Source organism: Streptomyces sp. SudanB5_2050 (assembly GCF_964272335.1).
Taxonomy (GTDB): domain Bacteria; phylum Actinomycetota; class Actinomycetes; order Streptomycetales; family Streptomycetaceae; genus Streptomyces; species Streptomyces rochei.
The window spans coordinates 682,609-737,690 of sequence record NZ_OZ186760.1 but is presented as its reverse complement, the minus strand read 5'-3'; the positions used below and the strand labels follow the sequence as shown (position 1 = coordinate 737,690).

Genomic DNA, 55,082 nt, shown 5'->3' with positions numbered 1-55,082 from the left:
GGCCCGCCTCGGCGCCGTCCCGCATCGCGACGGCCACCGCGCGGTTCAGCGCCACGACCGGGGAGGGCGCGAGCGCGGACAGCACGTCGTACAGCGCCACGATCTGCGGCCAGTCGGTGGTCTCCAGGTCCGGTGCCTCGTCGTGCAGGGCGGCGATCGCGGCCTGCACGGCGTAAGGGCCGGGCGGGCCGCCGGTCAGGGCCGCCGTCACCAGTGCCGTGCCCTCCTCGATCAGCGCGCGGTCCCAGCGGGAGCGGTCCTGGTCGGCGAGCAGCACCAGTTCGCCGTCGGCGCCGGTGCGGGCGTCCTGTCGCGCCCGCACCAGGAGCATCAGCGCCAGCAGGCCCGCCACCTCACGCTCGGTGGGCAGCAGCCGGTACAGGATCCGCACCAGTCGCACGGCCTCCGCGGTGAGGTCGGGACGTTGCAGCTCGGGCCCCGAACTGGCCGCGTACCCCTCGGTGAACACCGAGTACAGCACCTGGAGCACGCCCGGCAGCCGTTCGGGCAGCTCGTCCGCGCCGGGGACGCGGAACGGGATGCGGGCCTGGCGGATCTTCTGCTTGGCCCGCACGATGCGCTGGGCCATCGTCGCCTGCGGCACCAGGTAGGCGCGCGCCACCTCGGGGGTGGTCAGCCCGGCCAGGCAGCGCAGCATCAGCGCCCCGCGCGCCGGTGCGGGCAGGGCGGGGTGGGCGCAGGTGAAGAACAACTGGAGCCGCTCGTCGGGCAGCTCCGCACCCGGGTCCGCGCCGGGCGCCGGCGCGGACCGGTCCGTCTCCACCTGGAGGGCGGCGAGCCGGGCGGCGTACACCTGGTCCCGGCGCAGCCGGTCGACGGCCTTGCGCCGGGCCGTGGTGAGCAGCCAGGCCCCGGGCCTGGCCGGGACCCCCTGCACAGGCCAGTGCACCAGCGCCGCCTCGACCGCCTCCGAGGCGACCTCCTCGGCCAGGTCCAGGTCCCCGAAGCGCCGCACGAGGGAGGCCAGCAACAGCCCGTGTTCCTCGCGGAAGACCGCCTCGACCGCGCGTTCCGCGCCGCCCGCCCGCGCGCCCACCGCCGTCAGGCCCCGAAGTCGGCGACCGGCCGCACGACGACCGAGCCGCTGCCGCGCGCCCCGGGACAGCGGGCCGCCCAGTCCAGCGCCGCGTCCAGGTCCGGGACGTCGATGACGTAGAAGCCGCCGAGGACCTCCCGGCTCTCCGCGAAGGGCCCGTCGACCACGGTCCGCTCGCCCTCGGGGCCGACCTTGACGACGGTCGCGGTGACCAGGTCGGCCAGCGATTCGCCGCTGACCAGGATCCCGGCCTCCCGCACCTCCTTGTCGTAGGCCATCCAGTCCTGCTCGTCGCACTCGGCGGCGCCGCCCTCGGCGTCGACCGTCCCGGCGTTGATCAGCAGCATGTACTTCATGGTCCGTACTCCCGTCAGGTCCTGCCGCACGGGGCGGCGGGTGTCGTCCATCATCATGTGCGGCGGGTGCCGCACACCATGACGACGAACGGGGTGCCGCCGGATCGACATCCGCCCCGGATTTTTTTTCGGCAAGCCGAGCGACCGGTCCGGGCGGGCGCCCGGCGGCTAGCCGGAGAGCACCATGGCGACCGCCACCGCACCGAGCAGCGCGACGTACGTCCAGGCGTGGACCCGGTCGGGGACGCGGGGCGGGCGGCGCCGCAGCACCGCGATCACGGGCAGGGCGCCGAGGAGCAGCGCGGCGGCGGCGCGCGGGTCGACGAGACCCACCAGGTCGCCGTGCGCGGCGTCGGCGGCGACGGTGCTCCCGGCGCCGGCCAGGAAGACCGCGGTCGCCGGGAGGGCGATGGCCAGGGTCAGCGGGTTGGCGAGCGACGTGGCCACCCGCATGGTGTGCCCGGCCCGGCGCATCGCCGGAACGGTCAGGACGCTGCCGCCCACACCGAGGAAGGCGGCCACCGCGCCGACGGGGACGCCGACGGCGGCCGGCAGCGGACGCGGTGCCGCGCGGGTCGTCCCGGCCGGGGCGTGGGGGCGCAGGAAGCCGGGCCGCAGCAGCAGGTCGACGACGGTGAGGACGACGTACAGGACGAACGCCCAACGGACCAGGCCCGGCGGGGCGTGGCGGGTCAGGAGCGCGCCGGCCGACGCGCCGGCCGCGAGCAGCAGGAGCAGGGGACCGCTGCCGCGCAGGGCGGCGAGGACCGGCCGGGGCGTGACGGCCGTCGCGAAGGCCGCGTTCACCACCATGACCAGCGCCGAGGTCGCCGTCGCCACTCGCACCGCGTCCGGGCCGAGCGAGGCGTCGGCCCACACCACGACCGGGACGGCGACGAATCCGCCGCCGAACCCGAACAGCACGGTGGTCAGGCCGGTGAGAAGTCCGATCGCGAGCAGGCTCAGGAAGGTCACATGGACCACTCCACCAGCGCCCGGAAGGTGCCCGCATGCGATGCCCGGCACGATTCCATCGCGTCCCGGCCGGCCGCGGCCCGTAGGGTGACCGGGTGAAGAACGTCCCCCTGGACTCCGTCGACCACGTGGACCGGGCCGTGCTGCCGATCGGCACCGACTATCCGCCCGGCCACCTCCTGGACTGGCACGAGCACCGGCGCGCACAGTTCCTCTACGGCGCGACCGGCGTGATGGTGGTCGACACCGCCGACGGCACCTGGACCGTGCCGCCCGAGCGTGCCGTGCTGATCCCGGCCGCGACCCGGCACCGGGTGCGCATGCTCGGCGTGAGCACCCGCAGCCTGTACGTCGAACCGGCCGCCGTGCCCTGGTGGCCCGGCACCTGCGTGGTCGTGGACGTCCCGCCCCTGCTGCGTGAACTGCTCCTCGCTGCGGTCGACTTCGAGGCCGAGTACAGCCTCTCCGGGCGGGAGGGGAGCATCGCCGACCTCCTGCTGCACGAGATCGCGGCCCGTGCCCCGCTGCCGTTCCACGTCGGCATCCCGGTCTCCGCCGACCTGGCGGCGCTCTGCCGCTCCTACCTGGCCGACCCGGACGCGGGCGTGACCAACGCCGAGTGGGCCGCGCGGACCGCGTCCAGCGAACGGGCCTTCACCCGGCGCTTCCGAGCGGAGACGGGGGACAGTCCCGCCGTCTGGCGGGCCCGCGCGCGGCTGCTCGCCGCGGTGCCGATGCTGCGTACGGCTTCGGTGACCGCGGTCTCGGGCCGCCTCGGCTACGCCTCACCCGCCGCGTTCACCGCCGCCTTCACCCGGGCCTTCGGCACCCCGCCCTCGCGCTTCACGGCGAGCGGTCGCGGGCCGCGCTAGGACGCGTCCTGTTCCCGGCTCGCGGCCCGCTCCTGCGCGTGGTGGCCCAGGGCCGCGCTGCGGCTGGTGGCCAGGTGGTGCAGGACGAGTTCCTGCACCCGTTCGACGTCCCGCTCCGCGATGGCCTGGTACAGGGCTTCGTGCTCCAGCGCCACGGCGAGCAGATCGTCGTGCTGGCCCAGCAGCCAGCGCAGCCGGCTGCGGAGCACGCGTTCGAGTTCGTTGAGCAGTTCGTTGGCGGCGAGCGAGACGACCGTCTCGTGGAAGTCGGCCGCCGCGCGCCGCGCCCGTACCGCGTCACCCGCGCGGGCCGCGTCCAGTTCGGCGTCCACCGTCGCGCGCAGCCGCTCCAGGCCCTCGCGTGTGTGCCGTTGCGCGGCGAGCCGGAAACCCAGGGTCTCCAGGCCCGAGCGCACCTCGTCCAGGTCCGCGATGTCGCTGGTGGTGAACTCCCGCACCACCGCCCAGCTCCGCGGCCTCGGCGTCACCAGCCCCTCGGACACCAGGGTCTTGAGGGCTTCCCGCACCGGCAGCCGGCTCACCCCGAGCGCCTCGGCCAGCTCGCGCTCGACCAGGCGGCTGCCCGGCCGCCGGGTACCGTCGACGATCTCGTCGCGCAACTGCCGTGTGACCCGCTCGGACTCGGGCGTGAAGCCCCCTGACGCAGTCATCGCCGTCCTTCGTCCGTCTTCCCGTTCCGAGCCACGCCGACCGTGCGGTGCGGTGCGTCGGTCGGGCGGCCCGTCAGAATACCCCGGGGCCGGCCGCGGCCCGTCGGGCGGGCGACGGGGCCGACGGGGTCACCCGGCCTTCGGGGGCCAGTTGACGATCCGCTTGGGGCGCGGGCGGGCGTAGGTGCGCACCTTGGAGGTGGACAGGCCGAGCCGGACCAGTGACTCGGCGATCGTCACGGCGGCGGCGACCCCGTCCACCACGGGCACACCGGTCCGCTCCACCACGCGTTCGGCGAGGCCGGCCATGCCGCCGCAGCCCAGGCAGATCACCTCGGCCCGGTCGTCCTCGACCGCGCGGGCGGCCTGCTCGGTGATGGCGTCCACGGCCGCCTGCTCGTCCCGCTCCAGTTCGAGCACGGCGAGCCCGCTGGCCCGCACCGAGGCGCACCTGGCGCTCAGGCCCGCCACCTCCAGCCGCTCCTCGATCAGCGGGACCGTCCGGTCCAGGGTGGTGACGACGGAGTACCGACGGCCCAGGAACTGCGCCGTGCTCGCCGCGGCCTCGGTGATGTCGACGACGGGGACGTCGAGCAGTTCCTGCAGCCCCTCCCGGCCGTGTTCGCCGTACCCGGCCTGGATCACCGCGTCGAAGGGCTCCGGGTGGGCCCGGACGGTCTCCATGACGGCGACCGCGGCGAGGTAGCTCTCGTAGTTGCCCTCGACGGACTCCGCGCCGAAGGAAGGGGTCAACGGGACGATCTCGGTGCCCGGCGAGGCGGCGCCGGCCGCCTGCTTGCCGATCGCGTCGGTGATGGACTGCGTGGTGTTGACGTTGACCACGAGGATGCGCATGGAAGGGGGCCTTCTGCTCGAGTGGGTACGGTGCGGGGGCGCCGCGGCTATTCGGCGGCGACGGCGATGGCCTCGCCGTCCACGTCGCGGACCGGCGCCGCACGGTCGGCGATCACCGCGTACAGCGCGGCGCCGAGGATCGCCCCGATGAACCAGGAGAAGCCGGCCGCCGCGTGGAAGAAGGGCACCAGGGCGACGACGACGGCGATCGCGGCGCTGGGCACGAAGGCGGCGACCGCCCGCGGGTTGTAGCCGCGGCGGTAGTGGTACTCGGCGCCCGCGTCCTCGGTGTAGAGGGCCGGCACGTTCACCCGCGACTTCCGCAGCAGCCAGTAGTCGGCCATGATCACGCCGAACAGGGGGCCGAGCAGGGCGCCGAGTCCGCCGAGGAAGTAGTTGACGACGACCGGGCTGTTGTAGAGGTTCCACGGTGTGATGACCAGGCCCAGGACCGCGCTGACCAGGCCGGCGCTGCGGAAGTCGAGCCGGCGGGGGAAGAGGTCGACCAGGGCGTAGATCGGGGCGACGAAGTTCGCCAGCAGGTTCACGGCCACGGTCAGCGCGATCAGGGCCAGCGAGGCGACGGCGAGCAGGAACATGTTGGGCACCGAGCGCACGATGTCCGTCGGGCTGGTGATGACGCGTCCGTCGAGGCTGAACTGCGCACCGCTGAGCACCGCCACGATGACGGCGAAGAAGAGCATGTTCACCGGGATGCCGATGACGTTCCCGCGGACGATGGAGCCGCGGCTGCGCGCGGAGCGGGTGAAGTCGCAGAAGTTCAGCACGAACGTCCCGTAGATCACCACCCACAGGGCGGCGGCCTGCAGGATCTGGAGCCACATCGCGCCGCCGGTGAGCGGGTCGTCGACGGACAGCGAGATCGAGCCGTCCGCGCGGACGAACATCCACACCGCGAGGGCGCACATGGTGAGCAGGGTGGTGGGCGCCGCGAACGCCATGTACCGGCGGATCATCTGCATCCCGTAGCTGACGATGACCACCTGCACCGCCCACAGGACGAGGAAGGTGATCCAGCCGAGCGTCGACTGGCCGAGCAGGGAGTTCGTGTCCAGACGGGCCAGGTCCGGGAACATGGCCACCAGGAGGGTGCTCAGTACGGCCGAGGCCAGATAGGTCTGGATACCAAACCAGGCGATGGCCACGATCCCGCGGACGGCGGCCGGTATCTTCGCGCCCTTGATGCCGAACGCGATGCGGCTCATGACCGGGAACGGCACACCCGTCTTGTGTCCCATGAACCCGGACAGCGTCAGCAGCAGGAAGAGCAGGACCGAGGCGAGCGCGAAGGCGGCGAGGATGCCCCACACGTTCAGCCCGAGGGCGAACAGTCCGATGGCGAAGGCGTAATTGCCCAGGCTGTGCACGTCGTTGGCCCAGAGCGTGAAGACGTTGTAGGCGCCCCAGCGGCGCCCTTCCCGCTTCGTCGGGGCCAGGTCGTAGGTGTAGAGGCCGGAGCTGGTGGCGGTGCCGTCGGCCTCGGCGGGCGAGCGGCGGTCTTCCAGGGCAGTCATACGGGACTCCTGGGCTCGGGGAGCGGGGGAGCAGGGGGAGTTGGAGAGTTCCACAAAGCGGAAGCGGCGTTCCGGTGAACAGAACGTAGTTTTCGCCAAACGGCACCGTCAAGAGGTCCGCGGCAAATGGAATACCATTTTTCGCCCCGTTGGCAGGGGTAGGAGCCGTCCCTACCGTGACGCCCCGTTATTACATCGATGTAAAGATCGATGCAAAGCTGCGGAAAGGACCCCCACGTGCTTCCCAGCCTCACCCGCCGCCCCCGCCCCCGCGCCGGTCTGCTCTTCGCCGCTCTCCTCGGGCTTGTGGACGGACTCGGACCCGTCCCGTGACCGCAACATCTGGGCGCCGGAGTTCTACCGCTTCGGCGACCGCTGGTACCTGTACTACACGGCCGACGACGGAGTGGACGAGCACCACCGGCTGTACGTCCTGGAGTCGGAGGGCGACGACCCGGCCGGCCCGTACCGCTTCAAGGCGAAGCTCGCCCCGCCCGACCACGCGGACGACTTCGCCATCGACGCGGGCGTCCTCCGGCTCGGCGGCCGGCTCTACCTCGCCTACAGCGGCATCAACCGGTACCAGCACAACGGCATCAACATCGCCCCGATGTCCGACCCGTACACCGTCTCCGGCGACGCCGTCGCCATCGACGCCGCCGGCGGCTGCCCCGAGGTGCGCGAAGGGCCGGAGTTCCTCCACCGCAACGGGCGCGTCCGGCACGTGGACTGAGGCGTCCGGCGAGAGCCCTCACCCCCGATCGCGGCCCTCCGTGCTCTCCCGCAGGACCAGCCGGTGGGCCACGATCCGGTCCTGCGGCGACAGCACACCGGACCCGGCGTCCTCGCTCTCCCCGTCCGGTCCCGTCGCCTCCTCGATGCGGTGCCGGAGCAGCTGCACGGCCACCTTGGCCACCGCCGCCTTGTCGGGCGCCACGGTGCTCAGTGTCGGCACCGAGTACCGCCCGCCCTCCACGTCGTCGAACCCGATGACCGCGACGTCCTCGGGCACCCTGACCCCGTGCTCGTGCAGGGCCCGCAACGCCCCGAGCGCGAGCTGGTCGTTGAGGCACAGCAGCGCGTCCGGCCGCAGCCCCGACGCGAGCGCCCGCGTCACCGCCTCGGCACCGTCGGGCATCCGGAACGAGTCGACCGGGAGCAGGGCGGCCGGATCGTGGGCGATGCCCGCCTCGGCCAGCGCCGCACGGTAACCGCGGGTGCGGGCCTGCGCCGTGCCGAGGCCCGGGTCGTCACGACCGCCCACCGCGAGGACGGTGCGGCGGCCGAGCGCGATCAGATGAGCGGTCGCCTCGTGCGCGGCCCGCTCGTTGTCGATCGCCACATGGTCGGCGCCCTCCTCCAGCAGCTCCCCGAGCAGCACGGTGGGCGGAGCGCCCGCGCGGTCGCGCAGGTCGTCGGCGGTCAGGGCGAGAGGGCTCAGGATGATCCCGTCCACGAACGTCGACCCGAAACCGGCCAGTGCCGCCAGCTCGTGGGCCCGGTCCGCGCCGGACTGGTGGATCAGCACGGTCAGGGAGCACTTCTCGGCCTCCCGGACGACGTGCCGGGCCAGCTCCGCGAAGTACGGGATGTCCAGTTCCGGAACGACCAGGGCGATGATGCCGGTGCGGCCCCGGCGCAGATGACGGCCGGCCAGGTTCACCCGGTAGCCGAGCTGTTCGATGGCCTCCCGCACCACGCGTCTGGTCCGGTCGGAGACATGGGCGTAGTCGTTGATGACATTGGACACCGTCTTCTCCGACACGCCCGCGTGACGTGCGACGTCCTTGATCCTGGGCCGTGCCACCGAGACCTCCCTGCCTCCTCGCGCTGCCCGAGTCTATTCCCGGCAGTCGATCACCCCCCACCCGGGCGCCGCCTCTTTACAGCCAATGTACATCGATGTAAAAACTAGCCACCGCACGAGCGTCCGGCCGTCGAAAGGTCCGTGATGAGTTCCCGTTCGCCTGCCCAGGGGCCGGCCGCGCCCGATCCCGCACACCGCCTCAGCCGCCGTCGGCTGCTGCGTCACACCATGGCCGCGGCGGGCGGGCTGCTCGCCGCCGGCCCGCTGTCCGGCTGCGCCTCACCCGCCTCCGCCTCCGGCGCCTCCTCGCTCAGCGTCTGGGACCTGTTCCAGGGCGGCGACGGCATGCTGATGGACGAGATGATCGAGGCCGTCTCGAAGGGTGCCGGGGGCGCCGAGGGCTTCGAGGTGGACCGCACGATCCTCGACTGGGGACCGTCGTACTACACCAAACTCGCCATGTCCGCCGCCGGCGGCCGGGCCTCCGACGTGGCCGCCATGCACCTGTCCCGGCTCGCCGGCTACGCCCCGGGCGGCCTGGTGGACCCCTTCGACCTGGACCTGCTCGCCGAATTCGGCGTCACGGCCGAGGACTTCACCCCCGCCGTCTGGTCGCGGACCCGGCACGAGGGCACCGTCTACGCGATCCCGCTGGACGTCCACCCCTTCATCGTGTTCTACGACAAGGAGGCCGCGGAGAAGGCCGGGCTCCTGACCACCTCGGGCGAGCTGGTCCCCATGGGTTCTCCCGAGGCGCTGCTGGAGGCCGGCAAGGCTCTCGCCGGGGCGACCGGGGAGGCGGGCATCCTGTTCGGCCACGTCACCGACACGGCACAGAACTGGCGCCTGTTCGCCGGGCTCTACGCGCAGACCGGCGCCGAGTTCGCCCTGCCGGACGGCGGCCCCCCGAAGATCGACGTGGACGCCGCCGTACGCGTCGTGACCCTCATGACGCGGCTCTTCGACGGGAAGACCAACCCGAACAACCTGGACTACAACGGCGCGCTGGCCGCCTTCACCAGCGGGCGCGGCGGCATGGCGATGCTCGGCGAGTGGGAGCTGCCGACCCTGAAGAAGTCCGGCCTCGACCTGGGCGCCGCGCCCTTCCCGCAGGTCTTCGAGGAGCCGGCCGTCTACACCGACAGCCACAGCTTCGTCCTCCCGCACCAGGACGACCCCGACCCGGCCCGGCGCCGCGAGGCCCACCGGTACGTCGCCGAGATACTCAAGCAGAGCCTCACCTGGGCGAGCGCCGGGCACATCCCCGCCTACCAGCCCGTGCTGGCGGAGCCCGGGTACGCGGCGCTCGACCCCCAGTCCTCCTACGCCGACGCCGCCGAGGTAGCGGTCCTCGACCCGCCCAACTGGTTCGCCGGCGCGGGTTCCAACTTCCAGAACCGCATGTGCCAGCCGCTCCAGTCGGCGCTGCTCGGCAACACCACCCCGGAGAAGGCGGTGCGGCAGATGGTCCGCGAGGCCGACACGCTGCTGCGGCAGCCCGACCCGGTGGCCTGACCGGCGAAAGGAGTGACCGACGTGACCACCACCGCACCCCTCGGCGCCGAGGAGGAGGCCGGTTCGCCCGCTGCTGCCCCGGACGGACGCGGTACCGCCCCGCGCCGCACGCGCTCGGGCAACGGGCTCGTGTTCGTCCTGCCGTTCCTGCTGGTGTTCGGCCTCTTCATGGTGTGGCCGATCGTCCAGGGGCTCTGGATGAGCTTCACCGACAGCTCCCTGGCCCTGCGCGACACCCGTTTCGTGGGCTTCGACAACTACACCGAGGCGTTCGGTGATCCGGACGTCTGGAGCAGCCTCGGCAACACCGTCTTCTTCACCGTCGTCTCCAGCGTCCCGCTGGTGCTGATCGCGCTCGCGATGGCCCTGCTGGTGCACAGCGGACTCGCCGGGCAGTGGGCGTGGCGCCTGTCGTTCTTCGCCCCTTACCTGCTGCCCGTGACCGTCGTGACCATGATCTGGACCTGGCTCTACCAGCCGGAACTGGGCATGGCCAACCAGCTCCTGACCGCCCTCGGCATGGAACCGGTCGGCTGGCTGTCCGACGAGTCCGTCGCCATGTGGTCCGTCGCCGCCCTCACCGTCTGGTGGACGGTCGGCTTCAACTTCCTCCTCTACCTCGCGGCGCTCCAGTCCCTGCCCACGACCTTCGACGAGGCGGCGGCGCTCGACGGGGCCGGCGCCTGGCGCCGCCTGTGGTCCATCACCCTGCCGCAACTGCGCAGGACCACCGGCCTGGTGGCCATGCTCCAGATCCTGGCCTCCCTGAAGGTCTTCGACCAGATCTACATCCTCACCAAGGGCGGACCCAACGGCTCCACCCGCCCCGTCCTCGAGTACGTCTACGACGTCGGCTTCACCGGCTACCGCCTCGGTTACGCCTCCGCCGTCTCGTACCTCTTCTTCGCCCTGATCGTCGTCGTCTCGCTCGCGCAGTTCCGCCTCTTCCGCCGGGAGGACTGACCGTGTCCGCAACCGCCACCACCGTCCGCGGCCGGCGCCGACCACCCCGCGAAGCGGCCGGTTCGCCCCTGCTCCTGGGCCACGGCCGGCTGCCCCGGGTCCTGACCGGAACCGCGCTGGTCGTCCTCGCCGTGGTCTGGCTGCTGCCGTTCGTGTGGGCGGTCATCACCTCGGTGCAGAGCGAGGAGGACATCAACACCACCGGGCTGTCCCCGTTCAAGGGCGCCTTCACCCTCGACGCCTACCAGCGGATACTGGAACGCGGGAACGTCACCGTCTGGGCCTTCAACAGCTTCCTGATCTCCGCCCTGGTCACGTTGATCACCGTCGCGGTCTCCACCCTCGCCGCGTACGGCTTCTCCCGCGGCACCTTCCGCGGCCGCCGGGCGCTGCTCGGCGTCACGGTCGCCGCCATCATGGTCCCGCCGCAACTGCTCGTCGTGCCGCTGTTCGACCAGATGACCCTCTTCCACATGGTCGACACCTACGCGGCGGTCATCCTGCCCCAGGTCGTCGCGCCGATGATGGTCTTCATCCTCAAGCGGTTCTTCGACGCCGTCCCCAGGGAACTGGAGGAGGCGGCCCGGATCGACGGCGCCTCCGAGTTCCGGGTCTTCCGGTCGATCGTGCTGCCGCTGTCGCGGCCGATCGTGGCGGCGGTGGCGATCTTCGTCTTCATCGGCGCCTGGAACAACTTCATGTGGCCCTTCATCGTCACCAACGACCCCGACCTGATGACCCTCCCGGTGGGCCTGGCCACCGTGAAGGACGCCTACGGCATCCAGTACGCGCAGTCCATGGCCTCGGCCCTGCTCGCGGCGCTGCCGCTCATCGTGGTCTTCCTCCTCTTCCAGCGCCGCATCGTCGACTCCGTGGCCACCACCGGCCTCGGCGGCTCCTGACCCCCTTCCCGGCTGTACCCACGGGTCCGGCGCTTCCGGCGCCGGCCCACCGATCGACTGGAGCATGTGTGCCCACTCACTCCGCACCGCGCCCGGAGTACCCGCGACCGCAGTTCGTGCGCCGCGACTGGCTCAACCTGAACGGCGCCTGGCAGTTCGAGACCGACCGGGGTGACAGCGGACTCGAACGCGGCCTGCTCGACCGAGAGTTGAGCGGCGAGATCCTCGTGCCCTTCCCGCCCGAGTCCGAGCTGTCCGGCGTCGGCGACACCGACTTCCTGGAGGCCGTCTGGTACCGGCGCGCCCTCACCCTGCCCGCGGCCTGGGCCGGACGCCGGGTGCTGCTGCACTTCGGCGCCGTCGACCACGACACCACCGTGTGGGCGGACGGCAAGGAGGTCGCCCGGCACCGCGGCGGCTTCACCCCCTTCACCGCCGACCTCGGGGACATCGCCGGGGCGGGGGAGGAGGTCGTCATCACCGTCCGCGCCCGCGACCCCAAGTCCGGCCCGCAGGCCCGCGGCAAGCAGGCCGTCCAGTACGCCAACCACGACTGCAACTACACCCGGGTCACGGGCATCTGGCAGACCGTCTGGCTGGAGCCCGTCCCCGACCTGCACCTGCGCCGCCCCCGCATCACCCCCGACCTGGCCGGCTCCGCCTTCCACCTGGAGCTGCCCCTGTCCGGCAACCGGCCCGGACACCGGGTGCGCGCCGTGCTCAGCGACGCCGACGGCGAGGTGAGCCGCGCCGAGGCACGCGCCGACCTGGACCTCGCCCCGCGCCTGCACCTGCCGGTGCCCGACGACCGGCGTCGCGCGTGGTGCCCCGAGGACCCGCACCTGTACGACCTGCGCCTCGAACTGCTCGACAACGCCGGGCAGGTGGTGGACAGCGCCGAGAGCTACGCCGGACTGCGCGCCGTCGGCCTGCGCGGCAAGGCCGTCCTCCTCAACGGGCGCCCGGTCTTCCAGCGCCTCGTCCTCGACCAGGGCTGGTACCCGGACGGGCTGATGACCGCACCCACCGACGCGGCACTGGTGCGGGACATCGAGCTGGCCATGGCGGCCGGCTTCAACGGCGCCCGGCTGCACCAGAAGGTCTTCGAGGAGCGTTTCCTCTACCACGCCGACCGCCTCGGCTATCTGGTCTGGGGCGAGTTCGGCGACTGGGGCTGCGAGACCGGCGGCTCCTCCGGCGACAACCAGCGGCCCGACGCCTCCTACGTCGCCCAGTGGCTGGAGGCCTTGGAACGCGACTACTCGCACCCCTCGATCATCGGCTGGTGCCCGCTCAACGAGACCTACCAGAAGCTCCACGACCGCATCACGACACTCGACGACGTGACCCGCGCGATGTTCCTCGCCACCAAGGCCATGGACACCACCCGCCCGGTGATCGACGCCTCCGGCTACGCCCACCGCGTCCCCGAGACCGACATCTACGACGCCCACAACTACGAGCAGGACCCGGCCGCCTTCCGGCAGCTGATGTCCGGACTCGCCAAGGACGCCCCGTTCGTCAACGCCTACGACGACGGCGCCCCCTACTCCCAGCCCTACCGCGGCCAGCCCTACTTCGTCAGCGAGTTCGGCGGCATCTGGTGGGACCCACAGGCGGCGGCCGACCGGTCCGGCGAGGACCGCACCGTCTCCTGGGGGTACGGCCAACGCGTCCGCGACGAGGAGGAGTTCCACGAGCGGTTCGCCGGTCTCACCGAAGTGCTGCTCTCGGACCGCGACATGTTCGGCTACTGCTACACGCAGCTGACCGACGTCTTCCAGGAGCAGAACGGCATCTACCGCTTCGATCGCGGCGTCAAGCTCGACGTCGCGCGCGTGCGCGCCGCACAGCTGCGCCCGGCCGCGATCGAGGAGCAGGACCCGGCGTAGGGCCGCCGCGGGCCGGAGGCGAAGCGCCGCCTCCGGCCCGCGCGCGGCGGGTCAGAAGGGACGGTCGCCCTCGATGGCGACCCGTTCCGCGACCCTGCGCTCCGAGCCGTAGTCGCCCACCGCGTAGTGCTGGGTGGCCCGGTTGTCCCAGAAGGCGATGTCGCCGGGCTGCCAGCGGAACCGCACCTGGTACTCGGGCACGTGCGCCTGCTGGAACAGGAAGCGCAGCAGCCGGTCGCTCTCGTCCCGGTCCATCCCGGTGATGTGGGTGGTGAAGGAGGTGTTGACGAACAGCATGCGGCGCCCGGTCTCCGGGTGGGTGCGCACGACGGGGTGCTCCACCGGCGGGAAGAGGTCCTGGTACGGGATCAGCCGTTCGGGACCGTAGAACCTCGCGAAGCCGGGGATGAAGTCGTGCACGGCGCGGGCGCCGTCGATGCGGTCCTTCACCTCCTGGGGGAGGTTGTCGTAGGCGGCGGCCATGTCCGCCCACATGGTGTCCCCGCCGAACGGCGGCACCTCGCGCAACTGGAGGACCGCGCCGAGCGCGGGCCGCTCGCGGAAGGTGACGTCGGTGTGCCAGACGTTCTCGTACGTCGGGACCGCGCCCTCGCCCTTGTCGAAGCGCACGACGTCCTCGCTGGACCCGGCCGCGAGCAGGGGGTTGGTCTCCAGCGGGCCCCAGTGACCGGCGAACGCGCGCTGCTGGGCGGAGGTGAGGTGCTGGGCACGGAAGAACAGCACCTTCCACTCCAGCAGGGCGCGGTTCAACTCCTCGCGCAGCTCGGCCCCGAGGGGCCGCGAGAGGTCGACGCCCCTGATCTCGGCGCCGATGGTGCGGGCCTGCGGAACGACCTCGAACAGTTCGTACGGACGCTCCTGCCACCCCTCGGGCACCCGGCGCAGCACGCGCCGCCCCTCGTAGATTCCGTCCTCCGGGATGCGCGCTTCGCGCAGGTCTGCGGCGGGTCCTGCGGACATGACGGTCATGGGAGTCCTTCCCCTGGTGCGGCGGTACGGGTACGGGCCATGGCGGCACCGCGACGGCGGCGCGATGGCCGGGAAACGAAGGTGCTCCGGTCCGTTGCCGGAGAGAGGGGAACCGATGTGCTCTACGCGTGGGAAGCGCCGAGCCACCGGCCCGGGAACGGCCGGTTATCGGCCGGAGCGCTCACATCCGGTCCGCTCGGGCACGCGAAGACACTCCGCCGTGGTGCCGAACCGGTATGTGGTCATGCCACCGATTCTGTGATCCTCCTCGGCTCCTGTCAACGGGTACCCGTCGCCGCACAGGGGGAGTTCAGGCCGCCTGGGTCAGCTCCGCCCGGCCGAAGAGGATCGCGTAGCCGGAGGGGAGCTGCGCGAGGACGCGGTCGAGCAGGTCGGGGCCGGCGATGCGGGCGACGACACCGAGTACGGAGCCGACGTCCCAGCGGGTGGTGGCCAGGGTGCCGCCGGTACGGGCCGCGAGGTCCCGCACGAAGGCCCAGCCCGTCAGCTCGTCCGTGGCGGGGATCTCGGCGGCGAAGACGCGGGCCGCCTCGCGGGGGAGGCGGGCGGCGAGTTCGACGCGTTCCTCGCCGGTGACGCGTCGTCCGAAGGCCGCCAGGACGGCGGAGACGACTTGCTCGGCCCGCTCCCGGGTGGGGTAGGCGCCGTTGTAGCGGACCTGCTCCAGCAGCTGGCCGTACGACATGGCCGGAAGAGTGGTGACCGTCTCCTGGACCGTCTGGGACTGCATCGCTGAAGGAAGCCTTTCTCGCTCGTGGGCCTGTGTGAGGCGTGGGTCTGTGTGGGACGTGGGTCTGTGTGACGGGTCTGCCGGTGACCGCTCCGGGCGGGGAGCCGGTCACCGGGTCAGGGGGCCGAGTCCGGGACGGGGGAGTCCTGGGGCCGGCCGAAGAGCAGGTCGTAGCCGGGCGGGAGCTGGAGCAGCACGCGGCGGGTCAGCTCCTCGCCCGCGGCGTCGGCGGCCACGCTGAGCACGGCCGAGACGTCCCAGGCCGCCGTCCGTTCGGTGGCTCCCTCGATCCATGCCGCCGTGGCCCGGACGAACCGCTCCGCGGAGAGCGGCTCGGCGGCCCGGAGCGGGTTGAGGAGGATGAGGGCGAAGGTCTCCGGCAGCCTGGCGGCCAGCTCGGCGCGCACCTCGCCGACGAGATGGGCGCCCAGGAGCGCGAGCACGGTGCGCGCGGCGCGGTCGGCCTCCGTACGGCTCGGGTAGTCGCCGCGTTCCCGCACCTGATCGAGGAACACGTCCCAGTGCATGGCCATCGGGGTCCTCCCTTCCCCAGGGGCGTGACCGAGGGCGGGCGGAGGGCGGGCCGCCGCGGGGAGGGGCGGGTGCGCCCTCCGCCACCGGGGTGGGTTGGGCCGTGCCGTCAGCCCTGGATCTCCTTGCGATCCGCGCCGCCCGTGACGGTGATCTTGCGCGGCTTGGCCCGCTCGGCGATCGGGATGCGCAGGGTGAGCACGCCCGCCTCGTAGTCGGCGCTGATGTGCTCGGTGTCGAGGGTGTCCGCGAGCATCACCTGGCGGGAGAAGACGCCCAGGGGGCGCTCGGAGAGTTCCATCTGGACGCCCTCGCCCCGGGCGACGGGGCGGCGTTCGGCCCGGACGGTCAGCATGTTGCGTTCGACGTCGATGTCGATCGCGTCCGGTGCGACGCCGGGGAGGTCGAGGGCGATGACGTAGGCGTCGTCCTCGCGGTAGGCGTCCATCGGCATCGCCGTGGGGCGCGACCAGGTGCCCGACGCGTTGCCCAGCAGCTGCTGGGTGAGGCGGTCGAACTCGCGGAACGGATCGGTGCGCATCAGCATCTGAAACACCTCCAGTCGAGCGGAATCGCTCATGCGCTGCTTCCTGTCTTTCTTGTAGCATGTCATCGAAACGATGACAAGTGAGTGTGTCGCCCTCCGGGTGACGTGATCGGGTGGAGGTGACCCCCATGACCGCAGACCCGCGGGAGCCCGCGTCCGGGCCCGTGCCCTTCCTCGCCGCCGAAGCGGCGCTGGCGGCGATCGAGCGGGCCGTGCACACCGCCCAGGCCCAGCAGTCCGCACCGCGCGACGGCTCCGACGTCAGCCCGGACCAGGCACTGGCCGCGCTGCTGCTCCTGCGCGAGGTGCGCGACCAGCTCGCTGGCTGGGAGACGGGCCTGATCGAGACGGCCCGCGAGGCGGGCGCCAGCTGGGCCGAGCTGGCCCACCCCCTCGGCGTCGCCAGCAGGCAGGCCGCCGAGCGGCGCTATCTGCGCCTGCGCCCCGGGGCTCCCGGCACGACCGGTGAGCAGCGCGTCCAGGCCACCCGTGACCGTCGCGCCGGCGACCGGGCGGTCACCACCTGGGCCCGCGGCAACGCGGCCGGTCTCCGGCAGCTCGCCGGCCAGATCACCGCCGTCGACGGGCTGCCGGCCGAAGCCCGCGCCCCCCTCGTCCAGGCGCTCGGTCAGGACGACGCGGCCGGTCTCATCGGCCCCTTGGCGGGCGCCCGCGACCACCTCGCCGCCGACCACGGTGAACTGGCCGCCCGCATCGACGACCTCACCCACCACACGGACCGGCTCCGCCGGGTCAGGCCGGCTGAGGAGTGAAGGGCCGCAGTACGTCGCCCTCGGGCTGCACGACGCCGTAGCTGCCCTCCGGCACCTTGTTCCAGACCCCGGGCAGGTCGCCCAGTGGCTCGGACACGATCAGCCGGGTGCGGTCGGACACCTCCTTGAGGAACGGCATCCCGGGATGCAGGGCGCGCAGGCTCTCCACCCGGCTGCTGTAGTAGAGCGACCGCGTCTCGGCCTGGCTGGAGTAGCGGAAGGCCCACAACCGCAGTCCGTCGGTCACGGCCACCGTCATCTGCAGCGGGAACTCCACGTCGTGCTCGTGGCCGATCTCCTCCACCAGGCCCGCCATCCGGGCCACGGCCGTCGGAGGGTCGTCCTCCAGGCCGAGCGTCAGCGCCAGGTAGAACATCATCTCCGAGTCCGTCGAGCCCTCGATGTCGAGGAAGAGCCTCGGATCGACGGCCAGGGCGAGGTCCCGGCGCAGCCGGTGGAACTCGGCGATCGCGCCGTTGTGCATCCACATCCAGCGGCCGTGGCGGAACGGGTGACAGTTGGTCTGCTGCACGGGGCTGCCGGTCGAGGCCCGGATGTGCGCGAAGAACAGGGGGGAGCGGACGTGGCTCGCGATCTCGCGCAGATTGCGGTTGCTCCAGGCCGGCCCGATCTCCCGGACGACCGCGGGCGTGGTCATCTCCGGCCCGAACCAGCCGACGCCGAACCCGTCGCCGTTGGTCGTCTCGACGCCCATGCGGGCGTGCAGGCTCTGGTCGATGAGCGAGTGCTCGGGCTGGTAGAGCAGCGTCTCCAGCAGCACGGGCGTTCCCGAGTAGGCGAGCCATCGGCACATCGTCTGCCGCCTCCCTGCTCCCCGGCGTCTCGGCGCGCGGGGCCGTCAGTCGACCGGCCAGGTGTGGACCGGGGCGTTCAGGTGCATGTAGTCCATGTACTGCTGGGTCATCCGGCGCAGGGCCTCGTGGCGGCCCGGGCGGGCGGTCGCGTCGATGTGGTGGAACATCTCCTTCTGCCAGACCGCGCCGTTGCGCCCGGTGACGCACCGCTGCTCGATGATGCCGAGCAGCGGCTCCCGCCAGGCGGAGTCCATCCCGGACAGTTCCAGGCCCCGGTGCGCCAGCGGCAGCAGCCGCCGGAGCACCAGTTCGGGCACGGTCACCTCGCCCACGCCGGGCCAGTACAGCCGGGCCTCGATGCCGTGCCGGGCCGCCGTGTGCAGGTTGTCCTCGGCGACCGAGAAGGACATCCGCGACCACACCGGCCGCTCCTCCTCCACCAGCGCGCGGGTGAGCCCGTAGTAGAAGGCGCCGTTGGCGAGGGTGTCCGCGACGGTCGGCCCGGCGGGCAGCACGCGGTTCTCCACGCGTACGTGGGGGATGTCGTTGGCGACCGCGTAGACGGGACGGTTCCAGCGGTAGATGGTGCCGTTGTGCAGGGTGAGTTCGCCCAGTTCGGGTACGTCCCCCCGGTCCAGGGTCTCCTTGGGGTCCTGCTCGTCGCAGAGCGGCAGCAGTGCGGGGAAGTACCGCAGGTTCTCCTCGAACAGGTCGAAGACGCTGGTGATCCACCGCTCCCCGAACCAGACCCGGGGGCGCACCCCCTGCGCCTTGATCTCCTGCGGCCGGGTGTCGGTGGCCTGCTCGAACAGCGGGATGCGGCTCTCGTGCCACAGTTCCTTGCCCAGCAGAAAGGGCGAGTTGGCCGCCAGGGCGACCTGGACCCCGGCGATGGCCTGGGCCGCGTTCCAGTAGTCGGCGAACTCCTCCGGGGCCACCTGGAGGTGGAACTGGGTGCTCGTGCAGGCCGCCTCCGGGGTGATGGTGTCCGCGTAGGTCCGCAGGCGGTCGACGCCGTCCACCTCGATGTGCAGGTCCTCGCCCCGGGCCGCGAACACCTGGTCGTTGAGCAGGCGGTAGCGCGGGTTCTCGGAGAGGGCGGCCTCGCCCACGTCCGCCTTCCGCAGGGTGGGCAGGATGCCGATCATGATCAGATGGGCGCCGACCGACCGCGCGCGGTCCTCCGCGTGGTTCAGCGCGGCGCGGATCTCGCTCTCCCAGGCGTCGGGACCGCCCGCCGTCAGGGTGCGGGGCGGGATGTTGATCTCCAGGTTGAACCGGCCCAGCTCGGTGGACCAGGCGGGGTCGGCGATGGCTTCGAGCGCGTCGCTGTTGCGCATCGCCGGCTCGGCCCCGTCGTCGACCAGGTTCAGCTCGATCTCCAGCCCCACCTGGGGGCGCTCGGTCTCGAACCGGGACTCGCGCAGCATCTGCGCGAGGGCGTCGAGGCACTCCTGCATCTTGATCCGGTACCGGCGGCGGTCCTCGCGGGTGAAGACCAGCGCCGGGACGTCCCGTCCCATCGGCCCTCCCGGGTTGCCTCGCTCGGACGCCTCTCCACCCCAGAGTCGCACCACCCGGCGCACCCCACCAGACGGAACGGGGACGGGGCCCACCGCGGCGTGTGCGGTGGGCCCCGTCGGGATCGGGAGCGCGTGGGGCCGGCCGGCCTCAGAGCTTGCCGGACTCCCGGACCTTGATCTCCTTGGAGGTGCGGCCCGACTGCGAGCCGTAGCTCTCGATCTTGTCGACCACGTCCGTGCCCTCGACGACCTTGCCGAAGACGACGTGCTTGCCGTCCAGCCAGGGGGTGGCGACCGTGGTGATGAAGAACTGCGAGCCGTTGGTGTTCCGACCCGCGTTCGCCATGGAGAGCAGGTAGGGCTCGGTGTGCTTCAGCTGGAAGTTCTCGTCCGCGAACTTCTCGCCGTAGATGCTCTTGCCGCCGGTGCCGTTGCCGTTGGTGAAGTCACCGCCCTGGAGCATGAACTGCGGGATCACGCGGTGGAACGGGGAACCCGCGTAGCCGAAGCCGTGCTCGCCGGTGGCCAGCTCGATGAAGTTCTTCGCCGTCTTGGGGGTGACGTCCTCGAAGAGCTCGAAGACGATGCGGCCCGCATCCTGGCCGTCGATGTCGATGTCGAAGTAAACCTTGGAATTGCTCATCGCACCATTGTGACCTGCGGACCCCGGCGATGCCGAACCGGCTGCCCGTTCAGCGTGTGGCGAGCAGTTCCAGGGTGTCGATCACGCGGTTCGAGAAGCCCCACTCGTTGTCGTACCAGGCGACCACCTTGACGTGCCGGCCGTCGACGCGGGTGAGGGCCGAGTCGAAGATCGACGAGGCCGGGTTGCCGGTGATGTCCGAGGAGACCAGCGGGTCCTCGGAGTACTCCAGGACCCCGGCGAGCGGCCCCTCGGCGGCGGTCCGGTAGGCGGCCAGCACGTCCTCGCGGGTCACGTCGCGGGCCACGGTGGTGTTCAGCTCGACGATGGAGCCCACCGGCACCGGCACCCGGATCGAGTCGCCCGACAGCTTGCCGTCGAGGTTCGGCAGCACCAGGCCGATGGCCTTGGCGGCGCCCGTCGTGGTCGGCACGATGTTGACCCCGGCGGCGCGGGCGCGGCGCGGGTCGCGGTGCGGGCCGTCCTGGAGGTTCTGCTCCTGGGTGTAGGCGTGCACGGTCGTCATGAAGCCGTGCTCGATGCCGGCCAGCTCGTCGAGCACCGACGCCAGGGGTGCGAGCGCGTTGGTGGTGCACGAGGCGTTGGAGACGATCGTGTGCGCGGCGGGGTCGTAGGCGTCGGTGTTCACGCCGTAGGCGAGGGTGACGTCGGCACCCGCCGACGGCGCGCTGACCAGGACCTTCTTCGCGCCGGCGGTGAGGTGGGCGCGGGCCGCCTCGGCCGAGGTGAAGCGGCCGGTCGCCTCCAGTACGAGGTCGACGTCCAGCTCGGCCCAGGGCAGCCGGGCCGGCTCGCGCTCGGCGAGCACCCGGATGCGGCGCCCGTCGACGACGAGGGTGTCCCCGTCGACGGTCACCGGGCGGCCCAGCCGCCCCGCCGTGGTGTCGAACGCGAGGAGCCGGGCGAGGGTGGCGGGTTCGGTGAGGTCGTTGACGGCGACGACCTCGAGCTTGGTGTCGCGTTCGAGCAGCGCGCGCAGCACGTTGCGTCCGATGCGTCCGAAGCCGTTGATGCCGATGCGAGTCATGAGGGGTGCCCTTCCGGTTCGCCGTGCGGTGCGGTTCCCAGGGTGGCGCGCGGCGCGCGCCGGGGGCAGCGGCGTGAGTGCCATGGTTCGCAAGGATCGCGCCAGCCCCGGGCAGCCGCCCGGCGCGGACGCCTCTCCCGGTTACTCCCCGCGGGTGAAGGTGCGCCGGTACTCGCTCGGCGTGGTGCCCAGGATGCGCTGGAAGTGCAGTCGCAGGTTCGCGCCGGTGCCCAGTCCGACGTCGGCGGCGATCTGCTCCACGCCGCGCTCGGAGCGTTCGAGCAGTTCCCGGGCCAGGTCGATCCGGGCGCGCATGACCCACTGCATCGGCGTGTACCCGGTGTCCTCGACGAAGCGCCGGGAGAAGGTGCGTGCCGAGACCGCCGCGTGCCGGGCGAGCGCCTCCAGCGTCAGCGGCTCGTCCAGCCGGCGCAGGGCCCACTCGCGGGTCGCGGCGAACCGCTCGCCCAGCGGCTCGGGCACGCTGCGCGGCACGTACTGGGCCTGGCCGCCGCTGCGGTAGGGGGCCGCGACCAGCCGCCGGGCCGCGTGGTTGGAGGCGGCGACCCCGAGGTCGCCGCGCAGGACGTGCAGGCACAGGTCGATGCCGGAGGCGGCGCCCGCCGAGGTCAGCACGCTGCCCTCGTCCACGAACAGCACGTTCTCGTCGACCCGCACACGGGGGTGCTTGCGGGCGAGTGCCCGCGTGTAGTGCCAGTGCGTGGTGGCCCGCCGGCCGTCGAGCAGACCGGTGGCGGCGAGCGCGAAGGCGCCCGTGGAGATGGCGGCCAGCCGGGCACCGCGCTCGTGTGCCGCCGTCAGCGCCGCCACCACGCTCCGCGGCGGGTCCTCGACGTCCGGCGCCCGGTAGCCGGGCAGGAAGACGATGTCGGCCCAGGTCAGCGCGGAGAGGCCGTGGGCGACGTGGTACGAGAGTCCGTCGCCGCCGGTCACCAGGCCGGGCGCCGCGCCGCACACCCGCACCTCGTAGGGCATGCTCGCGCGCGTCGTGAACACCTGTGCGGGGATGCCGACGTCGAGCGGTTTGGCACCTTCGAGCACGAGGACGGCGACACGGCGCAGGCGGGAGGGCGGCACGGCTCAAGCGTATGCGGTGACCCGGTGTCAGCTCAGGCCGAGGACCTCCATGGTGTGCTCGGCCATGCGCCGCTCCCCGAGGGCGTTGGGGTGGACGGGGACGAGGCTGTTGCCGAACAGCAGCGGCTCGATCCACCGGGTGCCGGCGGGCTTGCACGCGTCGTGCCCCTCGGACACCCCGGAGAAGTCCACGAAGGTCACGCCCGTCTCCTTCGCCGCCCGTTCGACGACCTCGTTGAGGTGGGCCTGGATGCCCCGCAGGTAGGGCACGTCACCGGCGGCGACCGGCAGCTTCAGGAAGCAGGACGGGTCGGCGGCGGCCGGCATGATCCACGGGTAGCCCAGGGCGGCCACCCGGGCGCCCGGCGCCGCGGCGCGCACGTTGCGCAGCGCGGCCTTGAGGGCGGGGTAGGTGTCGGCCTCGATCTCGTCGTCGAAGGACGTGCCGTGCTTGTCCTTGCAGGGGCTCCCCTTGCCGCCGCTGAGGACTCCGGCGGTTCCGCAGGCCGTGATGGCGTTGATGAACGTGCCGTTGTCGTTGCCGCCGATGGTCAGGGTGACCAGGTCGGTGTCGGCGCTCAGTGCGTCCACCTGGGGTGGGACGCCCGGGTACTGGGCCTGGGTGAAGTGCGCGGTCTGGGCGGCGCCGCAGGTGACGTCGTCGAGGTCGGCGCCCGTCCGGGCGGCGATGACGTGCGGGTAGTTGGCCGTGGAGCGCAGGCAGAGCAGGTTGCTGGGATCGACCGGCAGCACCCCGGAGCCGGCGCTGTAGCTGTCGCCGAGGGCCACGTAGTCCAGGGACGGGGTGGCGTGCGCGGTGGCGTCGGTCAGACCGAGGGCCAGGGTGCCCACCGCGGCTGCTGTCGCGGTCATGACACGTCGAAGGACATGCTTCGGCATGTGCTCTCGCTTCCCGTGGGGAGGGATGGGGTGGTGGGGTTACCGGGCGGTTTTACTTTTAAGTAATGTGCGGGCGCCCTGACGGACAGTCAACGTTGTTGACAGAACTTCTTGCGGATCGGCAAAAGACTTTGCCCCGGGGGCGTGCTCTGTGATCAAGATGGGTCCATGCCCGACTCCGCCCCCCAGGTGCGCCCCGCGACACCCGACGACGTGCCCGCCGCCGTACGGACGCTGGCCCGTGCCTTCGCCGACTACCCCTTCACCCGCCACGTGGTCGCTGCCGACGACCACCCGGAGCGGGTGCGCCGCTTCCAGGAGTTGTTCCTGACCCGGGTCGCCATGGAGTACGGACGTGCCTGGGTCACCGACGACCGCCGCGCCGTCGCCGCCTGGACGACCCCGGAGCGGGACCCGGGGCCCGCCTTCGCCGAGGTGGGGCCGCTGGTCGCCGGGCTCGCGGGTGACCGGGCGGCGGCCCTCGAAGCCGCCGAGCACGCGCTGGCGCCGTACCGCCCGGCCGATCCGGTGTGGTTCCTCGCCACGGTCGGGGTGGACCCCGAGGCGCAGGGGACGGGTCTCGGCACGGCCGTGCTCCGGCCCGGCCTGGAGGCGGCCGAGCAGGCGGGCTTCCCCGTCTTCCTGGAGACCTCGCACGCCGGAAACGTACGGTTCTACGCCCGCCTGGGCTTCGAGGTGACGGCCGAGGTGGCCCTGCCGGACGGCGGCCCGACCACCTGGTGCATGCGCCGGGAGCCCGGCCGCTGACGGAGCGGCCGAGCGCCGGGTGGGCGAGTCCCGGACCGGGGTCCCCTGTCGGTCCCCCCGGTTATGCTCGCCGGACCTCGCCCACCGCCCGACGCCCGGAGCCGACACCGTGATCCCGACCGAGTCCGAGCTGACCGACGCCGTCCACCGCGCGGCCCGCGCCGCCTTCCTGGACCTGTTCCGGGAGCACCCCGGGCACCGCTTCTACTACTGCGTGCTGGTCACCCCCGGCGAGGCGTACGGGCCCGCGCTCTCCGCCTGGTCCGAACAGGCGCTCGCCCAGGAGGCCGCCCGGCAGGGCTGCGCGCCGACGGACATCAAGTGGTCCTACGCCGACTCCCCGTTCTGCTGCTACGGGGAACGGCACCTCGAACCGGTGCGCCCGCTCTTCGCGGCCCGGGGCGAGCTGTTCGAGATGCCCGACGACGAGGCGGACGCGGAGTTCGACCTGCGACTGCGGGCCATGGAGACGGCCATGGCCCGGCTCGACGCGGAGGGGGTCTTCGGCACGGGCGCCGCGCGGCACGCCGTCGTCGTCAACGTCGAGGTGCCCTCCGAGGGCGGCGACGAGGAGCGGGCGCTGCGGCTGAACCCGCCCGAGGCGCTGACGGAATGGCTCGCGGAGGCGGCGGACGCCGCCTGACCGGCGCCGACGCCCGTCCGCGCTGTTCTAGAGTTGTTCCGCCAGTGCAGACGACTGTGGACCTGTGAGGTACTCACCAGCCATGCCGACCGAAACGTTTGAGTTCCAGGTAGAGGCGCGCCAGCTGCTGCAGCTGATGATTCACTCCGTCTACTCGAACAAGGACGTGTTCCTGCGCGAGCTAGTCTCCAACGCCTCCGACGCGCTGGACAAGCTGCGCCTCGCCGCCCTGCGGGACGACCTGCCGGATGTCGACGTGTCCGACCTGCACATCGAGCTGGAGGTCGACAAGGAGGCCCGTACGCTCACCGTGCGGGACAACGGCATCGGGATGTCCTACGACGAGGTCACCCGGCTCATCGGCACCATCGCCAACTCGGGCACGGCCAAGTTCCTCCAGGAACTGCGCGAGGCCGAGGACGCGGCCGGTGCCGACGGCCTCATCGGCCAGTTCGGCGTCGGCTTCTACTCCGGCTTCATGGTGGCCGACGAGGTCACCCTGGTCACCCGGCGCGCGGGCGAGACGCAGGGCACCCGCTGGACGTCCCGGGGCGAGGGCACGTACACCCTGGAGACGGTCGACGAGGCGCCGCAGGGCACCTCCGTCACGCTCCACCTCAAGCCCGCCGACTCCGAGAACCAGCTCCACGACTACACCTCCACCTGGAAGATCCGGGAGATCGTCAAGCGGTACTCGGACTTCATCACCTGGCCGGTCCGGCTGCTGCCGGAACGGGGCGAGGACGGCGCCGAGTCGGGCGAGGCCGAGACGCTCAACTCGATGAAGGCCCTGTGGGCGCGTCCGCGCGACGAGGTGTCCGACGACGAGTACCACGAGCTGTACAAGCACATCGCGCACGACTGGCGCGAGCCCCTGGAGACCATCCGGCTCCAGGCGGAGGGCACCTTCGAGTACCAGGCCCTGCTCTTCGTGCCCGCGCACGCGCCGCACGACCTGTTCACCCAGGGGTACCAGCGGGGTGTCCAGCTCTACGTCAAGCGCGTCTTCATCATGGACGACTGCGAGGAACTGCTCCCGCCGTACCTGCGCTTCGTCAAGGGCGTGGTCGACGCCCAGGACCTGTCGCTCAACGTCTCCCGCGAGATCCTCCAGCAGGACCGCCACATCCGGATGATCCAGCGCCGGCTGACGAAGAAGGTCCTGGCCACGGTCAAGGACCTGAGGACGTCCGCACCGGAGCGGTACGCCACGTTCTGGCGGGAGTTCGGGCCGGTCCTCAAGGAAGGGCTGGTCACCGACTCCGAGAACCGGGACGCGATCCTCGCCGCCTCCTCCTTCGCGACCACCGACGACGCCGAGGAGCCGACCACGCTCCAGGCGTACGTGGAGCGGATGAAGGACGGCCAGAAGGACATCTGGTACATGACGGGCGAGTCCCGTCGCGCCATCGAGGACTCCCCGCACATGGAGGCCTTCCGGGCCAAGGGCGTCGAGGTCCTGCTGCTCACCGACGCCGTCGACGAGGTCTGGGTCGACGCGGTGGGCGAGTACGAGGGCAAGGCGCTGCGCTCGGTGGCCAAGGGCGAGATCGACCTCGAGGGCGACCGGGAGGAGAAGAGCGACACGGAGAAGGAGCAGCAGGGCGAGGAGTACGCGGGCCTGCTCGGCTGGATGTCGGAGCACCTGTCCGAGGACGTCAAGGAGGTGCGCCTCTCCTCCCGCCTCACGGTCTCCCCGGCCTGTGTCGTCTCCGACGCCAACGAGCTGACGCCCGCGCTGGAGAACATGTACCGGGCGATGGGCCAGGAGGTCCCGCACGCCAAGCGCATCCTCGAGCTCAACCCCGAGCACCAGCTGGTCAAGTCGCTGAACCGGGCCTACACCGAGCAGCAGGACCGGACGGAGCTGACCGAGACCGCCGACCTGCTCCACGCTCTGGCGGTGCTCGCCGAGGGCGGCCGGCCCAAGGAGCCCGCCCGCTTCGTGAAGCTGGTGGCGGACCGGCTGGAGCGCACCCTCTAGCCGTTACGGACGCAGGGGCCCGTCCGGCAGGGAGGGCCGGACCAGGCCAGGCTAGGCCAGGCCGGACCCGGCCACGGGCCACGGGTCATGGGCCATGGGCCAGGCGCGCGCCGCCGCGGGAAGCCGCACGGCGCGCGCCGTCCGTTCCGCCATCCGCATCGCGAGACGACCTGGCATGCGGATCACGTCACTCCGTATATTCGCACGCATGTCTGCAACGGCCCCGCTGCTGTGCCTCGCGCTCTTCGCGAACTCGGCATGGTGCGTCGACGACGGCCTCTGTCGCCGCTGAGTCCCGCACCGGCCGCGTCACACCGCGCCGCCGGTCCGCCCAGCCGACCGCCGTCCGCGCACCACACCGGAGAGCTTCCGTGACCACCGCACCCCCGGCCGGGTCCGCCCCGGCCGCGCCGCCGCGCGCGCCCGCGGCCCTGTTCGCCCCCTCGCCCACCTCCTCGCCGCGCCCCGAGGCCCCGCCTCTGCCCCCGGTGCGGCGGACACCGCTCGCGGTGTCCGCCCTGCTCGCCGTCGCCCTGACCGCGTACGTGTGGTCCGCGCACGGCGCCAGGCCGGGCGTGCTCCTGCTCCTCGGGCTCGGCCTGGGAGTGGCCCTCTTCCACTCCCGGTTCGGCTTCACCTCCGCGTGGCGGCAGCTGGTCGCCGTCGGCAACGGCACCGGCCTGCGGGCCCACGCGCTGCTGCTCGGGACCACCGCCACCTTGTTCGCGCTGCTCATCGGCACGGAGACCGGGGTGTTCGGCGCGCAGCCCGCCCCCTCCGCCGGGACCATCGGCGTCGGTCTGTTCGCCGGCTCGGCGCTCTTCGCGATCGGCATGCAGCTCGGCGGCGCCTGCGCCTCGGGCACCCTCTTCGCCGTCGGCTCCGGACAGACGTCGATCGTGCTGACCCTCGGCGGCTTCATCGCCGGCGCCACGCTCGCGGCCTGGCAGTTCGACCTGTGGAAGGACCTGCCGGCCTGGGAGCCGGTCGTCCTGTCCGACCACATCGGCTGGTTCGGCTCGTGGGCGGTGACCATCCTCGCCCTGGTGCTGGTGGTCCTGGTCTCGCGGCGCGTGCAGGCCCGCCGCAACCCGCCGCCGCTCGGGGCGGTGCCCTCGGCCCGCGGTGCGGCACTCCGGGCGCTGCGGGGTTCGTGGCCGCTGGCCGCCGGGGCCCTGGTGCTCGCCCTGCTCGGTGCGGGCGTCCTGCTGGTGTCCGGCGGCGCCTGGGGCGTCACCAGCGCCTTCAGCCTCTGGGGCTCCGAGCTGGTGGGCGCCCTCGGCGGCCACCCCGAGAACTGGACGTGGTGGCAGCGGCCCGGGAACGCCGAGATGCTGGCCGGACCCGTCCTCGCCGACAAGACCAGCCTCACCGACCTCGGCATCATGATCGGCGCGGCGGTCGCCGCGGCGCTCGGCGGCACCTGGGCCCTGCACCGGGGCATCGCCCGGCGCACGGCCCTCGCGGCGGTGCTCGGCGGTGTCCTGATGGGGATCGGCGCCCGGCTGGCCGGCGGCTGCAACATCGGCGCCTATCTCGCCGGTATCGCCTCCGGCAGCCTCAGCGGCTGGCTGTGGGGGGCCTTCGCGCTGGCCGGCACCTGGGTCGGCCTCAAGCTGCGCCCGCTGTTCGGCCTGGGCAACCCGAAGCCGGGCGACGGCGTCTGCTGAGCGGGGATGCCCGTGCGGCACGGGGGTCAGGCCCGCGCCGCACGGGCGGCTAGGGGGTGCCCGCGTCCGGACCCGGGGTGTTCCGGTCCGTGGTGGCGCCCCGGTCCGTGGTGGTGACGCGGGCGATGGCCTCCACGGTGAGAGCCCGGTCGTGGGGCTCGCGCGCGAGCGCGCGGTGCAGCGTCAGGCCCTCGATGAGGGCGTCGAGCTGCCGGGCCGTTGTCGGGTCGAAGTGCTTCTCCAGGTGGACGCGGCTGCGGCGCATCCACTCGTGGGTGAGCTCCCGGTAGGCCGGCCGGCGCGCGGCGAGCGTGTACAGCTCCTGCGTGAGCACCAGATCCCGCTGGCTCTCCTCGGACAGGGAGTGCACCAGGTCGGCGACGGCCGTCCGGGCCTGGTCGCGGTCGGCCGCGGCGCCCAGGCGGGCGTCGAACACCGCCACGATGTGGTCGGTGAAACGGCCGAATGCCTCCCGCAGCAGCTCCTCCATGCCGCTGAAGTGGTAGGTCATCGAACCGAGGGGGACGCCGGCGCGCGCGGCGATCCTCCGGTGGGAGACGCGGGCGATGCCCTCCTCGGCGATCAGGTCGAGCGTGGCGTCGAGGATGCGTTCGCGCCGGTGCGGGTCCGTGTGTCCGGTTGCCATGGGACCAGACCTACACCTTCCGCACCGGCCGGGCGGGGTTGCCCACGGCGACGACGTTCGCCGGGACGTCCTTGGTGACCACCGCGCCGGCACCGATCACGGAGTTGTCGCCGATGGTCACGCCGGGCAGCACGATGGCCCCGCCGCCCAGCCAGACGTTGTCCCCGACGGTGATGGGCCGGGCGGCCTCCAGCTTGTCGCGCCGCGGGCCGGGCTCCAGGGGGTGGGTGGGGGTGAGGAGCTGCACGTTGGGCCCGATCTGGCAGTCCTCGCCGATGGTGACGGCCGCGACGTCCAGCGCCGTCAGGTTGTAGTTGACGAAGGTGCGGGCGCCGATCGTGATGTTGCTGCCGTAGTCGACGTACAGCGGTGGCCGTACGTGCGCCTTGGCGCCCAGGGAGCCGAGCAGTTCTTCGAGGACGGGCCGCGCGGCATCGGGGTCCTGCGCGTACGCGGCCTGGTAGCGGGCGGCCAGGCGCACGGCCCGCTGCTGCATGCGGGCGATCTCCGGGTCGTCGGCGATGTAGAGGTCGCCCGCCCGCATGCGTTCGAGCTGGGTGCGCGGGTCGCCCGCGAAGTGGTCCGTCGGCATGCGTGCGATCCTACCTCTGGAGCGTACGAACGTACACTGCGACTCCGTGGGCCGTGGCGCGGCTCCGGAGCGGGGGAGCCGCGGCCGCCTCAGGGCCGGCGCGGTCGCAGCACGCCGGCGAGCAGCAGCACGATCACCCCGGCGAGCGGTACCACCAGCAGCCCCGCCCGCAGGCTCGTCGCGTCGGCGACCAGGCCCACCACCGGAGGGGAGAGCAGGAAGCCCAGTCGCATGAGCCAGGAGACGATGGTGAGACCCGACCCCGGCTTCAGGCCGGGCAGTTCGTCCGCCTCGTGCATCGCCGCCGGAACCAGCGTCGCCACCCCGAACCCGGCCGCGGCGAAGCCGAGCACCGTCCCCGGCACCGTCGGGACCGCGAGCGCCAGGCCCATGCCGACGGCGGCGATCAGGGCGCCGGAGCGGGCCACCGCGCGCTGGCCGAACCGGTCCACGAGCCGGTCGCCGAGGATGCGGCCCACGAACTGGGCCCCGACCAGGGCGACATAGCCGGACGCCGCCAGCGCCGCGGAGGCGTGCAGCGAGTCGGAGAGGTAGAGCGTGGCCCAGGAGTTGCCCGCGTCCTCGACGAGCGTGCCGGCGGTGGCGATGAGCACCAGGGCGGCGAGCACGTAACCCGTGCGCGCACCCGGCGGCGTGCCCCGCGCGGGCTCACGGTCGTGGTGGTCCGGTGCCGCGTCCTCCTCGGCCGGTTCGCCGTCGGGGCCGGGCAGGCAGAACCGCAGGGCTACGCACGCCGCGGCCACGAACAGCAGGGAGGAGAACAGCAGATGCGGTCCCCGGGGCACGTCGAGCGCGATCGCGGCGGCCGCCATCGCGCCGCCGGTCACGGCGCCGATGGACCAGATGGCGTGGAAGGAGTTGATGATGGAGCGTCCGTAACGGCGCTGCACCCGCAGGCCGTGCGCGTTCTGCGCCACGTCGGTGACCGCGTCCGCCGCCCCGGCCAGGAGCAGCGCGCCCGCGAACAGTGCCACCGAACCGCCGAGGCCGGCGGCCAGGATGCCCGCGCCGGTCACCAGGGTGCCGCCGACCGCCACCCGCGCCGAGCCGAACCGCCGCACCAGCGCCCCGGCCGCGAGCCCCGCCGCGATGGCGCCCGCCGGGAACGCCGCGACGGCCAGCCCGTAGGCGGCGTTGCCGATTCCGAGGTCCGCCTTGATCTGCGGATACCTCGGCAGCAGGTTGGCGAACAGGGCGCCGTTGGTGAAGAAGAGCACGGCAACGGCCACCCGGGCCCGCCGTTCGGCCAGGGCCGGCCGGCGCAGTACGTCGACAGTCATGCGGCGGAGCCTACCCCGCCGAGCGTACGAACGTACACTCTCTCGTCGCTGGTGCTGGTGCTGGTGCTGGTGCTGGTGCTGGTGCTGGTGCCGGTGCGGTGCCGGGCCGGATGTCGGTGCCTTCGCGTGCGGGGTCGCGTTCACGGTCGGCCGGGAGCGGGGCGCCGCATCCCGAGACGGCGGCCGGGGGCGGGAATGGCGGGATGCTGAACCCGGTTGACACCTGTCATGCCCGCTTCTTCCCCACGGCCCACGGCCCCCCGCATGCCGCTCGCCGTCTACATCCTCGGCCTGTCCGTTTTCGCGCTCGGTACCAGCGAGTTCATGCTCTCCGGTCTGCTGCCGCCCATCGCCGACGACATGGACGTCTCCATCCCCCGGGCCGGGTTGCTGATATCGGCGTTCGCCATCGGCATGGTCGTCGGTGCGCCCCTGCTCGCCGTCGCGACGCTGCGCCTGCCGCGCAAGACCACGCTGGTCGCGCTGATCTCGGTGTTCGGCCTCGGCCAGGTCGCGGGCGCGCTGGCGACGACGTACGAAGTCCTGTTCGTCTCCCGGGTGGTGAGCGCCCTGGCGTGCGCCGGTTTCTGGGCGGTGGGCGCCGCCGTCGCCATCGCGATGGTGCCGCAGACCGCGCGGGCCCGCGCGATGGCCGTGATGATCGGCGGTCTGTCGATCGCCAACGTCCTCGGTGTCCCCGCGGGTGCGTTCCTCGGTGAGCACCTGGGCTGGCGGTCCGCCTTCTGGGCGGTGGGTGCGGCGTCCGCCGTCGCGCTCGTCGGTGTGGTGACCCTGATCCCGCGCATCCCGCTGCCCGAGCAGCGCCCCCGGCTGAAGGGCGAACTGGCCATCTACCGCGACCGCCAGGTCTGGCTGTCCGTCGCCCTGACCGCGCTCGCGGCCGGCGGTGTGTTCTGCGCCTTCTCCTACCTCGCGCCGCTGCTCACCGACGTGGCCGGCCTGACCGACGGCTGGGTGCCGACCGTGCTGGCCCTGTTCGGCCTCGGCGCGCTGATCGGCACGACGGTCGGCGGCCGGGTCGCCGACGCCCACCTCTTCGGCGTGCTGCTCTCCGGCATCGCGGCGTCCACCGTCTTCCTGGCCGCGCTGGCGCTGTTCGCGTCGAGCCCCGCCGTCGTGATCGCCCTGTCCCTGCTGCTCGGCATCTCCGCCTTCTACACGGCGCCGGCGCTCAACGCCCGGATGTTCAACGTCGCCGGCGCCGCGCCCACCCTCGCCGGCGCCACGACCACCGCCGCGTTCAACCTGGGCAACACCGGCGGCCCCTGGCTCGGCGGCACGGTGATCGACGCGGGCTTCGGCTATGCCGCCACCGCCTGGGCGGGAGCGGCGATGACCCTGGCCGCGATCGCCTTCGTCGCCGTCTCGCTGCGCCTGCACAGCCGGTCACGGATCGTCATGGGAGCCATGGCCGCCGAGCCCGCGGACGTGGAGTCCGTTCGGCGGGTGTGACCCCTGCCGCGACTCGCGGCCGACACGTATGATCATCGGCAAGGCGGGGTCGTAGCACAGAGGTAGTGCGCCGCGACAGCATCTCGGAGGACGCCGGTTCGAATCCGGCCGCCCCGCCCCTTTCTCGTTTTCCCCGTCGCGCCGTCACGCGTTCCCGGCGCTGCGCGCCGCGTCCGCGAACCGCCGGGCGAGGTGGGCGAACGCCTCCCGGAGCGCGGGCGGGCCGACGACCTCCACATCGCAGTCGAAGGCGCCCACGGCCGAGGCCAGGGCCGGCCAGGACCAGGAGCCGAGGGTGAGCCGGCACCGGTCCGGCCCCAGTTCCTCGACGGTCGCCTCGGGGACGTGGGGCGCCACGGAGGCGGCGGGCCGGCGGAGCACGACCTCACCTCGGCACGGCCACTCGGCGGAGTGCCCCGAGCCTCGGAACCTGCCGGTCACGAAGGCGGCGACATCCTTGCCGGGCACCTCCCGCGGGGTGAACCGGGGACCGGTGGGCAGGCGGGGCGTGACGCGGTCGGCGCGGAAGACCCGCCAGTCGTCGCGGTCGAGGTCCCACGCGACCAGGTACCAGCGCCCGCCCCGGGTGACGAGATGGTGAGGCTGCACCCGCCGCGTGGCCGGCACGGAGCCCCCGCCGGTGCCCCGCGGACCCGACGGGACGTGGTCGAAGCGCAGTTCCTCGTGGGCCCGCACGGCCGCCCCGAGCGCCATGAGGACGTCGCCGTCCGCCTCGTCCCGCGTCCCGGCGGCCGACGGTCCGACCGCGGTGACGTCGAGTGCGTCGATACGGTGGCGCAGCCGGGCGGGCATCACCTGCCGGACGGTGGCCAGCGCGCGCGCCGCCGCGTCCTCGATCCCGGCGCCGGTCGCCCCGGCGGCGCGGAGCGCGACGGCCAGCGCGACCGCCTGCTCGTCGTCGAACAGCAGGGGCGGCATCCGGGTGCCGGCGTCGAGACGGTAGCCGCCGTCGGGACCCTTGACGGCCACGACGGGGTAGCCGAGTTCACGGAGCCGGTCGACGTCCCGGCGCAGGGTGCGCGGGCTGATGCCCAGCCGTTCGGCCAGCAGCGGCCCCGGCCAGTCCCGGCGCGCCTGGAGGAGCGAGAGCAGCGACAGCAGTCGTGCTGAGGTCTTCGGCATGACCTCCATGCTGCCGCGCACAGCGGTCACAGGCTGACCGCTACCCCTGCCACCGTGGGGACCGCGGAGCCGAGACGGCCCCGCGGCCGGACGGCCCGTGCGCCGTCCGGCCATGTCCCAGGCAAGGAGCCCTTGTGTCCGTGAAAGCCGTGACCCACCTGAACTTCCGCGGCGACGCCCGCGCGGCGCTCACCTTCTACCGGTCCGTGTTCGGCGGGGACATGAGCGTGGTGACGTACCGGGACACCGGAAACGTCGAGGACCCGTCCCAGGCGGACCAGGTGTCATGGGGTCAGGTCAGCGCCGAGAGCGGGCTGTGCCTCATGGCCTACGACGTGCCGTCGAACCTGCCGTGGGAGCCGGGCGAGAACGCCTTCTTCGTCTCGGTCCGCGGCGACGGCGCCGAGGAGATCACCGGGTACTGGGAGAAGCTGTCCGCAGGCGCGACCGTCCACCGGCCGCTCGCCCCCTCGCCGTGGGCCCCGCTCTACGGCATGCTGAGCGACCGTTTCGGCGTCACCTGGGTCCTGGACGTCGCGAGCGAGTACCACGGCTGACCCGGCGGCGTGGCCCGGTGGCGGGCGCCCGCCACCGGACCACGCCCCTCCGCAGACCGACCCCCTGAACGAAGGAAGACGGGACGCACCAGTGAGCGGCCACACCCCTGTTCTCGGCATCCGGGCGCTCAACCGCGCCACCCTGGCCCGGCAGTTGCTGCTCGACCGGGCCGACCTCCCGGTCCCGGACGCCGTCGCCCACCTCGGAGGCATGCAGGCACAGGAGCCCCAGGAGCCGTTCGTCGGCCTGTGGGCGCGCCTGCGGGCGTTCCGGCCGCCGTCCCTCTCGGACCGGCTGACGGACCGGCGTCTGGTGCGCACCCACCTGATGCGCCGGACCGTCCACCTCGTCACCGCCGACGACGTCCTGGCCTGGCGGTCCCGGCACGACGCCATGCTGCGCCAGAAGGTCCTCGGCACCTACCGCCGGGAACTGACCGGAGTGGACCTCGCCGAACTCGCCGCGGCGGGGCGGGAGGTGATGTCCGACGGCGAGCCGCGCTCGATGGGGGAGCTGGCGCGAGCGGTCGCCGGGCGCTGGCCGGCCCCGGGGCCGCGAGCCCTGGGGGAGATGCTGGCCGCCGCCCTGATCCCGATGGCGCAACTGCCGCCGCGCGGGCTGTGGCGCACCAGGGCGGGGGCGCGCTACCTGCCCCTCTCCGACTGGCTGGGCCGCGACGTCGATCCGCCGTCGCCGCCCGGCACCGATCCGGTCGGCCGGGCGCTGGTGCGGCGCTACCTCACGGCGTTCGGCCCCGCCGCCTCGGCGGACCTGCGAGCCTGGTGCGGACTGGCCGGACTGCCCGCCGCCGTGGCCGCGGTCCGCGAGGAACTGGTCGTCTTCCGCGACGAGCGGGGCCGGGAACTGCTCGACCTGCCCGACGCCCCCCGGCCCGACCCCGGCACCCCCGCGCCCGTGCGGTTCCTGCCGGCGTTCGACAACGCGATCCTCGGCTACCACGACCGCGGCCGCGTCATCGACGACGCGCACCGCGGGCTGTCGGTCGCCGGCGCCCGCGTGGTCCTGGTCGACGGCCGGGTGGCCGCGACGTGGAACGAGGACGCGGACACGGTGACCGTCGCCCCGCTGCGCCCCTTGGCCGAGGCCGACCGCGCGGCCGTCGAGGAGGAGGGGCGGGCCCTGGCGTCCTTCCTCTCGGACGGGCGGAGCGACCGGGTACGGGTGGGCGCCTCCCCCGATGCCTGACGGGGCCCGTCCCGCGGGCCGGGGACCGGCTGCCGCGTACTGGTTCCGCGACGGAACAAATGCGGCGTACACCCATCCTCGGGATCTACTCCCCGGGGGGAGGAGCGGGGGTACCCACTACACCCGACGCAGTACGCCGGTCCAGCCCCAGGGACGGATCAAACGCGGCCGAACCCGGGTGAGCATGAAGAGGTATCCCGGTCAGAACGCCTGCCTTCCCATCTGCCGGGTCTCGTCCTGCCCGTAATCCGACGGATTGGTCCCAGGTGGCAACGTTCCTTTATCGACTCGGCCGACGCGCGTTCCGGCGCCGCGGTCTCGTCGCCCTGCTGTGGGTGGCCATACTCGTGGGCGCCGGCGTCGCCGCGTCCACCGCGCCCGCCCCGCCCGAAGACTCCTTCTCCATGCCCGGCACCGAGTCCCAGAAGGCGTTCGACCTGCTCGACGAGCGCTTCCCGGCCGCCAGTGCCGAAGGTGCCACGGCGCGGGTCGTGATCCGTGCCCCCGAGGGTGAGAAGATCTCCGACCCGGCCGGCAAGGCCAAGGTCGAGGAACTGGTCACCGCCCTCGGGAACGGCCCCCAGGTCGCCTCCGTGGACGACCCCTTCAAGGCGAACGCCGTCAGCCAGGACGGCACGACCGCGTACGCCTCGGTGACCTACAAGGTCAACGCCATGGAGCTGACCGACCCGGCCCGCGAGGCGCTCACCGCGGCCACCGACGAGGCGCGGGGCGACGGCTACACCGTCGAGACCGGCGGCGACGCGGTCATGGCCGAGCAGGAGATGGGCGGCACCGCCGAGCTGATCGGCATCGGCGTCGCGGCCGTCGTGCTCCTGCTGACCTTCGGCTCCCTGGTCGCGGCCGGCATGCCCCTGCTCTCGGCGATCATCGGTGTCGGCATCGGCATCTCCGGCATCGGGGCACTCGGCAGCACCCTCGAACTCTCCGCCACCACCTCCACGCTGGCCATGATGATCGGCCTCGCGGTCGCCATCGACTACGCCCTGTTCATCGTCTCGCGCTACCGCGCGGAGATAGCCGAGGGCCGCACCCCGGAGGAGGCCGCCGGGCGCGCGGTCGGAACCGCCGGGTCCGCCGTCGTCTTCGCCGGACTCACCGTGATCGTGGCCCTGGCGGGCCTCGCGGTGGTCAACATCCCGATCCTCACCAAGATGGGTCTGGCCGCCGCCGCCACGGTCGGCATCGCCGTCCTGATCGCGCTCACCATGACCCCGGCGCTGCTCGGCTTCGCCGGCAAGAAGGCGCTCAGCCGCAAGGACCGCAAGGCGGCCGCCGGGCAGCGGGCGGCCTCCGCCAAGCCGAAGCTCGGCACCCGTTGGGCCCGCTTCGTGCTGCGCCGCCCGGTGACCGTGCTGCTCACCGCGGTCCTCGGCCTCGGCGTGGTCGCCGTGCCGGCCACCAGCCTGGAACTCGGCCTGCCGGACGAGGGCAGCTCGGCGCCCGACACCACCCAGCGCAAGGCCTACGACATGCTGTCCGAGTCCTTCGGCGCGGGCTTCAACGGGCCGCTGATGGTCACCGTCGACACGCGGGGCGCGGACGACGCCAAGGCCGCCGCCGAGTCCGTCGGCAAGGAGATCACCGCCCTGGGCGAGGCGGCCGCCGTCACCCCGGCCAACTTCAACGAGCAGGGCGACACCGCCGTCCTCACCGTGGTGCCCAAGACCGGGCCGAGCGACGCGGCCACCGAGGAACTGGTCCAGGACATCCGCGCGCTGTCCGGCGGCATCGAGTCCGACACGGGCGCGACCATGCTGGTCACCGGCATGACCGCGATGACCATCGACTTCTCGCAGACCCTGGACGACGCGCTGATCCCGTACCTGGCACTGGTCGTCGGCCTGGCGTTCCTGCTGCTGATGCTGGTGTTCCGCTCGGTCCTCGTCCGCTCAAGGCGGCCCTGGGCTTCCTGCTCTCGGTGGCGGCGGCGCTCGGCGCGGTGGTCGCGGTCTTCCAGTGGGGCTGGCTCGCCGACGTCTTCGGCGTGGACCAGCCGGGCCCGATCATGTCGATGATGCCCATCTTCATGATCGGCGTGGTCTTCGGACTGGCGATGGACTACGAGGTCTTCCTCGTGACCCGCATGCGCGAGGCGTACGTCCACGGATCGTCCGCCGCCGAGTCCGTCACCACGGGCTTCACCCACGGCGGACGGGTCGTCGCGGCCGCCGCGATCATCATGATCAGCGTCTTCTCCGGCTTCATCATGGAGAACGACGACATGATCAAGATGATGGGCTTCGGCCTCGCCATCGCCGTCCTCTTCGACGCCTTCGTCGTCCGGATGGCCATCGTGCCCGCCGTGCTCGCCCTGCTCGGCACCAAGGCGTGGTGGCTGCCCAAGTGGCTGGACCGCGTCCTGCCCAACGTCGACGTCGAGGGAGAGAAGCTCCACAAGGAGCTCGGCGACACCGACGGGCCCGCACAGCCCACCCGCGAGCCCGAGACGGCCGGGGTCTGACCTCACGTCGCGCGGCCCCGCCCGGTCTCGGATCTTCCGAGGCCGGGCGGGGCCTTCGCGGGTACGGAGGGGAGAGGCGGCGCCGCTCAGAGGTCCCGGGCGGCGTCGGCCAGCGCCTCGTCCAGGACGCCGACGCCCCGGGCGATCTCCTCGTCGCTCGCCGTCAGCGGGGGTGCGATGCGGAAGATGCCGCCCATCCCCGGCAGCTGGACGATGTTCATGTGCAGTCCGCGTTCGAAACAGCGCCGGGTGACCGCCGCACCGAGCCGGTCCGCGCCGCCCGCGCCGAGGACGTCGTCGCCGACCAGCTCCATGCCCAGGAGCAGGCCACGGCCGCGCACGTCACCGACCACGTCATGGCGTGCGGCGAGCTTGTCGAGCCCGTCGCGCAGCGCGGCGCCGAGCACCCGCGCGCGTTCGTCCAGGCGGTCGCGGACCAGGACGTCCAGCACGGTGTTGCCGACGGCGGCCGGCAGCGGGTCGCTGACATGGGTCGTGAAGAACAGGAACCCCCGCTCGTGGGCGCGCTCCTCGATCTCCGGGCTGGTCAGTACGGCGGCCAGCGGGAGACCCGCGCCGAGCGTCTTGGAGACCGTGAGGATGTCGGGGACGACCCCCTCGTGCTGGAAGGCGTACCAGTCACCGGTGCGGCACAGCCCGGTCTGGGCCTCGTCGAGGATCAGCAGCATGCCGCGCTCCCGGCACTTCCCGGCCAGCGCGGTGAGGTAGCCGGGCGGCAGCTCGACGACGCCGCCGGAGCTGAGGATCGGCTCGACCAGGCAGGCGGCCAGGGAGCCGACGGACTGGGCGTCGATCATCTCGAAGCCCAGGTCGAGCTGGCGGCGCCAGTCGAGGGCGCCGTCGGCGTCGACGATCGCGGGCCGGTGACGGTCGGGGACCGGCAGCGCGAAGTTGCCCGGTGCGGCGGGCCCGTAGCCCTTGCGGCCCGCGCTGTACGTGGCGTTCGCGGCGGCCTGCGTCATGCCGTGCCAGGACCGGGCGAAGGAGACGATCTCGTGGCGGCCGGTGACGAGCTTCGCCATCCGCACCGCGGCCTCGTTCGCCTCCGCGCCGGTGGTCAGCAGCAGCGCCTTGTCCAGCGGGTCGGGCAGGGTGCCGGCGAGCCGCCGGGCCAGCTCCACGACCGGCGGGCTCAGCATGCCGCTGTGGAGGTGGTCGAGGCGCGCCACCTGCTCGCGCACCGTGGAGACGATCGCCGGGTGGGAGTGCCCGAGGATCGCGCTCATCTGACCGGAGGTGAAGTCGAGCAATTCGCGCCCGCTCTCCGTGAACACCGAGGTGCCCGCGGCGCGCACGATCAGCTCCGGTGAGAACGTGCCGTGACCGGAGTAGCGGACGAGGTGGCGGCCGGGGTCGGGGAATGCGGTCTCGGAAGGCATGCGAACGACGGTAGGGACGCGGCGCTGCGCGTGTCCATCGCACGGTTTCGATCTGCCTGTTCGACGCAACCGTACAATCGGGGTCGTGCTCAACTCGGGACGGCTGCAGTTGCTCAGCCTGCTGGACACCCTCGGTACGGTCCGCGCGGTCGCCGACACGCTGCATCTGAGCGCGTCGACGGTCTCGCAGCAGCTGGCGGTGCTCGAGACCGAGACCCGCTGCCGCCTGCTGGAGCGGACGGGCAGGCGCGTCCGGCTGACCCCGGCCGGGCTGCTGCTGGCCCGGCGGGGCCGGGAGATCCTGGACCGGATGGCCGAGACCGAGGCCGAGCTGCGCGCCCTCAACGACGAACCCATCGGCACCGTGCGCCTGGGGGTGTTCCAGAGCGCGATCTACACCCTCGCGGTACCGGCGGCCACCCGCCTGGCGACCAGCCACCCGCACCTGCACGTGGAACTGGCCGAGATGGAGCCGCACGAGAGCGGCCCGGCCCTGCGCTCGGGGGAGGCGGACGTCATCGTCACCACCACCGACTACAGCGGCCTGTCCTGGGGCGAGGACCTGGAGGTCGTGTCCCTCGGCACCGATTCCGTCGTGCTGGTGCTGCCGCGCGCCCACCCGCTCGCCTCCCGGACCGCGGTGAGTCTGGCGGCGTGCAAGGAGGAGACCTGGGCGTGCGACCGGCCGCAGTCGTACATGGCGGACCTGACCCTGCGGCTGTGCCGCGAGGCGGGCTTCGAACCCCGCGTGGCCTGCCGGTTCAGCAACTATCTGATGCTGCTGCGGCATGTGGAGACGACCGGTTCGATCGCCCTGCTGCCGGCCCTCGCCGTCACCCCGGACCACGCCGTCCTCACCCGTGAGCTGAGTCCGCCGGTCCGGCGCCGCGTCGCCGTCGTCGTACGGCGCGGCAGCACCCGGCGCGCGGCGGTGAACGCGGTCATCGCCGCGTTGCGCGACCACCCGGAGCTCCCGGCCCTGGCCGCCCCCGACCGGCACCCGGGACGGGCGGAGCACCCGCCCGCCCCGTGACCGGCGGAGACGGGCGGCACCCGTGGCGTCCTCGGCCACGGTCCGCACCGACGTGCCGATGACCGTGCCGGTGGGCCACGCCGACGACCGTGCTGACGTGCCGCGCCGAACTCGGCCTGTCCCGGCGGGCGCCGACCGGGTCAGCGGCCGACGGCCGCCGGTCCCTCGGCGCCGGCCTCGCCCGCGGCCCTGAACTCCACGGCGACCACGCCGTCCACGCGCCGGCACAGCTCCTCCAGGACGGAGACGGACACCTCCTGCGGAAGCCGGCCGCTGAGGACGACGTGACCGTGGGTCACATCCACCTGCACCGACGACGGAGCCAGCCCCAGCGAGTTGACCAGCGCCTCCTCGATGATCTCGGTCCGGATCGCCCGGTCCGTGCGCAGGAAGACCCGGAGCAGGTCGCCCCGGCTGACGACCCCGATCAGCCGGCCCGCCTCGTCGACGACGAGCAGCCGCTTGATGCCGTGCCGGGCCATCACACGGGCGGCGTCGACGACGCTCCAGTCCTCGCGCGCGCAGACGGCGGGCGAGGTCATCAGCCCGGCCGCGTCGGTGGCGGACGCCTTGGCGTCGGCCGGGCGGGGCCCCTCCCCGTCACCGGCAGGGCCGTCCGGTTCACCGCCCCACATCTTCTGCAGGAGGTCGGCCTCCGAGACCACCCCCACCGGCCGATCCTCCCCGTCGACGACCGGCACGGCGGTGATGTCGTACTCCTGCAGCAGGTGGGCGATCTCCTTGAACGGTGTCCCGGGCTGCACCCGGACCACGGCGTCGCTCATCAGATCGCTCACCCTCTGGTGCTTCATCGAGCTGTCTCCTCCGCTGCCGGCCAAGGCGGCCGGCTTTCGTCCTTCTCGACATGTGGAACGGTCGGTCGGTCCCGTGAGTGCCCCGTCCTCACGCGTCCGGGCTGATGAGCAGCAGGGCGATGTCGTCACCGGGCGTGGGGGCGTGCCGGATCAGGGCGTCGGCCGTCGCGTCGAGGTCCGCGGCGTCCGCGTGTTCCAGAAGACCGGCGAGCGCCGCGGTGGCGTCGTCGAGGTCGACCCCGGGGGCCTCGACGAGCCCGTCGGTGTAGAGGGCGAGGACGCTGCCGGGCGGCAGGGTGAACTCCCGTGCCGGGTAACGGATGTCCGGCTCGATGCCGAGCAGGAGACCGGGCGGCACCCGGAGGAGTTCGGTGCGTCCGTCGGGGTGGCGCAGCAGGGGTGGAGGATGCCCGGCGGTGGCCAGACAGGCGCGGCGCGTGGCGAGGTCCAGGTGCACGTAGGCACAACTCGTGAAAAGGCCGGGGTCCAGGTCGGTGAGCAGCCGGTTGGTGCGGGCCAGGACGTCACCGGGGGCGGCGCCCACGGTGGCGTGGGCGTGGACGGCGGTGCGCACCTGGCCCATCAGCGCGGCGGCGTCCACGTTGTGGCCCTGGACGTCGCCGATGGCGGCGCCGGCGGTGTGCTCGTCGAGGCGGATGAGGTCGTAGAAGTCGCCGCCGACGCCCAGCCCGCGGGCGGCCGGCAGATAGCGCGCGGCGACCCGCAGACCGGGCACGCGGGGGAGGGTGTGGGGCAGGAGGGCGGACTGCAGCCGGTGGGCGAGGTGGTGCTTGGCGTCGTAGAGACGGGCGCGGTCCAGGGCCTGGCCGACCAGACCGGCCAGCGAGGTGAGTGCCGCCCGCTCGCCCGGCGGGAAGGCGTGGGGACGCTCGTAGGAGAGCAGCAGGGAGCCGATGGGGCGGCCGGAGGCGATCAGCGGGAGCACCGCCCAGGCGGCCATCCCGTCCTCGTGGACGGTGGCCGGATAGGCGTCCGCCATCTCGGCGAAGGTGGCGAAGAAGCCCGGGACGCCGGTGGCCATGACGTCGGCGCCCGGTACCTCGGAACTCAGCGGGATGCCGTCGAAGCGGTCCATGAGCTCGGCGCGGTAGCCGCGGTGTCCCACGATCCGCAGCCTGCCGTCCTCGGCGGTCATCAGCACCATGGCCTGCGCGCCCAGCGCCGGAAGCAGCTGGTCGGCGGTCTGGTCCACCACTTCCTGGACGCCCACGGCCTCCGTCAGGGTCGAGGCCAGGTGCATCAGGTGGTACAGCACGGTGGCCCGGCCGGGCCCGGCGGTCGGCAGCGCCTGTTCCCCGGCGCCGTCGTCCGGTTCGCCGCGGGTGATGCGGACGCTGATGCCGGTGGAGTCCGGGTACAGCTCGAAGGCCAGCCAGGTCCGGGGCGGGCGCAGGACGGTGAAGGCCTGCGGCAGTCGGCTGACCAGCGCGGCCCGGTAGCGGTCCTCGACCTGGGGCACGTCCATCCACGGCAGCGCCTCCCACGGCAGCGCGCCCACCAGCTCCGCCCGGTCCGCGCCGACCAGGCCGGCCGCGGCCGGGGTGATGAAGGTGATGCGTCCGTTCGCGTCCAGACCGCACGACCCGCCCGGCAGACGGTCGACGAAGGCAGCGAGCGCGGTCGCCTCGGCGGGCGAGGGGGCACGCCCGGAAGGCGGCCGCAGCGCCCGGGGCCGGTCCGTGGGCAGCAGCGGGGCGCCGCTGTCCGCGGCCGTCCGCATCAGCTCGCCCAGGCGGACGCAGCCCGCCTCGACGGCGTGGCGTTCGTCCGCGCTCAGCCGGTCCGCCCGGTCGCCGGACCACAGCAGCACCAGCCCGCCGCGCACGGCACCGTCCGCGAGAACCGGTGCCGCGGCCAGCCTGAAGTCGTACGGCAGGACCAGCGCCGGCCGGGGGTAGCGGCGCGCCATCTCCTCCCGGTCGCCCACCCAGACCAGACGCCGCTCGCGCACGGCGTCCGCCACCGGCATCGGATCGCTCGGCGAGACCCGCCGCCAGGGCGCGGCGATCTCCTGCGGGACCCCCGCCGTCATGACGAGCCACAGGGCAGGGTCGCGCGGCGGCAGCACGTACAACAGCCCTCCGTACGCACCGCTGCCCCGCACCACGTCGGCCATGGCGGTGTCCCACGCGCCGTCCATCAGCCGTCCGCCCGCCGACGGCCGGGTCTCACCCGATCCGGCGGGGCCGCCCGACGCCGGCCACACCGAACATCACCCATACGAGGACACTACGCCCGCTTTCCCGCGACGGCATGCGAGGGCACGGGCCCCGGTACTCCGTCAGTGGTCCCACACGTCGGGGCCGCCCCCGCGCCACTCGACGAGGGCCGAGCGGACCACGTCCAGCTCGTCCCAGTCCTGCAGCCCGGCCTCCTGCAGGAAGCGGGCGACATCCTGCACGCCGTACGCCCGGCCCAGCACCTCCCCGTCCACGCGCACCCGGCGTCCGCCCTCCTCGTCGGGCGGGTACACGATCACAGGCAGCGCGCTCGTCATGCCACCAGCGTGCGGCCGGCGACGGCGGCGCGCATGCCGGGAGGGGAAACGCGCGAGGACGCGCGGGGGAGCGGAGCGGGGGCGGGCGCGCGGGAGAGGAGCGCGCGGGACAGGGGAGCGGGCGCGGGGGCGGGGGCCGTGCCGGAGCGCCCGGCTGGTCCGTGCGGGGGCGGCGCGTGTGCGCGGGCGGCGCGGCCCTCATAGTCTGGTGCCGCTCGGGGACTCCACGCGGAGAGGTCTGTCCATGCCCCGGTCGATCTGGAGTGGCGCCATCTCGTTCGGCCTGGTCACGGTGCCGATCCACGTGGTCGGCGCGACCGAGGACCACAGCATCCGCTTTCACCGCTACCACCTGGCGGACCAGGGCAGGATCCGGACCCGGAAGGTCTGCGAACTCGAGGACCGGGAGGTCGGCTCCGACGAGATCGGCAAGGGCTACGAGCTGGCCACCAGCCAGATCGTGCCGATCACGGACGAGGACCTGCGGGAACTGCCGCTGCCGACGGCGAGGGCCATCGAGATCGTGGCGTTCGTGCCGCTCGCCTCCGTGGACCCCATCAGGATCGGCGACGGCTACTACCTGCAGCCGGACGGGCAGGTGGCGGCGAAACCGTACAAGCTGCTGCGCCAGGCCCTCGCCCGCTCGTCGAAGGTGGCCGTGGCGAGGTACGCCTGGTCCGGCCGGGAACGTCTGGGCCTGCTGCGGGTGCGCGGCGAGGCGATCGTGCTGCACGCCATGCGCTGGCCCGACGAGATCCGTGACCCGTCGTCCCTCACACCGCCCCCGGTCGAGGTGTCCGAGGAGGAGATCGAGGGGGCGCTCGCGCTGATGGACACGATGACCCGCGACGACCTGGAGGGCGACGAGTTCCGCGACACCTACACGGAGGCGGTCGCGGAACTCATCGAGGCCAAGCGCGAGCACCGCCGGCCCGAGACGGTGCCGGAGCCGGAGGAGCGGCCGGGTCAGGTGCTCGACCTGATGGCCGCCCTCCAGCAGTCCGTGTCCAAGGCCAAGGAGTCCCGGGGCGAGGACGACCACGCCGAGGGTGACCACGCCGAAGTACGGGAGCTTCCCGGCCGGAAGAAGAAGGCCCCGGCCGGGAAGACCCCCGGCGCCGGGGCCGCGGCGAAGAAGCCGGCGGGCGGGAAGGCGACGGGCGAGAAGCCGACGGGCGGGAGGGCGACGGGCGAGAAGCCGACGGGCGGGAGGGCGACGGGCGGGAAGGCGACGTCGAAGAAGGCCGCACCGAAGAAGGAGACGTCGAAGAGCACGGCCGGGAAGAAGACCGCGGCGAAGGAGCCGGCCGGGAAGAAGGCGACGACCCGCAGACCCCGGAGCGCCTAGCGCCCGCCCCGTCCCTGCACCCGTCCCCGCCCCGGTCCCCGTCCCCGTCCCCGCCCCAGGCCCGACGCAGACTGGCGGTGCCGGGACCAGCCGGCGGACCGCGAAGGTGAACCGGCTGATCCTCGTCCGCTGGGGCGATCACGCACCGTCGCGCGCGGAGCGGTGCGTCACCGCGTCACCTGCCGAGGAGGCCCTCGGGCAGCAGCGACTGGGGCGAGGTGGCCGGGTGGCCGATTTCCAGGGTGCCGAGCAGACCGTCGAGGAGCGGTCCGCCCGGGACGCCGGTGGAGGGACCGGGTTCGGGGGCCGCCTCGGCGGCGGGAGCGGCTGCGAGGAGGGCGGTGGCCAGGACGGAGGCACAGGCGAGCTTCTTGATCATGCCGACCTCAACGAGCGGCGGCCCGTGCGGAAACGCCGACCGCCCCCGGACTGCTCCAGACGGGTGGGGACGGCCGCGACCTCGACGCCCGGGGGCAACGGCTGCCCGGTCCGGGCCGGTTGCCGGACCGTCGACCGGATCATGCGGGGGACCGGACCGTCGGACCGGGCGGCCTCCCGCCGCCGGAGCCCTGACCGCCCGCGCAGCCCCCGGCCTCGCCCCGGCGCCGTCCCCGTACCTCCCCCCAAGTTGCCTTACCCCCGGGCCGCCTTACCCCTGGGGTAATCGACCGCCCTGCTGGCGACCCGGCAGGATCGAGGACATCGGCACCCCCCGACGGACGACCGCCGGGACCCATCGACCATCAGGAGCGTACGCATGTCCACGAAGCCCACCGTCGAGTCCACGCAGCGGCCCGCCCACGAGTCCGGCAGCGGCCGGACCGGTTCGACCGGCGACGCGACCCGAGCGGTCGTGGAGGCGTTCCTCGCCGCCCGGATCGCCGGGGACACCGCACGACTCGTCGGCCTCTTCGCCGACCAGGTCGACTGGATGCTGGCCGACAACCCGACCGTCCCGTGGATACGTCCGCGGACCACGGCCGCCGAATGCGCCGCGCAGTCCGAGGAACTGATGGCCCACACCGTGCCCGAGGACGCGCGGGCCAGTGTGGACGCCGTCCTGGTCGACGGCGCCGACGCCGTCGTGACGGGCCACCTCTCCGGAACGGTGCGTGCCACCGGGAAGCGCTTCGAGGGCCCGTTCGCGCTGCGCCTCACCGTCGAGGACGGCAGGATCACCCGGCACCACCTCTACGAGAACAGCCTCTCGATCGCCGAGGCGTGCTCACCGACGGGAAGCGACGCTTAGCGGAGCGTGTACCTGGAAACGACTACTCCCGAACGGCCGTCGTGACGACGGTCGGCCGACTCGGGGAGGGGTCTGACGTGGACGTGCCCTTATATCTGAGACCGCGGGTGGAACCACCGCTCGCCTCACTGCTGGGCGCCGCACCGTTCCTGCACTCACTCGTCGACGCCCTCGGATCGCCGCTCAACGTACTGCTTCCCGAGACCGTCGCCGAGAACGCGGCGCGGTTCCGGGCCGTCTACCGCCGCCACCGTCTCACCGGGCGGATCTACTTCGCGCACAAGGCGAACCGTTCCAGCGCCCTGGTGCGCAGACTGGCGGCCGAGGACCCGACGGCCGTCGGCATCGACGTCGCGTCGCTGGAAGAGCTGCGGCACGCCCTGGGCTGCGGCTTCACCGGCGACCGCGTCATGGCGACCGGCCCGAAGGACGCGGAGTTCCTGTGGCTGGCGGCCCGTGTCGGCGCCACCGTGAACCTGGACTCGCCGGGCGAACTGGACCGGCTGGCCGGTCTCGTGCGGGGGCACGGGCTCGGCCGGGTCCGGGTGCTGGCACGTCTGTCCGGCTTCGAGTCGGCCGACGGCGAGAACGGAGCGGGCACCCGCCTGCTGTCACGGCGCAGCCGCTTCGGTACCCCCGTGCGGGACGCGGACGCCCTCTGGGCGGCTCTGGAACGGCACGCGGACGCGGTCGAACTCGTCGGCCTCGCCTACCACTTGGACACCACCGGCCTGGAGGAGAAGGCCCGGGCCCTGGAGCAGTGCGTGCTGCTCATGGACGCCTGCCGCAGGCGGGGCCTGGCGCCCCGCGCCGTCGACATCGGCGGCGGTTTCGGCGTCGGCTACGTCGCCGACGCGGGGGAGTGGCAGCGCTGGACGACCGCGCTCAGCGAGGCGGTCCTCGGCGGTCGCCCGCCCCTGACCTGGCGCGGTCACGGTTACGGGCTGCGCAACGAGGGCGGCACGGTGCGCGGGACCATGGCCCTCTACCCGGGCCACCGCCCCCACGCAGGCCCCGGCTACCTCGACGAACTCCTCTCGCTCCCCGCGCCGGTCCTGGGCCGGGAGCCGGGCACGCTCCTCCTCGAGCACCTCCACGACCTCCACATCGAACCCGGCCGCTCCCTCGTCGACCAGTGCGGACTCTCCCTGGCCCGGGTCCTGGACGTGCGGAGCACCGGGGAGGAACCGGGCGCGCATCTGGTGCGCTTGGGCATGAACGCGGGGGACGTGAGCCTGGAGGAGCACGGCGTGCTGATGGACCCCGTCCTGCTGCCCCGAGGCGACGCGCGCCAAGACGACGGCCGGGAGGGCGGCGAGGGCGCCGGGGGACCGGTAGGAGTCCACCTCGTCGGCAACCTGTGCCTGGAGGCCGACCTGATCACCCGTCGGCTGGTGTTCCTCCCGAGGCTGCCGCGCGCAGGGGACGTGCTGGCCTTCGTCAACACAGCCGGGTACGCCATGGACTTCCACGCCCACCAGGCGCAGCGGCAGCCGTCGGCGCGGACGGTGGCCGTGGAGCGGGAGGGCGACTCCTGGCGCTGGTGCCCGGACGAGGACTACTGGCCGATCACACACCCGGGGGGTACGCCCGCATGAGGTACGACAGCATCACGGACGCCATCGGCAACACACCGCTGGTCCGCATCGACCCCGCCGTGCACGGGCTGCGCAACATCGACCTGTACGCGAAGCTGGAGATGCTCAACCCGTTCGGATCCGTCAAGGACCGTCCCGCCTGGCACATGGCCCGCCCCCATCTGGAGGGGGCCGCGGGCGGCGAGGGCACGGTCGTCGAACTCTCCAGCGGCAACACCGCCAAGGCGCTGGCCCTGCTGGCCGGTCTGCACGGCCTGAAGTTCAAGAGCGTCACCAACCGCATGCGCGTACCGGAGATCAAGGAACTGCTGCTGCTCCTCGGCGCCGAGATCGAGGAGTTGCCCGGGCGCAGCGAATGCCTGGACCCGACCGACACCGACGATCCGCTGACCCACTTCCACCAGGCCCTCACCGAGCCCGGCAGCACCTACCTGCACACCGACCAGTACTTCAACCCGCGCAACGTGGAGGCCCACGCGGCCGGCACCGGCCCGGAGATCGTCAAGGACCTGGACGGGAGGGCGCCGGACTGGTTCGTGGCCTGCGTGGGGACGGCCGGTTCGTCGACCGGCGTGGCCCGGGTCCTGCGCGAGCACGACCCGGACGTGCGGGTCCTCGGCCTGGTCGCCGACAAGTCGGACTTCGTCCCCGGCATCCGCACCATCGACGAGGTCCACCAGGTCGGCCTGTTCGACCCCGCGACGTACGACACCATCGAGGCCGTCACCTCGGGCGAGGCCATCGACGGGATGCTCACCCTGATCCGCCGCTGCGGACTGCTGTCGGGGCCCACCGGAGGCGCCGCCTACCAGGGCGCGGTCCGGTACCTGAGGGATGCCGACGAGGCACTGGAGGGCACGGGACGCCGGGAGACCGCGGTGTTCATCGTCTGCGACCGGGCGGAGAGCTATCTGAGCTACGTGCGCGCCCGACGTCCCGAACTGCTGGGCAGGACGGCCCGGGTGCCCGCGCTCGCCGCCCTCACCGAGGAGGACGTACGGGCGGACGCCCGGTCCGTGGGCGTGGAGGAGGCCCGCCGCTGGATCGCCGAGAGCGATCCCCGGCCGCTCGTCGTGGACATGCGCAGCCCGCACGCCTACGCGGCCCTGCACATCGAGGGCTCGGTCAACATCGTCGACGAGCTGTTCGAGGAACTGGTCCGCGGCGGACTTCCCTTCAGCAAACGGACGCCGGTGCTGCTGGCCTGTCCGGTCGGCGAGAAGTCGCTGCGCCACGCGGCACTGCTGACCCGCATGGGCCACCCCGACGTGCGGAGTCTGGCCGGTGGCATCGTGGCCTGGCGGGACGCGGGCGCACCGCTGGTGCGCGAATGAGCACCGGCCGTCCGCTGCCGCCGACCGGGCACGCCGACGACGGGCCGGACCGGCTCTGGCAGCGGAAGCTGAGGGAACAGTTCCCCATCGTGACCGCTCACCCGGAGTCGGCCTACCTGGACAGCGCGGCGACCTCCCAGAAGCCGCAGGCGGTGCTCGACGCCGTCCATGCCTACCTCACGACGACGAACGCCAACGCCGGCCGCGGCACGTACCCCTGGGCCAACCGGACCACCCGCCTGGTGGAGGAGACCAGGGAGCGGGTCAAGGAGTTCCTCGGCGACCCGGAACCGGGCCGGTCCACGGTCCACTTCACCAGCGGGACCAGCGAGGGACTGCGCACCGTCGCCCGCGACTGGCTCGTGCCGTACCTGCGCGACGGCGACGAGATCCTGGTGCCGTTCGCCGACCACCGGGCGAACCTCGACCCCTGGCTCGAAGCCCGGCGACTGCTCGCCGAGCGCGGTGTCGCGATACAGGTGCGCGCCCTGCCCCACCAGGCGGTCTCGGGCGACTACGACCACCGCGCCCTCGGCGGACTCGTCGGGCCCCGGACCCGGTTCGTGGCCGCCACCCACGTGCACCACGTCTACGGCGGTGACATGAACGTGCACCGCATCCGGGAGGCGGTCGGCCCGGACGTGCCGATCTGCCTGGACGCGGCCCAGAGCGTCGGGCATCTGCCCGTCGACCTGGCCGACCCCGCGCTCGATGTCGACTTCGTGGTCTTCTCGGGACACAAGGCGATGGCCCTGCCCGGTACGGGAGCGGTCTGGGCGCGCAACGCGCGGGGCCCCGGGTTCCGCCCGGCCGGCTGGCGGGGCACGCCCAACACGGTGGGCATCGTGTCGCTGGGAGCCGCGCTGGACTGGCTCGACGAGGCGGGGGCGGACCGGATCGCCCGCTGGACGGACGGACTCACCACCCGGCTGACCGACCGGCTGCGCCACCTCGACCCGTACGAGATCCTCGGCTGCCCCACCAGTCTGGCCGCGGATTCCGCGCTGCCTGCTGCCCAGCGGCGGCACGGCATCGTCACCTTCCGGCACCGCGACATCCCCTCCGACGACCTCGGCTTCATCCTCTACAGCCACGGCTTCATGGTGCGGGCCGACAGCCTCTGCCAGGCCGGTGCGGACGACGAGAAGGGATCGGTGCGGGTGAGTCTGCACGTCTACAACACGGGGGAGGAGATCGACCGGTTGCTCACCGTCCTCACCTCGTTGGCGTGAACCGGCGGACGAGAAGGCAACTGATAACCGTTTCCACCTGTAGATTCGGTCCCGACCACGACGGGTGAGAGACGGAAGAGGTGGCGCGACCAGATGGGCATCAGCATGGCGGTGGCCGGTACGTGGGTGGAGCGCTGGGAACGACAGCAGCAGCGCTACGCCGTGGACCGCGAGGAGCGGTTCACGGTGATCACGGATGTCGTCGAGTACGTCACCGCCGGCCGCCCCCGGCCGCTCCTCCTCGACCTCGGCTGCGGCCCCGGCTCCCTCGCCGCCCGACTCGCCGGCCGCATGCCGGACGCGGAGGTGGTCGCCGCCGACATGGACCCCCTGCTGCTGGAACTGGGGCGCACCCACCACGCCGACGCCGCCCGCTACGTCGACACCGTGATCGGCGCCGACGGCTGGACCGACGCCCTCGGGCTGCGACGCCCGCTGGACGGCGCCGTCTCCACCACGGCCCTGCACTACCTCCCCGAACCGGTCCTCCTGGACACCTACCGGCGTCTCGCCGCGCTGCTGCGCCCCGGAGGGGTGCTGGTCAACGGCGACCACTTCCCGCCCGGCGACGCCTCCTGCGCGGGCATCACCGCGCATGTGGGGCGGTGCCGTGCCGAGCGGACGGGCGGACACGCCCACGAGGACTGGGACGCGTGGTGGGCCGCCGCGGCCCGGGACCCCGAACTGGCCGACCTGTACGCGGAGCGTGCGCGGCGCCGCGCGGCCCTCGACACGACCGGGCCCGACGAGGACCTGCCGCTGGAGCGGCACGCCGAGTTGCTGCACCGGGCGGGGTTCCGCCACGTCGCGCCGGTCTGGCGGTTCGGGGACAGCGCGGTCCTGGTGGCGGTCAAGGGCGACTGACCCGCCCTGCCGGCGACCGGTGCGTGCGCCGTCCGGGTAGGGCGAAGGGCATGCCGCCCGCCGGATCAGAGAGCGAGGCTCATCAGGATCTCGTCACGGTCGTCACCGGGCGCGACGCGGAGCGCGCCCGGCCACCGCCCCACCTCGGCCCAGCCGACCCCGCGGTAGAAGTCCTCGAGGCCCAGACCGGCCCGCACCGCGAGCCGCAGCCGCTCCAGGCCCATCTCCTCGCGGGCGATCTCGGGCAGTCGGCGCATCAGTGCGGCACCGACCCCCAGCCCACGGAAACGGACGTGCGTCTGAAGGTGGTTGACCGTTCCGTAGTGCGCCTCCAGGGCGTGCGGGTCGCGGCGCAGCAGCACCCACCCCGCGAGCGCGCCCTCTACGGAGGCCATGAGCAGCCTGCGGCGCTGCGGAGCGAGCCCTTCGACGAGGGCGTCCACCGACGGAGCCAGGTGCGCGGGGGAGACCGGCGGGAGCGGGCACCCCATGGGCACCACCGCGCCCCCGGCGTTGATGACCGCCGTCCAGCACTCCGCGAGGTCCCGGCGTACCGCGTCGGTGGCGTCCTGAGCCCGCGTGAGCTGGGTGAACGTAGGGGCGGGTACGGTCTCGTGCGTCGTCACGTCCGTCAGTCTGCCAGTGCCGCGTCCGCCGTTGCGGCACCCCAGGGGACAGGCAAGATCAACTGCGCGGCAGAATGGCCGGTATGCCGATAACGAGCACTCCGGAGACAGCGACGCCCGACGACGCCGCGGCGGTGGGCGCCACCCTGGCGCGTGCCTTCGACGACGACCCGATGATGCGTTGGTTCTTCCCCGACGACTCCTCGCGCCAGGAGGCGCTGGGCCGTTACTTCACCACGATCTTCTCCAGGCAGTACGTCCGTCACGGGGTGTGTGAACGCACCGGTGCCGCGGCGGCCTTCTGGGTCCCGCCGGAGGGACAGGCCCAGGCGGTGCCGGACGCGGAGACGATCCAGGAGCTGATGAGCATCCTCGGTGACCGAGCCGGTCTCTTCCGCGACGCCGTCGAGGCCGCGGCCCACCACAGCCCCGCGGAGCCCCACTGGTACCTGGCGGTGATCGGCGCCGACCCGGCCGCCCAGGGCGGGGGCCACGGAGCCGCGCTGCTGCGCTCGGGCCTGGCCAAGGCGGACGCGGCCGGCCTGCCCGTCTGCCTGGAGTCCTCCAAGCCGTCGAACCTCCCGATCTACGAGCACTTCGGCTTCACCGTGCGGGAGGAGTTCCGCCTGCCGGGTGGCGGTCCCACGCTGTGGGCCATGCGGCGCGAGCCGCGCTCCCCGGCCGGCCTCTGAACCTCTCGCCGTCGTGTGTGGCGCCGGCGCCACACACGACGGCCGCTGTCCGGTTTCACGTGAAACGCGTTATATCGAGGGGCGGGGGAGAGGTGTGGTCCGTCCGACCCACCCCTGTGCTGCCGTTGCGCCCGTTTTGCGCCCTACCCCGCCCTCGACGCCGGTCGCACGCTCACTTTCATGGCGGATACACACGAACGTGAACCGCACCTCTTCCCGTTACCCGGCCCCGACAGCAGCAGGCAGTCGCCCGCCGACGCCGCACGGCCCTGGGAAGGCGTGGACCGGACCCAGGCCGCTCACGACGGGGCCACCGGACCGGAACCCCCGGCCCCGCCCGTCTGCCCGCACTGCGGCTTGACCGGCGAGCGCCGGCTCACCTACACCGGTCGGCACGTGCTGCTCGAACCCCTGCTCACCGTCCCCGCCCACCTGGTCCCCGGGGGTCACCGCTGGTACGTCGACGCGGACGGACGCGCCTGGAACGGTGGGCTGGGCGAGCCCCCGCCGGGCTCGGCGTGCCGCATCCCCCACCGACTCGCCTGTCCGGGGCTCTCCTTGGACGACATCGAACCGTGGCGCTGGCTCGCCGCCGTACGAGCGGAGAACACACGCCGGGCGACACGACAGGCGTGCGAGGACGACTTCCGGGGGACGCTGCCCGACGCGGGATGACCCGCCCCACGGCGCCGGCACGGCCGGCGCCTCGGCGACGGGGTCCGGGCACGCCTCCCTGACACCTGTGCGGGCACGACTGCTCGGCAGGGGCTGCGGGTGCGACTCCCTCGCTCCGCGCCGAGCGGCCGAACGGGCCGCCGAACCGACGCTCCGTCAGCCCGTCAGGAGGACTCGCGCACCACCAGCTCCGTGGGCAGTGTCACCTGCTGCCGGGGGGCGCCGTGCCGGGTGATGTCGGTGAGGATGCGGGCCATGGTCCGGCCCAGCTCCTCGACCGGCTGACGCACCGTCGTCAGTGGCGGATCGGTGTGGCGGGCGAGGACGGAATCCTCGAATCCGACGACGGCCACATCCCCGGGGACCCGTCTGCCCCGGCGGCGCAGTTCGGCCAGGGCCCCCACCGCCATCAGGTCGGAGGCGGCGAAGACCGCGTCCAGATCCGGGGCGCGTTCAAGAAGCAAACGCATGGCCCGCCGACCGCCCTCCTCGGTGAAGTCGCCCGTCTCGACCAGGAGTTCGTCGGCGGGAACCCCCGCCTCCTCGTGGGCGCTGCGCCAGCCCGCGAGCCTGCTGCGGCCGACGTCCATGTCCAGCGGTCCGCTCACCGTGGCGATCCTGCGGCGGCCGCCCTCCAGCAGGTGCCGGACCGCCGCCGCGGCACCGCCGACGTTGTCCGAGTTGACGTAGCTCAGTCGCTCGCCCGCGTCCCGGCGTCCGGCCAGCACGGTGGGCAGGCCCATCTCCTCCAGCATGCCCGGCAGCCGGTCCTCGGAGTGCACGGAGACCAGCAGCACCCCGTCCACCCGGCGGGTCGCCACCGATTCGGTCAACTGGTCACGTTCCGCCTGGTCGCGGACGAGCATCAGCTGCAACTGGGTGCGGCTCTCGGCGAGGGCGCCGCTCACCCCGCGGATCAGCGCCGCGAAGAACGGCTCCGAACCGAGCCTGCTCTCCGACTCGGGGATCACCAGGGCGACGGCGTCGGTGCGGTTGGTGACCAGGCCGCGCGCGACCGAGTTGGGGACGTAGTTGAGCTCCTTGATCGCCGCGAGGACCCGGGCCCGCGCGTCGGCGCTCACGAGGTCCGAGCCGTTGACGACCCGGGAGACCGTGGTGCGGCCCACGCCGGCACGGGCGGCGACCGTTTTGATCGTGGGACGGCGGTTTCCGGTCATGCACTCCCCCTCGGCGGCCGCGGCGGCGGTGCCTGCCGCGGAGGTGACCTGCGGCAATTCTTGCAGACGCGGCCGTCGGCGCAGCAGCCCCCAGGTGCCGGGAACCGAACGCCGGCTCACGTACTCGTCGGCAACTTGCGTTCAAGTCATTGACAGATGGGCGCGCTCCCACGAGTCTTCGATGCGCCGGTGGGAACGTGCCCACCAAAATTGGGCACGTTCCCACCCCATGTTCGGACCCATCAGAGCCGCTGCGGTCATCGCGGTGACCGTCGCAGGACCAGCCACTCCGGTGTGTGAGCGCCGTCGCTAGGAGGAGATCCATGGGCAGTCTCGGTTCAGTACGCGTGAGGGCGTCGGCGGCGGTCGCGGCCGTCGGCGCGCTGACGCTCGTCGTCGGCTGCAGCAGCGGTGACGACTCCGTCACCGGCGGCGGCAAGAAGGACGGCAAGACCGTCATCACCATGGGGCTGTACGGGGTGATGGGCATCAAGGAGACGGGCCTCCTCGAGAAGTACGAGAAGGAGAATCCGGACGTCGACATCCAGGCGGAGATCGCCGGCGACGAGCAGACGTACTACACCGCGCTGCAGACCAGGCTCGCCGCCGGCAAGGGCCTGAAGGACATCCAGGGCATAGAGATCGGCCGGGCCAAGGAGATCACCGAGACGCAGGCGGACAAGTTCGCCGACTTCTCGAAGACGCCCGGCACCGACCACTTCCTGCCCTGGAAGGAGTCGCAGATCAGCACCGAGGACGGCAAGGTGCTGGGCCTGGGCACCGACATCGGCCCGATGGCCGTCTGCTACCGCAAGGACTACTTCGAGCAGGCCGGCCTGCCCACCGACCGGGAGGAGGTCGCGAAACTGTGGGCGGGGGACTGGAAGAAGTACGTCGAGGTCGGCCGCACCTTCAAGAAGGACTTCAAGGGCGACGACGTGGCCTACATGGACGCGGCGAGCGGTCTGTTCAACGCCATGGTCTACGGCTACCCCGAGCAGTACTACGACGAGCAGGGCGAGCTGATCTACC

At 72.8% G+C, this 55,082-nt stretch carries 51 protein-coding genes, 1 tRNA gene and 2 pseudogenes (2 of these 54 only partly in view); 26 read left to right on the top strand and 28 right to left on the bottom strand.

Annotated features, from left to right (window positions below):
- The 3 genes from ACFZP7_RS02965 to ACFZP7_RS02955 form a co-directional block, all read right to left on the bottom strand.
- A protein-coding gene (locus tag ACFZP7_RS02965; protein WP_062137150.1) for an RNA polymerase sigma factor crosses the window boundary here: on the bottom strand, window positions 1-1,057 show its 5' portion. Its footprint begins 203 nt before the window's first position; only the first 1,057 of its 1,260 coding nucleotides appear in the window; the start codon lies at window positions 1,055-1,057; its stop codon lies off the left edge, out of view.
- 5 nt (window positions 1,058-1,062) lie between these two features.
- Window positions 1,063-1,413: a YciI family protein gene (locus ACFZP7_RS02960; RefSeq protein ID WP_030973446.1), complete on the bottom strand. Its 351-nt coding sequence runs from the start codon at window positions 1,411-1,413 to the stop codon at window positions 1,063-1,065.
- Window positions 1,414-1,581: 168 nt separating this feature from the next.
- The gene (locus ACFZP7_RS02955) at window positions 1,582-2,388 is read right to left on the bottom strand and encodes a TSUP family transporter (RefSeq protein ID WP_371847408.1); all 807 of its coding nucleotides are present in this window, start codon (window positions 2,386-2,388) and stop codon (window positions 1,582-1,584) included.
- 95 nt (window positions 2,389-2,483) lie between these two features.
- Between ACFZP7_RS02955 and ACFZP7_RS02950 the strand changes: the two genes are divergently transcribed.
- Entirely contained in the window at window positions 2,484-3,260 is a 777-nt protein-coding gene (locus tag ACFZP7_RS02950; RefSeq protein WP_385633779.1) for an AraC family transcriptional regulator, read from the top strand.
- Here the strand turns inward: ACFZP7_RS02950 and ACFZP7_RS02945 are convergent.
- From ACFZP7_RS02945 to ACFZP7_RS02935, 3 genes are all read right to left on the bottom strand, one after another.
- Entirely contained in the window at window positions 3,257-3,931 is a 675-nt protein-coding gene (locus ACFZP7_RS02945) for a GntR family transcriptional regulator (protein WP_030973440.1), read from the bottom strand. The genes ACFZP7_RS02950 and ACFZP7_RS02945 overlap by 4 nt on opposite strands.
- 129 nt (window positions 3,932-4,060) lie before the next feature.
- Entirely contained in the window at window positions 4,061-4,786 is a 726-nt protein-coding gene (locus ACFZP7_RS02940) for an aspartate/glutamate racemase family protein (protein WP_031018410.1), read from the bottom strand.
- Window positions 4,787-4,833: 47 nt separating this feature from the next.
- Window positions 4,834-6,321, bottom strand: a complete 1,488-nt coding sequence (locus ACFZP7_RS02935) for an NCS1 family nucleobase:cation symporter-1 (protein WP_385633778.1) — start codon at window positions 6,319-6,321, stop codon at window positions 4,834-4,836.
- Window positions 6,322-6,625: 304 nt separating this feature from the next.
- Between ACFZP7_RS02935 and ACFZP7_RS02930 the strand changes: the two are divergent.
- Window positions 6,626-7,036, top strand: a pseudogene (locus tag ACFZP7_RS02930) (family 43 glycosylhydrolase); the annotation flags it as partial.
- Between the two features lie 36 nt (window positions 7,037-7,072).
- Here ACFZP7_RS02930 and ACFZP7_RS02925 read toward each other — a convergent pair.
- Complete coding sequence (locus ACFZP7_RS02925) at window positions 7,073-8,128, bottom strand: LacI family DNA-binding transcriptional regulator (protein WP_019324243.1); 1,056 nt, start codon at window positions 8,126-8,128, stop codon at window positions 7,073-7,075.
- A gap of 144 nt (window positions 8,129-8,272) precedes the next feature.
- Here ACFZP7_RS02925 and ACFZP7_RS02920 point away from each other — a divergent pair, with 144 nt between their 5' ends.
- The 4 genes from ACFZP7_RS02920 to ACFZP7_RS02905 all read left to right on the top strand — a co-directional run bounded on the left by ACFZP7_RS02920 (window position 8,273) and on the right by ACFZP7_RS02905 (window position 13,400).
- Window positions 8,273-9,643 carry an extracellular solute-binding protein gene (locus ACFZP7_RS02920; protein WP_355102116.1) on the top strand — a complete coding sequence of 457 codons (1,371 nt, stop codon included), beginning with the start codon at window positions 8,273-8,275 and terminating at the stop codon, window positions 9,641-9,643.
- 21 nt (window positions 9,644-9,664) lie between these two features.
- Entirely contained in the window at window positions 9,665-10,606 is a 942-nt protein-coding gene (locus ACFZP7_RS02915) for a carbohydrate ABC transporter permease (RefSeq protein ID WP_031018419.1), read from the top strand.
- Window positions 10,607-10,608: 2 nt separating this feature from the next.
- The gene (locus ACFZP7_RS02910) at window positions 10,609-11,508 is read left to right on the top strand and encodes a carbohydrate ABC transporter permease (protein WP_385633777.1); all 900 of its coding nucleotides are present in this window, start codon (window positions 10,609-10,611) and stop codon (window positions 11,506-11,508) included.
- 68 nt (window positions 11,509-11,576) lie between these two features.
- Window positions 11,577-13,400, top strand: coding sequence for a glycoside hydrolase family 2 protein (locus tag ACFZP7_RS02905; protein ID WP_261698414.1), 1,824 nt, complete (start codon window positions 11,577-11,579; stop codon window positions 13,398-13,400).
- 51 nt (window positions 13,401-13,451) lie between these two features.
- On the opposite strand, the gene ACFZP7_RS02900 is transcribed toward ACFZP7_RS02905, so the two are convergent.
- The 4 genes from ACFZP7_RS02900 to ACFZP7_RS02885 all read right to left on the bottom strand — a co-directional run bounded on the left by ACFZP7_RS02900 (window position 13,452) and on the right by ACFZP7_RS02885 (window position 16,219).
- Window positions 13,452-14,390: a TauD/TfdA dioxygenase family protein gene (locus tag ACFZP7_RS02900; RefSeq protein WP_385633776.1), complete on the bottom strand. Its 939-nt coding sequence runs from the start codon at window positions 14,388-14,390 to the stop codon at window positions 13,452-13,454.
- Between the two features lie 310 nt (window positions 14,391-14,700).
- Complete coding sequence (locus ACFZP7_RS02895; RefSeq protein WP_371847403.1) at window positions 14,701-15,141, bottom strand: DUF2267 domain-containing protein; 441 nt, start codon at window positions 15,139-15,141, stop codon at window positions 14,701-14,703.
- A 116-nt stretch (window positions 15,142-15,257) separates the two neighbouring features.
- The gene (locus ACFZP7_RS02890; RefSeq protein ID WP_019324250.1) at window positions 15,258-15,674 is read right to left on the bottom strand and encodes a DUF2267 domain-containing protein; all 417 of its coding nucleotides are present in this window, start codon (window positions 15,672-15,674) and stop codon (window positions 15,258-15,260) included.
- 107 nt (window positions 15,675-15,781) lie between these two features.
- Window positions 15,782-16,219 carry an Hsp20/alpha crystallin family protein gene (locus ACFZP7_RS02885; protein ID WP_355516158.1) on the bottom strand — a complete coding sequence of 146 codons (438 nt, stop codon included), beginning with the start codon at window positions 16,217-16,219 and terminating at the stop codon, window positions 15,782-15,784.
- Window positions 16,220-16,347: 128 nt separating this feature from the next.
- On the opposite strand from ACFZP7_RS02885, the gene ACFZP7_RS02880 reads away from it, so the two are divergent.
- Window positions 16,348-16,992 (top strand): type III effector protein, encoded by a 645-nt coding sequence (locus tag ACFZP7_RS02880; protein ID WP_385633775.1) that lies wholly within the window; start codon window positions 16,348-16,350, stop codon window positions 16,990-16,992.
- Here ACFZP7_RS02880 and ACFZP7_RS02875 read toward each other — a convergent pair.
- The 6 genes from ACFZP7_RS02875 to ACFZP7_RS02850 all read right to left on the bottom strand — a co-directional run bounded on the left by ACFZP7_RS02875 (window position 16,973) and on the right by ACFZP7_RS02850 (window position 23,019).
- On the bottom strand, window positions 16,973-17,806 hold the full coding sequence (locus ACFZP7_RS02875) for a class II glutamine amidotransferase (RefSeq protein ID WP_355515812.1): 834 nt from the start codon (window positions 17,804-17,806) through the stop codon (window positions 16,973-16,975). The two genes, ACFZP7_RS02880 and ACFZP7_RS02875, sit on opposite strands and share 20 nt — an antisense overlap.
- 45 nt (window positions 17,807-17,851) lie before the next feature.
- Window positions 17,852-19,330: a glutamate-cysteine ligase family protein gene (locus ACFZP7_RS02870; RefSeq protein ID WP_019324254.1), complete on the bottom strand. Its 1,479-nt coding sequence runs from the start codon at window positions 19,328-19,330 to the stop codon at window positions 17,852-17,854.
- 148 nt (window positions 19,331-19,478) lie between these two features.
- Window positions 19,479-19,973, bottom strand: coding sequence for a peptidylprolyl isomerase (locus tag ACFZP7_RS02865; protein WP_019324255.1), 495 nt, complete (start codon window positions 19,971-19,973; stop codon window positions 19,479-19,481).
- Between the two features lie 49 nt (window positions 19,974-20,022).
- Window positions 20,023-21,021, bottom strand: coding sequence for a type I glyceraldehyde-3-phosphate dehydrogenase (gap, locus tag ACFZP7_RS02860; protein ID WP_031018428.1), 999 nt, complete (start codon window positions 21,019-21,021; stop codon window positions 20,023-20,025).
- Between the two features lie 141 nt (window positions 21,022-21,162).
- Window positions 21,163-22,119, bottom strand: coding sequence for a GlxA family transcriptional regulator (locus ACFZP7_RS02855; RefSeq protein ID WP_019324257.1), 957 nt, complete (start codon window positions 22,117-22,119; stop codon window positions 21,163-21,165).
- A gap of 27 nt (window positions 22,120-22,146) precedes the next feature.
- The gene (locus ACFZP7_RS02850; RefSeq protein WP_220670745.1) at window positions 22,147-23,019 is read right to left on the bottom strand and encodes an SGNH/GDSL hydrolase family protein; all 873 of its coding nucleotides are present in this window, start codon (window positions 23,017-23,019) and stop codon (window positions 22,147-22,149) included.
- Between the two features lie 168 nt (window positions 23,020-23,187).
- On the opposite strand from ACFZP7_RS02850, the gene ACFZP7_RS02845 reads away from it, so the two are divergent.
- From ACFZP7_RS02845 to ACFZP7_RS02830, 4 genes are all read left to right on the top strand, one after another.
- On the top strand, window positions 23,188-23,787 hold the full coding sequence (locus tag ACFZP7_RS02845; protein ID WP_125536829.1) for a GNAT family N-acetyltransferase: 600 nt from the start codon (window positions 23,188-23,190) through the stop codon (window positions 23,785-23,787).
- A gap of 109 nt (window positions 23,788-23,896) precedes the next feature.
- On the top strand, window positions 23,897-24,430 hold the full coding sequence (locus tag ACFZP7_RS02840; protein WP_031018436.1) for a DUF4303 domain-containing protein: 534 nt from the start codon (window positions 23,897-23,899) through the stop codon (window positions 24,428-24,430).
- 82 nt (window positions 24,431-24,512) lie between these two features.
- Window positions 24,513-26,414 carry a molecular chaperone HtpG gene (htpG, locus tag ACFZP7_RS02835; protein ID WP_385633774.1) on the top strand — a complete coding sequence of 634 codons (1,902 nt, stop codon included), beginning with the start codon at window positions 24,513-24,515 and terminating at the stop codon, window positions 26,412-26,414.
- A 371-nt stretch (window positions 26,415-26,785) separates the two neighbouring features.
- Complete coding sequence (locus ACFZP7_RS02830; protein ID WP_031018447.1) at window positions 26,786-28,084, top strand: YeeE/YedE family protein; 1,299 nt, start codon at window positions 26,786-26,788, stop codon at window positions 28,082-28,084.
- Between the two features lie 49 nt (window positions 28,085-28,133).
- Here the strand turns inward: ACFZP7_RS02830 and ACFZP7_RS02825 are convergent, their stop codons facing one another.
- From ACFZP7_RS02825 to ACFZP7_RS02815, 3 genes are all read right to left on the bottom strand, one after another.
- Window positions 28,134-28,730, bottom strand: a complete 597-nt coding sequence (locus ACFZP7_RS02825) for a TetR/AcrR family transcriptional regulator (protein ID WP_385633773.1) — start codon at window positions 28,728-28,730, stop codon at window positions 28,134-28,136.
- Window positions 28,731-28,740: 10 nt separating this feature from the next.
- Complete coding sequence (locus ACFZP7_RS02820) at window positions 28,741-29,322, bottom strand: sugar O-acetyltransferase (protein WP_385633772.1); 582 nt, start codon at window positions 29,320-29,322, stop codon at window positions 28,741-28,743.
- Window positions 29,323-29,411: 89 nt separating this feature from the next.
- The gene (locus tag ACFZP7_RS02815) at window positions 29,412-30,623 is read right to left on the bottom strand and encodes an MFS transporter (protein WP_385633771.1); all 1,212 of its coding nucleotides are present in this window, start codon (window positions 30,621-30,623) and stop codon (window positions 29,412-29,414) included.
- A 264-nt stretch (window positions 30,624-30,887) separates the two neighbouring features.
- Here ACFZP7_RS02815 and ACFZP7_RS02810 point away from each other — a divergent pair, with 264 nt between their 5' ends.
- Together ACFZP7_RS02810 and ACFZP7_RS02805 are read left to right on the top strand one after the other, a co-directional pair.
- Window positions 30,888-32,096: a Cmx/CmrA family chloramphenicol efflux MFS transporter gene (locus ACFZP7_RS02810; protein WP_385638320.1), complete on the top strand. Its 1,209-nt coding sequence runs from the start codon at window positions 30,888-30,890 to the stop codon at window positions 32,094-32,096.
- Between the two features lie 43 nt (window positions 32,097-32,139).
- Window positions 32,140-32,214, top strand: a tRNA-Leu gene (locus ACFZP7_RS02805).
- A 26-nt stretch (window positions 32,215-32,240) separates the two neighbouring features.
- On the opposite strand, the gene ACFZP7_RS02800 is transcribed toward ACFZP7_RS02805, so the two are convergent.
- Window positions 32,241-33,239, bottom strand: coding sequence for a helix-turn-helix transcriptional regulator (locus tag ACFZP7_RS02800; protein ID WP_385633770.1), 999 nt, complete (start codon window positions 33,237-33,239; stop codon window positions 32,241-32,243).
- Between the two features lie 134 nt (window positions 33,240-33,373).
- Here ACFZP7_RS02800 and ACFZP7_RS02795 point away from each other — a divergent pair, with 134 nt between their 5' ends.
- The 3 genes and pseudogenes from ACFZP7_RS02795 to ACFZP7_RS02785 all read left to right on the top strand — a co-directional run bounded on the left by ACFZP7_RS02795 (window position 33,374) and on the right by ACFZP7_RS02785 (window position 37,488).
- Window positions 33,374-33,796, top strand: coding sequence for a VOC family protein (locus ACFZP7_RS02795; protein WP_385633769.1), 423 nt, complete (start codon window positions 33,374-33,376; stop codon window positions 33,794-33,796).
- A gap of 91 nt (window positions 33,797-33,887) precedes the next feature.
- Window positions 33,888-35,003, top strand: coding sequence for a winged helix DNA-binding domain-containing protein (locus tag ACFZP7_RS02790; protein WP_385633768.1), 1,116 nt, complete (start codon window positions 33,888-33,890; stop codon window positions 35,001-35,003).
- 266 nt (window positions 35,004-35,269) lie between these two features.
- Window positions 35,270-37,488, top strand: a pseudogene (locus tag ACFZP7_RS02785) (MMPL family transporter).
- A gap of 86 nt (window positions 37,489-37,574) precedes the next feature.
- Here ACFZP7_RS02785 and ACFZP7_RS02780 read toward each other — a convergent pair.
- Complete coding sequence (locus ACFZP7_RS02780; protein WP_385633767.1) at window positions 37,575-38,888, bottom strand: aspartate aminotransferase family protein; 1,314 nt, start codon at window positions 38,886-38,888, stop codon at window positions 37,575-37,577.
- Between the two features lie 85 nt (window positions 38,889-38,973).
- On the opposite strand from ACFZP7_RS02780, the gene ACFZP7_RS02775 reads away from it, so the two are divergent.
- Window positions 38,974-39,921: a LysR substrate-binding domain-containing protein gene (locus ACFZP7_RS02775; protein ID WP_019324273.1), complete on the top strand. Its 948-nt coding sequence runs from the start codon at window positions 38,974-38,976 to the stop codon at window positions 39,919-39,921.
- Between the two features lie 140 nt (window positions 39,922-40,061).
- Here the strand turns inward: ACFZP7_RS02775 and ACFZP7_RS02770 are convergent, their stop codons facing one another.
- The 3 genes from ACFZP7_RS02770 to ACFZP7_RS02760 all read right to left on the bottom strand — a co-directional run bounded on the left by ACFZP7_RS02770 (window position 40,062) and on the right by ACFZP7_RS02760 (window position 43,254).
- Window positions 40,062-40,733 carry a CBS domain-containing protein gene (locus tag ACFZP7_RS02770; RefSeq protein WP_046250640.1) on the bottom strand — a complete coding sequence of 224 codons (672 nt, stop codon included), beginning with the start codon at window positions 40,731-40,733 and terminating at the stop codon, window positions 40,062-40,064.
- 91 nt (window positions 40,734-40,824) lie between these two features.
- A complete protein-coding gene (locus tag ACFZP7_RS02765; protein WP_385633766.1) occupies window positions 40,825-42,897 on the bottom strand; it encodes a SpoIIE family protein phosphatase in 2,073 nt (690 codons plus the stop codon).
- Window positions 42,898-43,038: 141 nt separating this feature from the next.
- Window positions 43,039-43,254 carry a hypothetical protein gene (locus ACFZP7_RS02760; RefSeq protein ID WP_385633765.1) on the bottom strand — a complete coding sequence of 72 codons (216 nt, stop codon included), beginning with the start codon at window positions 43,252-43,254 and terminating at the stop codon, window positions 43,039-43,041.
- A 244-nt stretch (window positions 43,255-43,498) separates the two neighbouring features.
- Here ACFZP7_RS02760 and ACFZP7_RS02755 point away from each other — a divergent pair, with 244 nt between their 5' ends.
- Window positions 43,499-44,602, top strand: a complete 1,104-nt coding sequence (locus tag ACFZP7_RS02755; protein ID WP_385633764.1) for a Ku protein — start codon at window positions 43,499-43,501, stop codon at window positions 44,600-44,602.
- A gap of 175 nt (window positions 44,603-44,777) precedes the next feature.
- Here ACFZP7_RS02755 and ACFZP7_RS02750 read toward each other — a convergent pair whose 3' ends face one another.
- Window positions 44,778-44,981, bottom strand: a complete 204-nt coding sequence (locus ACFZP7_RS02750) for a hypothetical protein (protein WP_019324278.1) — start codon at window positions 44,979-44,981, stop codon at window positions 44,778-44,780.
- Window positions 44,982-45,359: 378 nt separating this feature from the next.
- On the opposite strand from ACFZP7_RS02750, the gene ACFZP7_RS02745 reads away from it, so the two are divergent.
- From ACFZP7_RS02745 to ACFZP7_RS02725, 5 genes are all read left to right on the top strand, one after another.
- On the top strand, window positions 45,360-45,851 hold the full coding sequence (locus ACFZP7_RS02745; RefSeq protein WP_019324279.1) for a nuclear transport factor 2 family protein: 492 nt from the start codon (window positions 45,360-45,362) through the stop codon (window positions 45,849-45,851).
- Window positions 45,852-45,928: 77 nt separating this feature from the next.
- A complete protein-coding gene (locus ACFZP7_RS02740; protein WP_385633763.1) occupies window positions 45,929-47,449 on the top strand; it encodes a Y4yA family PLP-dependent enzyme in 1,521 nt (506 codons plus the stop codon).
- Window positions 47,446-48,783 (top strand): pyridoxal-phosphate dependent enzyme, encoded by a 1,338-nt coding sequence (locus ACFZP7_RS02735; RefSeq protein ID WP_046250644.1) that lies wholly within the window; start codon window positions 47,446-47,448, stop codon window positions 48,781-48,783. The genes ACFZP7_RS02740 and ACFZP7_RS02735 overlap by 4 nt, the downstream gene beginning before the upstream one ends.
- Complete coding sequence (locus ACFZP7_RS02730; protein WP_385633762.1) at window positions 48,780-50,015, top strand: aminotransferase class V-fold PLP-dependent enzyme; 1,236 nt, start codon at window positions 48,780-48,782, stop codon at window positions 50,013-50,015. The genes ACFZP7_RS02735 and ACFZP7_RS02730 overlap by 4 nt, the downstream gene beginning before the upstream one ends.
- Window positions 50,016-50,108: 93 nt before the next feature.
- Window positions 50,109-50,879 (top strand): class I SAM-dependent methyltransferase, encoded by a 771-nt coding sequence (locus tag ACFZP7_RS02725; RefSeq protein ID WP_359422228.1) that lies wholly within the window; start codon window positions 50,109-50,111, stop codon window positions 50,877-50,879.
- A 65-nt stretch (window positions 50,880-50,944) separates the two neighbouring features.
- On the opposite strand, the gene ACFZP7_RS02720 is transcribed toward ACFZP7_RS02725, so the two are convergent.
- Window positions 50,945-51,505 (bottom strand): GNAT family N-acetyltransferase, encoded by a 561-nt coding sequence (locus ACFZP7_RS02720; RefSeq protein WP_385633761.1) that lies wholly within the window; start codon window positions 51,503-51,505, stop codon window positions 50,945-50,947.
- Between the two features lie 74 nt (window positions 51,506-51,579).
- On the opposite strand from ACFZP7_RS02720, the gene ACFZP7_RS02715 reads away from it, so the two are divergent.
- A complete protein-coding gene (locus ACFZP7_RS02715; RefSeq protein WP_306691550.1) occupies window positions 51,580-52,197 on the top strand; it encodes a GNAT family N-acetyltransferase in 618 nt (205 codons plus the stop codon).
- A 180-nt stretch (window positions 52,198-52,377) separates the two neighbouring features.
- Window positions 52,378-52,872 carry a DUF6083 domain-containing protein gene (locus tag ACFZP7_RS02710; RefSeq protein WP_385633760.1) on the top strand — a complete coding sequence of 165 codons (495 nt, stop codon included), beginning with the start codon at window positions 52,378-52,380 and terminating at the stop codon, window positions 52,870-52,872.
- A gap of 164 nt (window positions 52,873-53,036) precedes the next feature.
- Here the strand turns inward: ACFZP7_RS02710 and ACFZP7_RS02705 are convergent, their stop codons facing one another.
- The gene (locus ACFZP7_RS02705) at window positions 53,037-54,050 is read right to left on the bottom strand and encodes a LacI family DNA-binding transcriptional regulator (RefSeq protein ID WP_385633759.1); all 1,014 of its coding nucleotides are present in this window, start codon (window positions 54,048-54,050) and stop codon (window positions 53,037-53,039) included.
- Window positions 54,051-54,373: 323 nt separating this feature from the next.
- Here ACFZP7_RS02705 and ACFZP7_RS02700 point away from each other — a divergent pair, with 323 nt between their 5' ends.
- Window positions 54,374-55,082, top strand: the 5' portion of a protein-coding gene (locus ACFZP7_RS02700) for an ABC transporter substrate-binding protein (RefSeq protein ID WP_385633758.1). It continues 602 nt past the right edge of the window; 709 of the gene's 1,311 nt are visible here — the first part of the coding sequence; the start codon lies at window positions 54,374-54,376; its stop codon lies off the right edge, out of view.

What these genes read in the sequence shown, in the direction of transcription:
- ACFZP7_RS02960 (WP_030973446.1), bottom strand. Translation starts at nt 1,413, where the DNA reads ATGAAGTACATGCTGCTGATCAACGCCGGGACGGTCGACGCCGAGGGC.
- ACFZP7_RS02945 (WP_030973440.1), bottom strand. Translation starts at nt 3,931, where the DNA reads ATGACTGCGTCAGGGGGCTTCACGCCCGAGTCCGAGCGGGTCACACGG.
- ACFZP7_RS02940 (WP_031018410.1), bottom strand. Translation starts at nt 4,786, where the DNA reads ATGCGCATCCTCGTGGTCAACGTCAACACCACGCAGTCCATCACCGAC.
- ACFZP7_RS02935 (WP_385633778.1), bottom strand. Translation starts at nt 6,321, where the DNA reads ATGACTGCCCTGGAAGACCGCCGCTCGCCCGCCGAGGCCGACGGCACC.
- ACFZP7_RS02920 (WP_355102116.1), top strand. Translation starts at nt 8,273, where the DNA reads ATGAGTTCCCGTTCGCCTGCCCAGGGGCCGGCCGCGCCCGATCCCGCA.
- ACFZP7_RS02900 (WP_385633776.1), bottom strand. Translation starts at nt 14,390, where the DNA reads ATGACCGTCATGTCCGCAGGACCCGCCGCAGACCTGCGCGAAGCGCGC.
- ACFZP7_RS02895 (WP_371847403.1), bottom strand. Translation starts at nt 15,141, where the DNA reads ATGCAGTCCCAGACGGTCCAGGAGACGGTCACCACTCTTCCGGCCATG.
- ACFZP7_RS02890 (WP_019324250.1), bottom strand. Translation starts at nt 15,674, where the DNA reads ATGGCCATGCACTGGGACGTGTTCCTCGATCAGGTGCGGGAACGCGGC.
- ACFZP7_RS02885 (WP_355516158.1), bottom strand. Translation starts at nt 16,219, where the DNA reads ATGCTGATGCGCACCGATCCGTTCCGCGAGTTCGACCGCCTCACCCAG.
- ACFZP7_RS02880 (WP_385633775.1), top strand. Translation starts at nt 16,348, where the DNA reads ATGACCGCAGACCCGCGGGAGCCCGCGTCCGGGCCCGTGCCCTTCCTC.
- ACFZP7_RS02875 (WP_355515812.1), bottom strand. Translation starts at nt 17,806, where the DNA reads ATGTGCCGATGGCTCGCCTACTCGGGAACGCCCGTGCTGCTGGAGACG.
- ACFZP7_RS02870 (WP_019324254.1), bottom strand. Translation starts at nt 19,330, where the DNA reads ATGGGACGGGACGTCCCGGCGCTGGTCTTCACCCGCGAGGACCGCCGC.
- ACFZP7_RS02865 (WP_019324255.1), bottom strand. Translation starts at nt 19,973, where the DNA reads ATGAGCAATTCCAAGGTTTACTTCGACATCGACATCGACGGCCAGGAT.
- gap (WP_031018428.1), bottom strand. Translation starts at nt 21,021, where the DNA reads ATGACTCGCATCGGCATCAACGGCTTCGGACGCATCGGACGCAACGTG.
- ACFZP7_RS02850 (WP_220670745.1), bottom strand. Translation starts at nt 23,019, where the DNA reads ATGCCGAAGCATGTCCTTCGACGTGTCATGACCGCGACAGCAGCCGCG.
- ACFZP7_RS02845 (WP_125536829.1), top strand. Translation starts at nt 23,188, where the DNA reads ATGCCCGACTCCGCCCCCCAGGTGCGCCCCGCGACACCCGACGACGTG.
- htpG (WP_385633774.1), top strand. Translation starts at nt 24,513, where the DNA reads ATGCCGACCGAAACGTTTGAGTTCCAGGTAGAGGCGCGCCAGCTGCTG.
- ACFZP7_RS02825 (WP_385633773.1), bottom strand. Translation starts at nt 28,730, where the DNA reads ATGGCAACCGGACACACGGACCCGCACCGGCGCGAACGCATCCTCGAC.
- ACFZP7_RS02820 (WP_385633772.1), bottom strand. Translation starts at nt 29,322, where the DNA reads ATGCCGACGGACCACTTCGCGGGCGACCCGCGCACCCAGCTCGAACGC.
- ACFZP7_RS02815 (WP_385633771.1), bottom strand. Translation starts at nt 30,623, where the DNA reads ATGACTGTCGACGTACTGCGCCGGCCGGCCCTGGCCGAACGGCGGGCC.
- ACFZP7_RS02810 (WP_385638320.1), top strand. Translation starts at nt 30,888, where the DNA reads ATGCCGCTCGCCGTCTACATCCTCGGCCTGTCCGTTTTCGCGCTCGGT.
- ACFZP7_RS02800 (WP_385633770.1), bottom strand. Translation starts at nt 33,239, where the DNA reads ATGCCGAAGACCTCAGCACGACTGCTGTCGCTGCTCTCGCTCCTCCAG.
- ACFZP7_RS02780 (WP_385633767.1), bottom strand. Translation starts at nt 38,888, where the DNA reads ATGCCTTCCGAGACCGCATTCCCCGACCCCGGCCGCCACCTCGTCCGC.
- ACFZP7_RS02770 (WP_046250640.1), bottom strand. Translation starts at nt 40,733, where the DNA reads ATGAAGCACCAGAGGGTGAGCGATCTGATGAGCGACGCCGTGGTCCGG.
- ACFZP7_RS02765 (WP_385633766.1), bottom strand. Translation starts at nt 42,897, where the DNA reads ATGGACGGCGCGTGGGACACCGCCATGGCCGACGTGGTGCGGGGCAGC.
- ACFZP7_RS02760 (WP_385633765.1), bottom strand. Translation starts at nt 43,254, where the DNA reads ATGACGAGCGCGCTGCCTGTGATCGTGTACCCGCCCGACGAGGAGGGC.
- ACFZP7_RS02755 (WP_385633764.1), top strand. Translation starts at nt 43,499, where the DNA reads ATGCCCCGGTCGATCTGGAGTGGCGCCATCTCGTTCGGCCTGGTCACG.
- ACFZP7_RS02750 (WP_019324278.1), bottom strand. Translation starts at nt 44,981, where the DNA reads ATGATCAAGAAGCTCGCCTGTGCCTCCGTCCTGGCCACCGCCCTCCTC.
- ACFZP7_RS02745 (WP_019324279.1), top strand. Translation starts at nt 45,360, where the DNA reads ATGTCCACGAAGCCCACCGTCGAGTCCACGCAGCGGCCCGCCCACGAG.
- ACFZP7_RS02735 (WP_046250644.1), top strand. Translation starts at nt 47,446, where the DNA reads ATGAGGTACGACAGCATCACGGACGCCATCGGCAACACACCGCTGGTC.
- ACFZP7_RS02730 (WP_385633762.1), top strand. Translation starts at nt 48,780, where the DNA reads ATGAGCACCGGCCGTCCGCTGCCGCCGACCGGGCACGCCGACGACGGG.
- ACFZP7_RS02725 (WP_359422228.1), top strand. Translation starts at nt 50,109, where the DNA reads ATGGGCATCAGCATGGCGGTGGCCGGTACGTGGGTGGAGCGCTGGGAA.
- ACFZP7_RS02715 (WP_306691550.1), top strand. Translation starts at nt 51,580, where the DNA reads ATGGCCGGTATGCCGATAACGAGCACTCCGGAGACAGCGACGCCCGAC.
- ACFZP7_RS02710 (WP_385633760.1), top strand. Translation starts at nt 52,378, where the DNA reads ATGGCGGATACACACGAACGTGAACCGCACCTCTTCCCGTTACCCGGC.
- ACFZP7_RS02705 (WP_385633759.1), bottom strand. Translation starts at nt 54,050, where the DNA reads ATGACCGGAAACCGCCGTCCCACGATCAAAACGGTCGCCGCCCGTGCC.